Below are 57,671 nucleotides of genomic sequence, written 5' to 3'. Positions count from 1 at the left end.
GAATTAGAGGAAGAGGATTTTGATGTACCTCTAGGATTATCAACAGGTGCAGCTGCTGTGTTTGGAGCAACAGGTGGTGTTATGGAGGCTGCCCTACGAACAGTTTATGAGGTTGTTACAGGTGATGAGTTAGATAAAATAGACTTTAAGAATTTAAGGGGCATTGCGGGATTTAAAGAGGCAACTATTCCTGTAGGTGATTTAGATGTTAATGTTGCAGTTGCCAATGGTCTTAAAAATGCTAAAATACTATTGGACTTAATTAAAGAAGGTAAGGCAAATTATCATTTTATAGAGATAATGTGTTGTCCTGGTGGCTGTATAGGTGGGGGCGGTCAGCCTATACCAGCAACAAACAGTATTAAGGAAAAGAGAATTGAAGCAATTTATCAAGTGGATTTACAATCAGAGCTTAGAAAATCACATCAAAACCCTGCAATAAAAGAATTATATGAGGAGTTTTTAATAGAGCCATTAGGAGAGAAATCCCATAAACTTCTCCACACCCACTATATTGATAGAAGCAAAAATAATAAAGATAAAAGAGACTAGGTGAATTCCTAGTTTTTTTTTTATTATTTTACTTGACATAGAAGCCCCAGTAAATTAATATATAACTAATGATATATAACAATAGATACATATAATATTTGATATTACAGACTAAAACTAAAAAGCAATGATAGGGAGTGGAAAAATGAAGATGATTGTTATTATTGGTGGTGGAGTTGCTGGCTTAAGTGCTGGTATTTTTGCTCAAAAGAATGGATTTGAAAGTATTATTTTAGAAAAGCACCATACACCTGGTGGAGAATGTACAGGCTGGAACAGAGAAGGGTATCACATTGATGGGTGTATCCACTGGCTTGTTGGAACAAAAGAGGGAACCTCATTACATAAGCTTTGGACTACAGTTGGTGCTTTAGAGGATGTAGATATTTATCATCCAGATACCTTTATGTCTTGTGAACATGGGGATTTTACTGTTAACCTATACAGAGATATTGATAAATTGAGAAGTAGCTGGATTTCAATTTCACCGGAGGATAAAGCCGAAATAGAAATTTTGTGTGAAGATGTTTCAAGGCTTAATTCATTTGAGATACCTACAGATAAGCCTATGGATTTAATGAATGTATTTGAGAAAATCAAGCTGTTTGCATCTATGAAGGAGGCAGGTACTATAATTAAAAAATACAGTAAAATTGCCTTAAAGGAATATGCCAGTAGATTCAAACATCCAGCCATTAGAAATACTTTAGCTAACTTTCTACCAGAAGGCTATAGTGCTTCTACATTGTTTTTTGCATTGGCGTCCTTTGCCAATGGAAATGCATCTATACCATATGGTGGATCAAAAGAGATGGCAATGAGAATGGCTAAAAAATATACTGCTTTAGGGGGAAAAATTGTAGCTTCCTGTGAAGCCCTTAAACTCATAATAAATGAAAAAAAAGTTAGTAGGGTTATTTGTAAAGATGGTGAAACCTTTGAAGCAGATTATTTTATTGCCGCCTGTGATGCCCATGTGCTATATGAGGGACTATTAGAGGGAAAATATAATGATAAAGCCTTTCAAATGAGATATAATAACCCGAAGGATTATCCATTGGCATCAAATATATATGTTGCTTTAGGTTATGAGGGGCTAGTGGGGGATATACCCCGAACCTTGCGATTTCCAATTAATAGCTTTAAGATTAATGGGTCTAACATAGAACATTTAACCTTAGCACATTATAGCTATGAACCATCCTTTGCACCAGAGGGTCACACTGTACTTACCTGTGCAATTAACCAATTTCAGCAGGATTATGATGAATGGAGTAGGCTGACTAAAAACAAGGAGGCCTATAAACAGGAAAAGCTAAGAATAGGAAATGAAGTTGTAGAAGCAATTATAAAAAGATTTCCAGAAATGGAGGGTAAAATAAAAGTATTGGATGTAGTAACTCCTATTACCTATGAAAGATATTGTAACGCCTATAGGGGCTCCTTCATGGCATTTTTACCAACAATTGAGGGGAAAAGCCTTGACCATTCAGGTAAGATTAAAGGTATAAATAATATATTTTTAAGCGGACAATGGCTACAGCCTCCTGGGGGTCTACCAGTGGCAGTGGTTACAGGAAAAGACACAATAATGCGTATTTGCAAGAAAGAAAAACAAAGCTTTATTTCATAAAAAAATTGAGGGTTTGTCTATATTATAACAGGTAGTTAAAAACTATCTGTTTTTTTATTTAATATAACAAAACAAAAATTATTAATAATTGAGAATTAGGGTAAATAAAAAATAGAAATTATAGATGTATAAGAGGAGGAAGGAAGATGCTAATAGAAAAATATTCACCATTAGAGGGTAAGATGCTTTCTATTATGGATATTGAAGGAAACATAGTAAAAAAGGATTTGATGCCACAAATAAAGGATGAAAAAATACTAGAATTATATAAGATGATGTTGCTTACAAAAATAGCCGACACCAAAGCTTTACAATATCAAAGACAAGGGCGAATGCTAACCTATGCTCCAAATCGTGGTCAGGAGGCAGCCCAATTAGGGGCTATAGCTGCAACTGAAGAAAGAGATTGGCTGGTGCCAGCCTTTAGAGAGCTGGGGGCATGGTTCTATAAAGGAGTACCTTTAGAGCAAGTTTACCTTTACTGGTATGGTAGCGAAATGGGGAGTAAATTCCCGGAAAATGTTAAAATGCTACCTGTATCGGTGCCAATTTCTTCACAAATTAATCATGGGGCAGGACTTGCAATGGCAAGTAAATATAAGGGAGAGGATCATGTCACAATGGCATTTGTTGGAGATGGAGGCACATCCCATGGAGAGTTCCACGAAGGAATGAACTTTGCAGCGGTTTTCGATGCCCCCCTTATAGTAATTATACAAAACAACCAGTATGCTATATCTGTACCAAGACATGTACAAACCAAAACCAAAACACTGGCAGAAAAGGCTGTAGCATATGGAATACCAGGAATACAGGTTGATGGTAATGACATATTTGCAATGTATTTAGCTGCTAAAGATGCGGTAGAAAGAGCAAGAAAAGGAGAAGGACCAACCCTTATAGAAGCTGTCACCTATCGCTTAGGACCCCATACAACCTCTGATGATCCATCCATCTATAGGGAAGACAGTGAGGTGGAGGAATGGTCCAAGAAGGATCCTGTAGAACGCCTGAAAAAATACTTGATAAACAATGAACTGTGGAGTGAAGAAAGGGATCAAAAGCAAATTGAAGAGTATGAGGAGCTTGTTAATGCTACCTTTAAAAGGGTTGAAAATTCAGGAGAAACCCCTTTAGAGGATATATTTAAATATCACTATGAAACTATGACTCCGATTTTAGAGGAGCAGCTTAAAGAATATAAAAGCAACCTTGAAGGGAGTGAAAAATAATGGCATTAATGAATATATTAAATACAGTAAACCATACATTAGATCATGAAATGGAGAGAGATAATACCCTTGTTGTATATGGTGAGGATGTTGGTTATGAGGGGGGAGTATTTCGTGCAACAGTTGGACTACAGAAAAAATATGGTAAGGATAGATGCTTTGATTCACCCCTTGCTGAGGCAGGTATAGTGGGAAGTGCTATAGGAATGGCAATTAACGGACTAAAGCCTGTTGTAGAAATACAGTTTTCAGGATTTATTCTACCTGCAATGAATCAAATTATTGCCCATGCAGCAAGAATGAGGAATCGTTCGAGAGGTAGGTTTAGCTTACCTATGGTAATAAGAGCCCCATATGGAGGCGGAATTAGGGCTTTAGAGCATCACTCAGAAAGCCTAGAGGCAATATTTGCCCATATACCTGGGTTAAAGGTAGTTATTCCCTCAACCCCCTACGACACTAAGGGCTTACTTTTAGCTGCAATTAGAGACCCAGACCCAGTAATCTTCTTGGAGCCTAAGCGTATATATAGGGCATTTAAGCAGGAGGTACCAGAAGAGGATTATATTATTCCTATAGGCAAAGCCAAGGTAATAAAGGAGGGAAGGGATATAACAGTTGTTACTTATGGTGCTATGGTTCCACAGGTGCAGGAGGCAGTTAAACAGCTGGAGAAGGAAGGGATTTCAGTGGAGCTAATAGATTTAAGAACTATATCCCCACTTGACAAGGAGACGATAATAAAATCAGTTCAGAAAACAGGGAGATTTGCAGCTGTTCATGAGGCTGTAAAATCCTTTAGTGTTGCAGCAGAGCTTATATCAACAGTTAATGAAGGAGCCTTTTTATATTTAGAGGCACCTCCCACTAGAATAACAGGCTTTGATATAACTATACCACTACCTAGGGGAGAGCATCATTTTTTAATTAGTCCAGAGAAAATTATCAAGAAAATAAAAGAGGTAGTTGAATTTTAGAGGAGGTGAAGAGTTTGTTTGAGTTTAAATTCGCAGATATAGGTGAAGGAATACATGAGGGTAAAATCTTAAAATGGATGGTTAAAGTAGGAGACAAGGTAAAGGATGGAGATTCTTTATTTTTAGTAGAAACTGATAAGGTTAATGCAGAAATACCATCACCTACAAAGGGAGAAATAGTTGAGCTAATAGGTGAAGAGGGAGATACCATACATGTAGGTGATGTTGTTGTTAAAATAGATGATGGAAGTGAAGGTGCTAATACTGAAAAGGAAGCTGTTGGTGAAGGTGAAGAGAAAAGTGCAGGAGTTGTGGGAGAACTGTCGGTTTCTTCACAAATAATAGAAGCCAGCAACGAAAACCATACAGAAGAAGTTATGGAGCAAACCACTAAGGTATTGGCAACACCTGTTGCAAGAAAGCTGGCAAAGGATTTAAATATAGACATAAGCATTGTAAAGGGAACGGGTCCAGCTGGAAGAGTATTGAAGGAAGATATTTATCGAAGGAAGGAAGAATTAAATAAAAAAGGAAAAGGCTTTAAGGAAGCCCCAGCAAACCCTTCTATAGAGGAAAGAGTACCATTATCAATGCTGCGTAAGACCATTGCTAAGAATATGGTGCTTTCAAAGTCTGTAATACCCCATGCTGCCGCCATGGATGAAATAGATGTAACGGACTTAGTGGCCTTTAGGGAGGAGTCTAAAGAAACTGCATTAAATGAAGGCATTAAGCTAACCTATATGCCATTTATTATGAAGGCCTTAACCTTAACCCTTAAAGAGTACCCATTTTTCAATGGTAGCTATGATGATGAAAAGCAGGAGATGATATTAAAGAAATACTATAATATTGGAATTGCTACTGATACTTCTGATGGCTTGATTGTACCTATAGTTAAGGATGTAGATAAAAAGGGAATATTTCAAATTGCTAAGGAAGTAGTAAAGTTGTCTGATGCAGCTAGGAATAAAGCTTTAAATATAGAAGAACTTCAAAATGGAACTATTACCATTACTAATTATGGTGCTGTTGGGGCAGCCTCGGGAATTCCAGTAATAAAGCATCCTGAAGTAGCCATACTAGGTATTGGCAAAATCACAAAAAAACCAGTAGTATTAAATGGTGAAATCATAATAAGAGATATTATGGCAATAACCCTATGTATTGATCATCGTGTTATAGACGGCGGAGATGCAGGAAGATTCTTAAGTAAATTTAAAGAATATCTCAGTAATCCTATGCTGCTGATTTTAAGTTAGGAGGCTAACACTATGAAGGATTATGATATTGTAGTACTAGGAGGAGGCCCAGGGGGTTATGTGGCTGCCATAAAGGCTGCCCAAATGGGTGCAAAAACAGCCTTAGTTGAAAAGGGAGAGATTGGTGGAGTATGCCTTAATTGGGGCTGTATCCCCACCAAAACCCTTTTAAAAAGTGGGAAGATGTATGAGGATATATTGAATTCTAAGGAGTTTGGTATTGATATAGAGGATATAAGTAGGGTTACTATTAATTGGACTAAAATGCTTCAGCGTAAGGATAAAGTCGTTAAACAGCTCACAGGTGGAGTAAAGGCTCTTTTAAAGGGAAATGGTGTAGATGTGTACTCAGGTCTTGGTGAGGTGCTAGATAGCCACACCATAAAGGTAAAGGATACTACACTAAGGACAAAAAATTTAATAATTGCAACTGGAGCTTCCCCCTTTATACCAGATATTAAGGGTATAAAGGAGTCTATTGAGTCAGGTATTGTCATAACCAGCAAGGAGCTTTTGGAGCAAAAGGAGCTTCCCAAAAAGCTAGTCATACTAGGGGGTGGTGTAATTAGTACTGAATTTGCTATTTTGTTTAACACACTAGGGGTTGAAGTCAGTATTATTCAAAGATCCCATAGAATTTTAGGTAGCCTAGATAAGGATATAAGAGAAGGTATGGCAAAGCTAATGATGAAGAAGGGAATTAACATACTTTTTAATTCTAATGTACTGGCGGTAAATGGAAATACTGTAACTATTGAGAATAATGGTATAGAGAAGACTCTTGAGGGTGATAAAATACTAATTAGTGTAGGAAGCACTCCTAATGTTAATGGGCTTCAACATATTGGTCTTAAAATTGATAAAAATGGAATTGTCACCAATGAAAAGATGGAAACAAACATAAAGGGGATATATGCAATTGGAGATGTGAATGGAAAATACAACCTTGCCCACGTAGCATCAGCCGAAGGTATAGTAGCAGTAGAAAACATAATGGGTAAGGAATCCAGTATAAACTATAAAAAAGTACCCTCCTGTATATATGGATTCCCAGAGGTGGGAACTGCTGGACTAACAGAAGAGGAAGCAAGGGAGCAAGGATATGATGTTATTACCAGTAGCTTTCCAGTGGCGGCAAATGGAAAGGCATTAGCAGAAGGAGAAAGTGAGGGTTTTATAAAAATAGTAGCAGATAAGCAATATGGTGAGGTGCTGGGGGTACACATTTTGGCGGCCCATGCAACCGACATGATTGCAGAAGCTGTAACAACTATGGAGCTTGAGGGGACTGTCCACGAGCTTGCAAAGGCAATTCACCCTCACCCAACTCTATCAGAAATAGTAATGGAGGCTGCCCACGGGGCAATTGATAAGCCAATTCATATTTTTAAATAAATGATGGATGGTCAAATGACCATCCATCATTTATACTTTAAAAAGCCCTTTTCAGTCTAAAATTTTCAGAAAAAGTATTTAAAATCAACAATCAGTTGAATAAGCAGTCTAAAAATTCATCCCTATTAATATGAGTAAAATACTGAGAAAATTCAACCTTATCCAACAGTGTTGCTATAGCAGCCTCATTAAATTTAAGATTAAGCATTTGATTAGTTAAATCATTAGTATCTAGCTCACCAAAATAGTCACCAAAAATTTTACAATCCTTTATAATACCATCCTTTACGTTTAAACGTATATCTATACTACCACCTGAGAAACGACGCTTTTTTTGAATAGTAAAGGCGGGGGATTCTCCAAAGTTCCACTCCCACTTTTTGTATCTTTCATCCATTAAAGCTTGTATAGCTTCTATATCCTTATCAGTTAGAGTATACTCCTTAGGCTGTTGATTATAATGGGTAAACATATTGTTAGCTAATATTTCAACAAATTCCTTTAAAGCTAAGGGTTTATTTAAGTAGGGTAAAATGTTTATAACACGACTCTTTACAGACTTAATACCCTTAGACTCTATTTTATCAGCCTGTACATTCAAGGCCTCTTGAACAACTGTTAAATCAGAGTTAAATAAAATTGTTCCATGATGTAGTAGCTTATTTTTATAGGTATATTGGGCATTTCCTGAAAATTTCTTCCCATCAATGGTTATATCATTTCTACCAGAGAACTCAGCAGGAGCTCCTAATTGCTTTAGTGTTTCAATTACAGGTCGGGTAAAGCTTTCAAAGTTTTTTGTGCTTTCTCTGCCTCTATTAGTTATAAATGTAAAGTTTAAATTACCTAAATCGTGATAGACAGCACCACCACCAGATAAACGACGAACAACATTTATGTTATTATCCTTTATAAACCTGTTATTAATCTCTTCAATGGTATTTTGATTTCTACCAACAATTACAGAGGGTTCATTTTGCCATAAAATAATAATTGAATCATCTATATTCATGTTTTTTAGAGCATATTCCTCCAATGCAAGATTAAAATGTGGATCAGTTGATTTGTTTTGAATTCGTATCATAGCTTAACCTCCTAAAATTTTGTCTTATGATTTATACCCTACATACAATAGAATATATCAATTATTTAAAATATTCTATAATTATTTGTTAAAATCAATAGCTTATCTATAACAATCCATATTAATTAATAAATATGCAATTTATTGTTGACAACTGATTTTTAGTATTATATAATTTAGATTAATAAAATATCAAAGACGAAGAAGAGAAGAGTAGACTTAGGAGATAGTTTAAGCGAGCTGGTGATAGTGGAAGACCAGTACGAGGCCTATTTTGAAGAACATCTCGGAGTTGCTAACCGAAATCCATATTGGAAAGTAGGCTTAGTCGGAGCCTAACCGTTATAAACAGGTAAGTATCGAAGAAGCTCTTCTGTACTGATTAAGTGAGTATTGTACTAATTTGGGTGGTACCGCGGAAGTTAAACCTTTCGTCCCTTACTATAGGGATGAAGGGTTTTTTTATATTTAAAAACCTAAGATGAATAACCATGGCCATGGAAAAAGCTATTAGGTTTCCTAACAAAAAGAAGGAGGAATAATTATATGACAAAGCTAAATAATTCATTAAAAGTACCAAAGGGTTATAAATCACCTCTTGGAATAAAAGAAACAGAAATTGCAATAAAGCAAATAAAGGATTTTTTTGAATCAGCCTTAGCCTATGAGCTTAACTTAACAAGAGTATCTGCACCTTTGTTTGTAGAGCCAGAAACAGGTACAAATGACAATCTTAATGGAATTGAAAGGCCTGTATCCTTTGATGTGAAAGGAGTTGGCGGAAAGCAGGTTGAAATAGTACATTCCTTAGCTAAATGGAAACGTATGGCCCTCCATAGATATGGCTTTAACAGGGGAGAAGGTATTTATACCGATATGAATGCAATACGAAGAGATGAGGATCTTGATAACATACACTCTATTTATGTAGATCAGTGGGACTGGGAGCTAGTGATTTCAAAGGAAGAAAGAAAATCCAGTGCTTTAAAGGAAATTGTTGAAAAGATATATAGAGTATTCAAGAGAACAGAGGATGAGGTATGTAAATTGTATCCTAGCTTCAAAAAATCCTTACCAGATAATATTTTCTTTATAACAACTCAAGAGCTGGAGGATAGATTTCCATCCTTTTCACCAAAGGAGAGGGAGGATGCAATTGCAAAGGAAAAGGGAGCAGTATTTATAATGGAAATAGGAGATAAATTACTATCGGGTACTAAGCATGATGGTAGAGCACCGGATTACGACGATTGGATCTTAAATGGAGATATAATATTTTGGTATCCTGTTTTAGAAATGGCATTAGAATTATCATCAATGGGCATAAGGGTAGATGAAGCTGCCTTAGTAAAGCAATTGAAAATAGCAAAGGCAGAGGATAAAAAAGAGCTTACCTTCCATAGAATGCTACTAAATAAAGAGCTGCCCTATACCGTAGGTGGCGGAATAGGTCAGTCAAGAATCTGCATGTTTTTCCTTGAAAAAGCCCATATAGGAGAGGTTCAAGCATCTATATGGCCACAGGACATGATTAAAAAATGTGAAGAAGCAGATATATTACTTTTATAAAGAAAGGCCCCTATATTATCTAGTTATATAATAATATAGGGGCACCTTTACTTCAATACTCTCCCTAGTCCCTTACAAGAACCTTAGTTATTTCTCCTATGTATAGGGTATGATAATCCTTCTCTGGATAAGCCTTTGAAGCAACTGCATCATCAATAAAGCAATCCTCTTGAAAATCCTGTGCATAAAGCTTGTTGCATATAACCACAAGATTTGCATTGGTAAAATAGGGTGTTTTTTCAGAATATTCAACAGTCATATTTAGCTTTGAAATTTTATCCTCATCTCTACCGGATACTCTGCCTAAATAAGTTAGCTCATCTTCAAAGCCCTTATCAAAAAAGGTCAAAGAGAATGTATTAGAGGCATCTACAAACTCCTTTGTATAACGCTGTGGACGAATAACGATATATGCTACATTTTTATTCCACATAACCCCTAATCCACCCCATGCTGCCGTCATGGTGTTTACTTTCCCATCCTTTTCAGCAGTAATAAGCATCCAATCCTTTCCAATAGCATGAAATGGATTTTTTTCAATTTCCTCTGGTTTTATTTCTCTAAAGCTAGCCATTAATAATCCTCCTCAAAAGTTTAATTACTTAAATTATAATATAAACATAAAATATATCAAATATTTACAGAAATTAATTATTAAACATAATTACTTGTTTTTAATGTCCTAACGTAGTATTCAATTCTATTATCAATCCACTCATCTATATTATCTATATAGGCACCTATGTGTTGGGTATCTTGAGTATTTATAATATTAGCAATACGATTTTTCGCTTCTTCAAAAGCCTCCTCCTTTTCTTTTTGAAAAAATGCTTTTTCATTCTTCAGTCTGTTGACCATAGTATTACTAACTGTAATAACACTTACCAAAATAATACTATCTATACGATTAAATAACTCATCGGTGTATTCAATATTACCTATAAGCTTACTCTCCCTATTTAGACTTCTAATTAGTTTAAGACCAAAGGCTATTAATATTACCGTCGATACAATAATTATTAGATTTGAGATAATATATAGAAGGCTACTCATTCTTAGCTACCTCCCTTCTTAGACGATTAATCAAGCAAAATACAACTCCTTTACTGGCAGCTTCATCTAAGGAATCGGAATGATTATTATATAGTAAGCCTGCCTCCCTTAATTCATCGTGACATTTTTGAGCCCAATGGTCTTGTTGTTGAGGTGGTTGTGGCTTCTCTAATATTCTTTGCTGCAGGGCTACAATCCTTTCGCCATAATCCTTACCCGGCACTGCCCATTTTCCGTTAAGATCCTGCCAATTGGGGGCACTACCCCTTGTCACTAGATGAAACCTAGAGTCATAAAGCTTTCGATTACTTGGAAGAGGAAGCTTTGAAGCATAAGCAAATAAGTGCTGTAAATGTGCCTCAACCCCTATTTCCATTGTAGGAAAGGATAGACCAGGATTATCGGGACCAGTAGCTCCAAGACCACAAAAATTATTTTGACGGGGTTTCACTACACCAGTAAATCTAAGCCAGTTTGCTTCAAAAATAGATTGAATAAAGGCTAAATCTGCCTTAATACCATATATTTTAGATAGCTGGTAGTATATATCCACAATTTCTGTATCAACATTTTTATTAACAGCCCTTAAGGCCCTTTTTAACTGGAGGGCAGATAATATAGATTCACCTATAATACTTGTTTTACTGTTTAAAGCTATATACCTACTTATACCCTTTGCAACTCCGCTAGTGAGCATCCTTTGCCATTCAGGATTATTAAGGGCTTGAAAGTCTTCATAATTATCCATAAATCCGAACTCAACTATTATAGTTTCCACCATAGGATATGTTAGTCTAATTATATAATAGTAGTTTTCTCCAGCATTGGAAGGAACAGTACTTTTTCTACTAAATGCCCGTCTTACCTTAAAATTGGTTTTTTTAACCTCATCTAAAACAAGCTTTGCCAGCTGACCATTAGAATGAATACTATGGATTACCTCAAAGCCTCTAACACTACCATTAAATGCATTGTTATGACAGGAAACACATATTGAAGCACCAGAGCCATTTATATAATCAGCTAACTCATTGGGGGAATAATATTTATCATTAATCAAGGATCTATCGACAGAATGCTTTAGTCCCTCAAGCTCATCAGCCAATAGGCTAGCAAAAATAATATTCAAGTCCTTTTCCTTTGTATTAAATGCTATGGCACCAGATTCTTTTCCTCCGTGGCCAGAATCTATTATTATTTTCATGCAAATACCTCCCCATTACAGCCATCACTGGATTGCAAAGAAGATATTTCAATGGATAGGTAGTAATAGATTTTATTCTCCAGCCATTTATCAAGATTATTATATTTATCTGCCAGCTCTACTGCAGCTGCTTCACTTATGATTTTAATAGACTTTTCTTTAATCATATTGTAGGCTATTAATTCTTCTTCTTCGGTTATTTTACTATTTTGTCTATAAATATCATCTAAATAAGTTTGACAAACGGAATTAACAACAGTTTGAATAATCATTTCCAGCATTTTTTCCTGCTTTGTATAGCGATAATTCTCTATTTCTCTATTTATTTCTTTAACATATTTATTTAGTAGTGAAATAAAGTAGAGTAAAAAAATAGGTATTATAATTATTATAAGCATACGTATTATAGAAGAAATCAAGCTAGCCTCAGAGGTAAATACACCCATAAAATCACTCCATTCCTTTTATACTATATTTATCTATATGTATTAAAGGGAGTGGTTGTGTATCCTATTTCATTATTATATATAGTTTTTTAACTCCAGAAAAATATAACTATTCAATTAGATTTTCAAATAGCATTTCTCGAACAAAGTCTTGTCTTTCTGCAAAAGCAATAACACCAGCAGCTAACACGATGATAATATAAATATATTTTACTTCCTTCTTTTTATTTTCTATCCTATTGTAATCTATTAACAAAGCTACAACAGTAACTACAAAGATTACGGCATCCACTATGTTTTATATCCTCCCTCTGTTTTTATTAAGGGCTGTATGCTCTATTTTACTATTTATTTCTATATTGATTTTTGCATTTGAGAATACATTATTCCAATTATCCATCATATCCTTAAACTCCTTTGGATATTCTCTGTAGAAGTACTTATAAAAATTGAAATAATCAATTTTATAGTGCTGCTGTGCTATAAAAAAAGCCCTTTTAAGCTTATCCTTTAAAACTATATCAAACTGCTCCTGTATTTCATTAAAATCTATTTGATAGTATTTCAGATGTAAAGGCATACGTTCAGCAATACTACCTTCAACCTCTAGCTTAACATCAAAATGAACCTGATTATTAATGAACTTAGGGGTAATTTTAGCCTCTGAATTTAAAACCTCTATTACGATTTTATCGGAGCCATCTTTAGTCTCAAACACAATCAAACCAATTTGAAAGTTATTTGTTATTAAGTTATAGGCTTGTCCATCCTCATGGTCTAAATACCCTGCCAGTTTATCGTTTTTAAATACAGCTATTTTGCTTAAAATTAATTGAGGGAATTCATTTTTAGTTGGTGGTGATAGCTTTTCCACAAGGGCAGTAACATAATTCATAGATGGATTACTGGCTGCATCTACTGCCTTCAGCAAATCAGAAACATATATTTTTGAATTGGCTCCATAATTATCGGCTATTATTTCTAGGGCAACTGCAGGAGTTGCAGCGATTCTATTGGGTGTATCGAATATTTCCTCAGGGGGAACTCTGCTAATGAGAATATTTGATGCCAGCCTAAGCTCCATATCCTGTACAAATAGACTCATTATTTTACGAAGACCCTCCTTTGCAACATCCTCATGTATTACAATTGTTGAAAGATGGGCAATATATAATCTTCTCTTACCTATCTTTGATAAGTTTCTAAGGGCATCAAAAACAGTAAGGCCTTCAGCCTTCATAATAGTATATATAGAGGTTGGCTCTGGGCTTTCAGCTACTATATAGTTAGGATTTGCCAGCTGTGCCACAACTCTATAAAAGCCATCCTCGGTTTTTGATACTCCTAAGCCCATTACAAAGCCTAAATCCTCAATTTCTCTTCTGCTCCAGCATGAGGTGGTAAAGACAACGATAAATAGCATTGTTAATAGTATAAGCTTTTTTTTCATTTTTTCATCCCTTCGTCACTTGGTGTTGGCTTTAGGTTGTCTGCTTTTTTTTGAGGGTTTATAGAAAAATATGATGATCTCTTTGTAATTGCCCATTGAGGAAACCTTAATACCCAGTCCTTTAAATCCTGTAGGTTTAAGGGACTAAAGGGCAGCATAAAGGGGGTACCAAAGGCTCTTAAGGATAATAGAGTTAATAAAATAATGAGAGCACCTGTCATAATACCGTAAATACCAAGAATGGCTGCTAAGGTCATATTTAAAAACCTAGTTAATCTTAAAGCCATTGAAAAATTATTAAAGGGCATAGCAAGAGAAAAGATTGCAGTAAAGGCAACTACAATTATTACTGTTGGTGAAACTAGACCAGCTTCAACAGCAGATTGACCAATTATTAGGGCACCAACAATGCTAACTGCCTGTCCTGCGTGGATAGGTAACCGAGTTCCTGCTTCTCTAAGGGCTTCAAAGGATATCTCCATAAGTAGAGCCTCAAGAAAAGCAGGGTAAGGTACACCTAGTCTTGTACCTGAGATAGTAAGGGCTAAGCTGGTGGGAAGCAATTCTTGATGATAGGTGGTAAAGGCTATGTATATTGATGGGGCAAACATTACAAAAATTGCCCCTATATAACCTAGTAATCTGTTGAAGGAGGTAAAATAAAAATTTAAATAATAATCCTCTGGAGTAGAAAAAAAATCTCCTGCAACACAAGGCACCACTAAAGCTATAGGAGATCCATCACTTATTATAGCAACCCTACCCTCTAAAAGCATAGCTTGTATTCTATCGGGCCTTTCAGTACTAAAAATTGTTGGGAAAAGGCTTGCTGGTGAATCGGAAATATACTCTGATACAGAAGATGACCCCATAATTCCATCTACATCAATCTTTTCTAATCTGAAAAAAACCTCATCAACAATGGAGGATTTAACTAAATTATCTAAATAAGCTATTCTAACCTTTGTTTTAGAATGTCTTCCAATAATAATCTCCTTAACTATGAAATGGGGTGAATTTATTTTCTTTCTCAGCATAAATGTGTTTTCGTTTATATCCTCAACAAAGGCCTCTATATCCTCAACAAAGGCCTCCTGAGGCCCCATTATTACCCTCTCTGTTTTTGCATCAGCATATTTTTTTTCGCTTTCCTTAACTATGCCTATTTTAAATGCAATAGGATTATCATCTATAAACAAAATACCATTACCCTTCAAAAGGGCGTCAATAGAGGTATTAACATCAAATATGCCTTCAACTTCACTATTAGTAACTAAGTCCTTAACAGCATCGGCTGTTTTAGAATAGTCATCATAGCTGTCTTTTTTTAAGCTTTGAAGGATATTGTGGGCAAGAGGCTCTATTACTGTAGCTTCAAGCTTCTGGGTATCGGCAATACTCCTAATGAAAATTATAGCAGCCCTAGTTATTGGTATGGTGTTTATATCTATATATCTACATGCTAAGTCCACATTTTCTCCTAAGTACTCATTAATAATATTAATATTTGCCTGAAGCTGGTGGGTAAACTGAGTCATATTATCATCAAAAATTCTTACTTCTTCTTTTCTGTCCTCTATATTAGAAAGCTTCTGTGGCTTCTTTAGCTTATTACGATTTTTCTTAATAATAATCACTTCCTTCCTACTTAAGAATAATTTGCTCTAGCTTGGTAAAAATATTACATAATTTATATTTATGAAAGAAGTGAAATAATGTCTATTAGTGAAAATAGTTCAGTTAAAATATCTCTATATCAGTTTTTGCTGATAATCTTAGCACAATTAGGTGGTGCAATTATTATTTATTTACCTGGTGTAAACGAAGCAGGTCATGATGTGTGGATTTCTAATATATTTGCATCTATTGTTGCTTATATAGTAGTTTTAAGTCATTACCTGCCACAAAGCCAATACCAAGACCACTCAATGACTAAAATAATAAAAAACAACTGGGGAGTGTTTTTAGGAGCCATAGTAAATATCTATTATTTTTTATTTTTTTATTTCCTAGCCACCTTAATAATATCTGATGTTTATTACTTTGGAGAAATAACCATGCCAGAGACTCCTGGCTCCATTTTTATAATATTTTTTATTGTACCTGCAATTTATGCAGTAAAGCTAGGGCTAGAGACTATTGCAAGATTAATAGAGCTACTTATACCTGCAACCGTAATTGTGTTTTGTGGCTTATTTATATTGCTTATTCCTAAGCTGGATTTTTTAAATATTACGCCAATAATGGCTGAAGGATTTAGACCAGTATTTCTAGGAGCAATTCCTAATATGAATTTTCCATATGCTCAAATATTGCCTATAGTATTTTTATATAAAAATATTTCATTAAAAAATAGTAGTAAAAGTAAGCTACTTAAGTACATGTGTTTTTCGATTCTTACTGCCACCATTTTGCTTACCCTCAGATCTATTGCATCTATAGCTGCCTTCGATGAGGCTACTTTAATAACACGCACCTTTCCTCCTTTTTCGGCTATTCGATTGATTGAACTGGGAGATGTTATTGAAAGACTTGATGCCCTGTTTCTTGCTATATTCTATTGCGTGACCTTTATGAAATTTATATTAACCTATTATGCAATGTGCGAAATTACAAGTGAATTTTTTGACATAAAGGATGTTAAAACATTTGCCCTGCCAATTGGTTTGCTTTGTGGTGTTTCTATGCCATTATTTGTTCCTAGATTCGATTTCATACTTACATCCACTGTTCCTTATTTTTTACTATCAATACCCCTATTTGCACCAATACCCATATTGCTTTATCTGACTATTAGAGTAAGGTCACAAATATAGCCATAGATATTTATTGACATAAATATGAAAAAGCTATAAAATATATATGAACACATGAACAATAATTCATATAATAAAAAGAGGGTGATTAATATTAAGAAGAAGGAGCTAGATACCTGTAGCTGTAATATTATACATAAGGAAATAGTACACAAGGTAAGTGAGAATATGCCACAGGAGGAAAAATTGTATGACCTTGCAGAACTGTTTAAGGTTTTTGGTGATACAACAAGAATAAGAATTCTATACGCCCTTTTCGCATCTGAAATGTGTGTTTGTGATATTGCAGCCCTACTAAACATGACACAGTCGGCAATATCCCACCAGTTAAGGGTATTAAAGCAAGCAAGACTTGTTAAGTATAGAAAAGAAGGGAAGGTCGTATATTACTCATTAGACGATGATCATGTGAAAAACATATTTGATGAGGGCTTTGAGCATATACAACACACAAATCCAAAATAGCAATTTTGACAGAAGTAAGGGGGAACTACAATGGGCAAAGTCATCAAAAAAGAATTTGTTTTAGAGGGCCTTGATTGTGCTAATTGCGCCTCTAAAATAGAAGCTAGAGTTAAAGAATTAGACGGGGTAGCTAATGCAAATATGAACTTTATAACTAAAACCCTATCAATTGAAATTACTAATACAGATGAAATTAATAAAATATTACAGCAAACTCAAGAGGCTATTAATAATTTAGAGCCCCATGTGGTTATTAGTGAAAAGACAATATCTAAATTAAAAAAGAAAACTCTATTGTTAATGGGCTTAAGCTGTGGCAACTGTGCAGCTAAAATTGAAAGAGAATTAAGTAAACTATCTGGTGTAAAAAATGCTGCTGTAAACTTTACAGCTAAGAGGCTATTAATTGAAGCCTACAGTGAATCAGAATTAGAAGAAGCAGTTAGGGAGGCAGCAAAAATAATAAAGGCAATAGAACCTGAGGTTAATATTGTAGATGAGGGGAATGGCTCTAAGGATAAAAGCTTTTCACTTAAAGAAAAAACCAATATCAAAGAGGAATCAACCTTAATTATTGGAGCAGTAATATTTGCTATTACACTTATTTTTAAGCTACCTACATCTATAGAGATAGCACTTTACACCCTTTCCTACCTATTGGTAGGGGGAAGGGTACTATTAAAGGCTGGTAACAATATTCTAAGGGGACAAATATTTGATGAGAATTTTCTTATGGCTATAGCTACCTTTGGAGCCTTTGCAATAAAAGAATATCCTGAAGCAGTTGCAGTTATGCTGTTCTACCGAGTTGGTGAGTTTTTTCAAAGTATGGCTGTTAATAAATCACGAAGGTCTATTGAGTCACTGATGGATATTAGACCAGACTATGCCAATTTAAAGACCGAGGCTGGTACCAAAACCATTTCACCACAGGAGGTACAGGTTGGAGATATTATTATTGTTAAGCCAGGAGAAAAGCTTCCCCTAGATGGTGAAGTAGTCGAAGGTAATTCGATGCTGGATACATCGGCACTAACGGGAGAATCGGTACCAAGAGATGTAGGGGTAGGCAGTAGGGTGTTAAGCGGTTCAATTAATTTAAATGGATTACTGACTATTGAAGTAACAAAGAGCTTTAGGGAATCAACGGTTTCTAAAATTCTTGACTTAGTTGAAAATGCCACCACTAGAAAGGCACCGACGGAAAACTTTATAACAAAATTTGCGAGATATTATACACCTGTAGTTGTTGGAATAGCTGTTGTTATTTCAATTATACCACCCATATTAGTTAATGGTGCAACCTTTACTGAATGGATATATAGAGCATTGATTTTCTTGGTAATATCCTGCCCTTGTGCATTGGTGGTTTCAATTCCCCTTGGCTTTTTTGGAGGAATAGGGGGAGCCTCAAGAGCTGGCGTTTTAGTTAAGGGTGGTAATTATCTTGAAGCCCTTAATAACGTCGAAACTATAGTCTTTGATAAAACTGGAACCCTAACAAAGGGAGTCTTTGAGGTAACTGCAATAGAGACGGTTGCAGAAATAGATAAGGCCTCTTTACTTGAATATGCAGCCTATGCTGAAGGCTACTCAAATCATCCAATTGCATTGTCCATAAAAAGAGCCTATAAAAAAGAAATTGATAATAGCCTAATTGAAAACTATCGAGAGGTAGCTGGCTATGGGGTTAAAGCAACGGTTAAAGGGATGAGAGTTATTGCAGGTAACAGTAAATTAATGAAGCAGGCAAACATCATTCTTCCCTCTTCAAAGGCTACTGGAACGGTTGTTCACATAGCTATAAATGAAAAATATATGGGGTATTTATTAATTGCTGATGAAATAAAGGATGACTCAATAAAGGCAATTAAGGCTTTAAAGGATATGAAGATAAAAAGAATTGCTATGCTAACTGGTGATAGTAAAGCAGTTGCTGATAAAGTGGCTAATCAATTAGGGCTAGATGAGGTTTATGCTGAGCTTCTTCCCCACCAGAAGGTTGATAAATTAGAGCTTTTGGATAAAAGGAATACTGGCAAGGGTAAGCTGGTGTTTGTGGGTGATGGAATAAATGATGCCCCTGTGTTGGCAAGGGCAGATATAGGAATAGCAATGGGGGGAATTGGGTCGGATGCAGCAATAGAAGCAGCAGATGTAGTTATAATGACAGACGAACCCTCTAAGGTATCTACTGGAATAAAAATTGCAAGAAGAACAAGAAAAATTGTATGGCAAAACATTGTTTTTGCACTGGGTGTTAAGTTTATTTTTTTATTACTAGGGGCTACAGGAATAGCATCTATGTGGGAGGCTGTATTTGCTGATGTGGGTGTTACAATTATTGCAGTATTTAATGCAATGAGGGCAATGAATATTAAAGATGTATAAATAAATATAATATTTTTCTCCCATGCTTCGTTTAATATATACAATTTTTTAAAATTAATATCCAATAAAAAACCTCCAACGATGACCTGTAAATTAATTAATTACAGGGTCTACCTTGGAGGTTTTGCTTTACTGAGTTAAATTACCAGAGCTTACTCGTTTAATTGCTGCCTGTACCTGTGGTACAAGGCTTATAATAATACAAATTAGTGTATCGGAGCCTATTATTAAACCATTATAAATAAGAGAATACAATAGAACATTCATACCCTCTGGGGCATAGGAGCCAAAGAAAATCACACCGGATAAAAAGCTCATAAAAAAGCGACCGAAGCCACCAATGAAGCAGCTGATTGCAATATTTTTTTTATACAGACCTGCTAGACCTAAAGCACCAAAGGCCAGTGGATAATCAAGTAAAAACTGTGCCCAATGGATTATGAAGGGATCTTGTATAGTGTTTAATAACCCATAGGAAAAGCCAGCAATTATTCCAGGTAGTGGTCCAAACATTATGGCAAATATAAACATAGGCAGCATACTGGCAGGAGTAATGCTTCCCCCTTGTGGGAAACGATAAAGCCTAATGTAGGATAAAACAAAAGACAATGCAATACATAGGCTTCCATACACAATTATACGGGTATTAAACTTCATATTTTTTTTGTTTTTACCTAAAATGTAAAAAACTACAGCTATTATTAGCAAAGCAGCTAAAATAGCCAATGTAACAGGTTTTAATTCTAATAGCTTACTAAACATTTCAACACTCCTTTTAGTTTTTTTTATTTAGCGACAAACAAAAAAACATGAAAAGGAATTCTCTACATGTTTTAATAAGAATTCGCTTTCCTTCGCAGGTATTAACCTACAGGTTCAAAGGGTTGGATTCATTCCTCTCAGCTTAAAGCGCCCCTAGCGATTTTTTTAAGTTTTCTTATCTGTGCAATAATATTATATCACAACTATGATATAAACTATATAAAAATATTTGTTAAAGCTATACTTTTTCAAAATAAAGGTTTATTATATATTATAGGAGAATCACAGTTGAATGGAGATACAATAATGCTACAGCAAAAAACTAGGTATAAAGACTTTTACAAAGTAATGGCTTCTATTGCAATACCTATAGCCTTACAAAATCTAATTTCATCCTCTTTAAATGCAGTTGATACAGTAATGATTGGTAACCTAGGAGCAGCAGAAATAGCAGCTGTTGGTTTATCTAATCAAGTTTTCTTTATTTTTGTTTTAATACTTTTTGGAATTAACAGTGGTATGTCTATATTTACTGCACAATACTGGGGCAAACAAGACATAAATAGTATAAAAAAGGTATTGGGACTAGCCTTAGCTTTAGGGCTAAGCTTTAGCTTTGTGTTTTTTGTTGCTGCAGCTGTTTTTCCACAGTTTATATTAAAAATATTTACTGAGGATATAAAGGTAATAGAATTAGGCAGTGAATACCTAAGAATTGTATCCTTTAGCTATGTTTTCACTGGAATAAGCTTTGCATATTCCTTTATATTGAGAAGTACAGGTAACGCAAAGCTACCTATGATGGTAAGCGCCATCTCTTTACTGGGCAATACCTTATTAAACTTTGTTTTAATATTTGGAGTTGGAAGTATACCACCCTTAGGAATAAAAGGTGCAGCTATCGCTACACTATTATCACGAATTTTAGAAACCATATTAATACTTTCATATATATACCATAGCTATGAAGTACTTGCCGTGAAAAGTCTTAAAGTATTTAAAATATCTAAAGGGTTTTTGAAGCAGGTAATGGCCACAACTACACCAGTAATATTAAATGAAGCATTGTGGGCTCTTGGAATGAGCATGTATTCTGTTTCCTATGCTAGAATTAGTACAGAGGCAGTAGCATCTGTTCAAATAGCCCTTACAATACAGGGGATTTTTCAAGTTATAGGAATGGGCTTAGGGAATGCAAGTGCAGTTATGATTGGAAATGTTATTGGTGCAAATCAAGAAAAAAAGGCTGTAGATTATGCAAAAAAGTTTTCAGCTATGGGTATTATAACAGGTGGAATTATTGGTATAATAATGATTATACTGGCACCATATGTTATAAGGCTTTTTAATGTTTCTGAAATTGTAAGTCTAAACGCAGTAAGAATACTAAGGGTTTTTGCACTATTTATGGCATTTAAGTTCTACAACATTATACTTATAATTGGTATATTAAGAAGCGGTGGAGATACTAGGTTTTCATTGTTTTTAGAGCTGTCTAGTGTTTGGTTATTTGGAGTACCAATGGTGTTTATTGGTGCCCACATATGGAGGCTGCCAATACATTTTGTGGTTGTATTGGTTTCTTGTGAGGAAATAATTAAGATGGTTGTAGGCTTTGGTAGGGTAGCATCAAAAAAATGGGTTAAAAGGGTTATTGAATATAATTAAGTAATTTGTAAAAGCTATAATATGTCTTAATGGAGGGTTGTCCTTGACAGCCTATACCAAATATGATAGCATTTAATAGTTAAAAGGGAGTAGCTGCAGATTACTGCGTATAGAGTCAACATACTGATCTATAGATCTGGTTCTATACACTTTAGAATGAACTAAAGGAGCGAGACTTTTACGTTTAGTAGGCTAGGGTTTTTTAGTCTATTAAACTTAAAGGTCTGCTCTTATTTTATTTAAAGGAGTAGTTATATGATACAAGAATCTATTAAAGCCTTTTTACTTATTTTCTTAGCAGAAATGGGTGATAAAACCCAGATTTTTGCTATGGCTTTTGCATCAAAATATTCTTTCCATAAGGTCCTTATGGGTGTTTTTGTTGGCTCCTTACTAAATCATGGACTAGCAATTATTTTAGGTACCTATTTAACCCACATCGTTCCATTAGAAGCTATTAGATTTATTTCTGCATTAGCCTTTATTTTCTTCGGTATATGGTCTTTAAAGATAGATGAAGACAATGCTGAAGCAAATGATGGTAATAGAAGCTACGGGCCTATAATAACTGTTGCAGCAGCATTTTTTATTGGAGAGCTTGGAGACAAAACCCAACTAACAGCAATTACCTTAGCCACCACAGCATCCTATCCATTCTTTATATTATTGGGTACTGTAATGGGTATGCTTGCTACAAGTGGAATAGGAGTTTGGGTTGGAAGTAAGCTAGGAAAAAGAATACCAGAAACTACTATGAAGCTGATTTCATCAAGTATTTTTATTATTTTTGGTTTATTAGCACTAAAGGACTCTACTCCACAATATTTTCTAAAGCCCCAAATAATTGCTGGTTTCATATTAACCCTTGCAGTCACTTTACTTTATTTGATTACTAAGCTAATAAAAATTAAGAATAATGAAACTACACCATTTAAGCAAGTGGCAGATAGGCTATATATAAATACAAAAAGAATGCAAAACACTATTGAGGGAATTTGCAGCTGTAAAAATGATTATTGTTCAAAAAGTGAATGTACAGTTTATTGTCTAAGCCATTGTTTAAAAGCAGCTGAAAGAAATGAAAAGTATATTTCCGATTTAAAATGGAGAATACCATTATGTAATAAAAAACGTTTTGATTACAACAGTTTGAAGGAGAGCCTTATTGCTACTATAGACACATGTGTTGAATGTCAAAACCATCAAGATAACTGTGTAGGTAATCAGACCCGTAAAATTTTAGAAACTCTATACTTTGGTAAAACTATCGGATATAAAGGAAATAGAGAGCTTTATTACTCCGATATAAAAAAGCTAGATCCAAAATTTTTTAAGTGTAGGTAAACATATATTAAATAAATACAACAGATTATGGTAAAATAAAGATGTAGGGGGATAATTATGTTAAGGAAAGGAAAAACATCAGACATTAAGAGACTTTGTGAAATAGAAAAATTGGCAACAGATATCTATTATCAAGCAGGTTTTACAAAGGAGGAAGCGTCTCCAAGAACTGAAGAAAATCTTTTAGAACTAATAAAAGATGCTATAGTAATAGTTTATGAAGAAAATAATTCAATACTAGGATATGCTGCATGGCGAAAATATAGTGAATATAGTCATTTAGAAGAAATCTCTGTTGACCCTAGACATCACAAAAAAGGTATAGGATCATCTTTAGTAAAGCATAATCCTTTTTTATCTGAAAGTAAAATAGTATCATTAATTTGCTATAGTAATGCTCCTTGGGCGTATAACTTATACAAGAAGCTTGGCTTTGAAGAAACAACTAAATTACCAATGGAATTACAGGATATTTGGCAGGAAGAAGTTTATAGAGGCCTTAATATGTCAAACCGAATATGTATGATAAATTACATTATATAAAGGCTTTTTTTAAGGGAGAGATTCACAGATGAATAAAGGCAAAAAAAATACAAGAGTTGTAATTGGTATGTCCGGTGGAGTAGATTCTTCAGTTGCTGCTCTTTTATTAAAGGAAGAAGGCTACGAGGTTATTGGTGTTTTTATGAAGAATTGGGATGAAGCCGACGAGTTTGGTTATTGTACTGCCTCAGAGGATTATGAAGACGTAAGAAGAGTTTGTCAGCAAATTGGAATACCCTATTACTCAGTAAATTTTGAGAAGGAATACTGGGATAAAGTATTCACCTATTTCCTAGATGAATATAAAAAAGGAAGAACACCTAATCCAGATGTGATGTGTAATAAAGAAATAAAATTTAAAGCCTTTTTAGAGCATGCATTAAAGCTAGGAGCTGATTATTTAGCTACTGGGCATTATGCCAGAATAAAAGAGGTAAATGGTGAACATAAGCTACTTAGAGGATTAGACAATAATAAAGATCAAACTTATTTTTTAAATGCCTTGAATCAATATCAGCTATCTAAGGCAATGTTTCCAATAGGAGATATTCAAAAATCTAAGGTTAGGGAAATTGCACTACAAAACAATTTAGCAACAGCTAAGAAAAAAGACAGTACAGGGGTTTGCTTTATTGGAGAAAGAAACTTTAAGGAGTTTTTAAGTAATTATTTACCTGCCCAGCCTGGTGAAATGCGAACCTTAGATGGTGAAGTTAAAGGGAAGCATGATGGATTAATGTATTATACAATTGGACAAAGAAAGGGCTTAGGTATAGGTGGTGCATGCACAGGAGAGCCGTGGTTTGTAGCAGGTAAAAACTTAAAGGATAATATTTTATATGTGGTACAAGGGGAAGATCATCCTGCACTTTTTTCACAGGGATTATTGGCAACAGATGTAAGCTGGATTAGTGGTAAGCCACCTATTGGACCATTTTCCTGTACTGCAAAATTCAGATACCGTCAAAAGGATAAAGAGGTTACTATCTATATTACCTCTGAATCTACTGTTAAAGTGGTTTTTGATGAACCCCAAAGCTCAGTAACACCTGGACAGGCAGTTGTTTTCTATTCAGGTGAAGAATGTCTTGGCGGAGGAATTATAGATAATGTATTAAAAAAAATTTGAAAGGGTTGATATAATGAGTAAGCAAAATCCTATTGTAACAATAACAATGGAAAATGGTAAGCAAATGAGGGCAGAGCTATATCCAGAAGTGGCACCTAATACAGTAAACAATTTTCTTTCTTTAGTTAAAAAAGGCTTTTATGATGGCTTGATTTTTCATAGGGTAATTCCAGGCTTCATGATTCAAGGTGGAGACCCACAAGGAATGGGTGTTGGAGGCCCAGGCTATGGAATAAAGGGCGAATTCAATGGTAATGGCTTCGACAATAGCTTAAAGCACACAAAGGGTGTTTTATCAATGGCAAGAGCCCAAAACCCAAACTCAGCAGGATCACAGTTTTTTATTATGGTGGCTGATTCCCCCCACCTAGACGGTGATTATGCAGCCTTTGGAAAGGTAATTGAAGGAATAGAGTCAGCAGATGAAATAGTAGCTGTGGACAGGGATTTTAGAGACAAGCCAGTTGAAGACCAAAGAATTAAGGAAATGACAGTAGATACTTATGGTATAGAATATCCTGAACCTGAAGTAATTTAATTGATAAGAAAACAGTAAAACGCCAGAATATATTTCTGGTGTTTTTTTATACCATTTAATATTGCTCCTTCTTTTCAAGGTAACCAAATTCTAATAAAAGAATAAAATATTGTAACACATTTATTTAGAAAATTAAGGAGGAGTAAAAAAATGTATCATATGGATCCCTATAATCAACAGAGGATGATGGGAACACATAGGGGAATTTATCCAATACCCTTTATGCCTGTATGTGTTATGATGGCACATGCTTATGTACCCTACCAGCAATGTCCTATAACATTTCCTACGACAGCAGAAGCATTAAGAAAAGGTACATTGTTTCCTGAGCTGTATCAGCCATATATGCCAAAGGCCAATAGGATGGGGGGAGAAGAATAATGAATGAAAGGGCTGAACTATTACTACAAATACAAGAGGCAGAGTTTGCAGCTGTTGAGCTTCAACTATATTTAGATACCCATATGTATGATCAAAAAGCTTTAATGGAATTTAATCATTATTCAAATCTAATAGCAACCCTAAAGCATGAGTATGAAATGAAATATGGGCCTTTATTAAATTTTGGTTTTTCTCCAAGTCAATATCCATGGCGTTGGCTTGAAAGCCCATGGCCTTGGGAAGAACAATATTAGTTAAGGGGGGAAAAAAATGTGGATTTACGAAAAAAAACTACAATATCCAGTAAGAATAGGTAAATGTGATTTGAAGATGGCAAGATATTTACTTACCCAATACGGAGGACCTGATGGCGAGCTATCAGCAGCAATCAGATACTTAAATCAGCGTTATACAATTCCAACCAATGAAGCGAAGGCACTATTAACTGACATAGGTACAGAGGAGCTGGCCCACGTTGAAATAATAACAACAATGATTTATCAGTTAACAAAGGATGCTACAGTTGAACAGCTGGAGGCTGCAAATTTGGGTTCCTTTTACGCTATTAGAGATGGGGCCTTATTTCCATCCGATGCAAATGGAGTGCCATGGACAGCTGGCTATATTCAAGCCCATGCAGACCCAATAACAGATTTACATGAGGATATGGCAGCAGAGCAAAAAGCTAGGTCCACCTATGAAAATTTAATTAAATTAACAGATGACCCAGGCATAAAGGATGCTTTAAGCTTTTTGAGGGAAAGGGAGGTTGTACACTTCCAAAGATTTGGTGAGGCATTAAGAATTGTACAGGAATATCAGCAGGCTAAGAAGGTATATTAGCTTATGTTGATGTGATGGAGGCAAATCTATTAAGTGTAAGTAACGTCGCTGAGATAAATAAATATAGGATGAGATTGGCCTGTAGATTTTCTACGGGCTTTTTTGTTATTACATTTAATAGTAAGATATGCTCACAAAACAGTGTCGGAAAAAACCAAAATGGTTTATTGAGTAAATCTACTAATTACTATACATTATTGTTTGATAGTTTGAGAATAATAGAATCAAGTTTTACTGTGGAGTGGAGTGATGTGCTAATATGAGTAAGCTTTTTCGCAACAACAAAAAAAAGTTAAAGGAAATTGATGAATCAAAAAATACAAATATGTTTTCTAAGGATTTTGTTGAAAATATAGATTACATTAAAAATAAGCTATCTAAATGCTGTGATGTAGAGTATCGCCCTATAAAAATAATAAATGGATTGGGGATTAATGCCTATATTTTTTTAATCAACGGTATGGTGGATCCTACTTTTGTATCGGAAAACATTCTTAAGCCATTAATTAAATTCGAATTCGAAAAAGATGAAGTAGCATCAATACATGAAGGGGTATACAATCACCTTCTTACAGTTGGAAGTGTAGATATTGAAAAAGACCTAGATTCATTAGTAATGAAAATTATCTCTGGAGGTATAGGTATATTAATAGAAAATGAGAGTGTTGCTTTTTCTGTTGAGGCCATAGGTTGGAAGGAGAGGGCCGTTGAGGAGACTGCTTCAGAAACTGTTATTAAGGGAATGAAGGCTGGATTTGTTGAAAATATAAGGACAAACACTTCCTTAGTAAGAAGAATGATAAAAAATCCTAAGTTAAAGATAGAAAAGATTACTAAAGGTAGGATAACTAATACGGAAATTAATATTGCCTATATAGAAGGTGTAGTTTTGGAGGATTTGTTGGAGGAGGTTAGGCAAAGGATTGAAAGAGTTGACATTGATGGGATAATAAATTTAGGCATGCTTCAAGAGATGATAGACGATTCCACTTTTTCATTATTTAGTACAAGCTATACTACAGAAAGACCAGATAGAGCTTGCAGTTGTCTATTAGAAGGAAGGGTTGTAGTGCTTATGGATAATTCACCATTTGTCTTAATTGCTCCCTCGGTTATAACTCAGTTTATCCAGTCGGCTGAAGATTATAGTACTAAGTATCTTACAGCAAGCTTTGCAAGAATTTTAAGAGTTGTTGCTTTAAACATTAACCTTTTATTGCCTGGATTGTATGTAGCTATATTTTCATATCATCACGAAATGATTCCTAATAAGTTGTTAAAAGCAGTGGCTGATGCAAGGGAAAAGCTTCCTTTTCCAATATTTCTAGAAATGTTTATGTTAGTGTTTGCCTTTGAGATACTAAGAGAAGCAGGGGTACGTCTTCCCAGAGCTGTAGGGCAAGCGGTAAGTATAGTTGGGGCACTGGTAATTGGGCAGGCAGCAGTTAGTGCAAAATTGGTATCACCTCCTTCAATAATAGTTGTAGCTCTTACGGCCATATGCTCATTTACAATCCCTATTACTGAAGCAACCAATGCTTACAGATTATTAACCTTTATAGTTTTATTTGCAGGGGGTATTTTAGGAATACCTGGAATTATTGCAGTAAGCTTAATAATTCTAGTTAACATATCTCAATTAAGAAGCTTTGGAGTGCCCTACCTTTCTCCTATCAGCCCTTTATCTCTATCCGACTGGAAGGATTTTATTATTAGAGTTCCCATTCAGTTCATGAAAAAGAGGCCTACACAAACAGCTAAATCCAATAAAATACGTCAACGATGGTGGAAGGGTAGTGACAAAAAATAATGTTTAAAATACTTAAAACTTCATTGAGTATAGCTTTTATGTTAGTACTGCTGTGTAGCTGTTGGGACCGTAGGGAGACTGAAGAACTATTGCTGACGGATGCATTGGCTATAGATATACCCATAAATGATAGCGACAAATATGAGATATTTTTCATTGCTACAAAACAGTCTTCGGGAGGAGAACAAACTCAGGATGGGGAAGAAGGTGGATCACAGATGGAAGCACAGCCTTGGGTGGCAAGATCACAAGGAAAGAGCTTAGAAGAGGCTATCAATAAGTTTACAGTACGAGTTCCCAGATTCATATTTTTAGATGATAATAAAATTATCATCCTAGGAGAAAAATTGGCTCAAAGAGGGGTAGGGGAAACTCTAGATTATTTACTTAGAAAGAGAGACCTTAGGCTGAGAAACTATATTGTAATATCTAATGGACGTGTTTCTAATTCTTTAGCTGCATCTCCTGAATTTGAAGATGGTGTTGCTGACGAAATCGTTGCTATCCTTGAAAAAGGTTCTCAAGAAGGAGATCGTTTTCACCATAAAGATATAAAAAAATTTGCAGAAGATGTTGTTACAGAGGGGCAGGATGCATGGGCTCCAATCATAGAAATCATTACTCCTACAGAAGTAGTAAAATATAATGTCGATAAAGCAGTAATTATAAATAAGACAGCATTGTTCCACAAGGATAAAATGGTTGGAATACTAGATAGAGAAGACACAAAAGGATTTAAAATACTTAAGGGTTTAGCAAACAGAGATACGTTTGCTACTGAAATTAATAATGAAAATATTACTTATGCATATAATCAGGTTAAAGTGAATAGAAGCTTAACTACAAATTCAGATAGAGTAGGTATTAAATACGATGTGAAGCTTAAAGGGAATATTGCAGAAAGTCATTTATATACAGATTTCTGCGATAAGGCCTTAAAGGATTTGGAGGAGAAATTTTCTAAAGTTGCAGAAGAAGAAATCAAAAGTTCAGTTAGTTTGATGCAGAAACTTGGTTCAGATGCTTTAGGCATTGGCAGATTTATTCATGCAAAGGAACCTGATATCTGGAAAAATTATCGAGATAACTGGGATATGATATACCAGGATATTGATATAGTTGTAAAGGTAGATGCAAAAATAATAGGAACAGATTTTATAAGTAAGCCTATTATAAGAAAAAGTATTAAGTAGGTGAATAGCTTGAGGAAAGAAGTAATAGATGGAGGACAACTTATTAGCATTATGTTTTGGACAATTATGGGTACTGCTGTACTAACCCTTCCTGTTTTAATAGGTAGACATGCACCTAGGGATGCGTGGATTGCAGCAGTTATATTTATAATTGGTGGCCTCGGACTGAGCTTAGTAATAGGAGCATTGGCTAAAAAATTTCCTGAAAAAGACTTTGTTAGCTGTGTAGAAAATGTGTTTGGTATATGGATAGGGAAAATATTAATAGCTATTTTTTTTATTTGGTTATTACATACAACAAGCTTTGTTATATGGCAAATTTCAACTTTTACGAAAATATCATTACTTCCCAGAACGCCTCTGTTAATAGTAGTACTAATAATAATTATTCCTTCGGTATATGCTGTACATAATGGAATTGAAAGTGTTGCACGTTCAGGGCAGTTTATTTTTTTAATAACCTTTGGAACACTTTTTGTACTGTTCCTTATGAATATGCCTGAAGTTAATATTGAGAACCTACAACCTGTTTTTGATGACGGGTTTAATAACATAATACGGTCTAGCTTAGCACCACTTGCATGGGCGGGTGAAATAATGTTTATACTGTTTTTGGTTCCAAATGTCAAACAGCAAAAAAAAATAACTCAATACTCTATGATAACTATAATTTTGATCGGAATAGGTGGGATTATTAATGAATTTTTCTACACAGCAGTATTTGGTCCCCTTCGCCAGCATTTAATAAGCCCATTTTATACCCTTGTTAGATATATAAGCCCAAGTGATTTCATAGGAAGGTATGATGTATTGTTTGTTTCAGTTAATTTAGCAGGCAACTTCGTTAAATTATCCGTCTTTATGTATATTTTAATTTTTTCATTTTCTAAGCTTTTTAAAAAGCAAAATCACCGACCTTTCGTACTACCTGTTACAATAGCATTGATAATTCTGACACTGATATCAGTAGAAGGAAGCCCCCAGCTTACTAATTTTTTAGACAATGTATTTCCATTCTACACATTACCAATTTTATACGGATTACCTTCTGTAACTTTATTAGTAGCTAAGCTAAGAAAACTTAAATAGCTCAAAACATCACCTAAGAACTAAGTTTTCTTTATGAATTTTTACTGGCTCAACACCCTGCAATATGATATATTTTAATATATATAAAAGTATAATTATACACAGAGGAGGCCGTCATATGATAGAGATAAACTTAAAGGAAGGTATGACCCATTCAATACAAAAGAAGGTTGATTATTATGATAGTAGTGTTAGCTTTGGTAGAGAGGGGATGGAAACCTTATTTACAACACCATCTCTGGTTACAATGATGATAGAGGCAGCAGTTCAGCTTGTTGGTAAAAATATTCCAGAGGGCTTTGTTTCAGTAGTTAAAAAAATAGAATTATCCCATGAAAAACCTACTCTACAAGGGGTTACTGTTACAATTGAAGCTAGAGTTAAAGAGATTAAAGGAAACACAGTTTTCATATCCGCCACTTGCTTTGATGAATTAGGTGAAATAGCCCGTGGTATACAAGAAAGACATATCGTTAATAAAAAAGCCTTAATTAATAGGGCACATGAGAGGGCAGCAATTTTAGAGGGTAAGAACCGTTAATATAAATATATAATATATTGTATCTTAATTGCCTCTGTCAATATTAGGAATAGTTTATGGTGGATAGAAGTCAATTATTTTTTTATACTATATATTATGAAGCATTCCTTAAGAAAGGAGCTAACCATGATTACTAGACTATTCTTAATTGCTATAACTCCAAGCATAGCCCTTGGACTAGCCATATATTTGGCAGATCGTTACGATAGAGAGCCTACATCCCTTTTAATTAAAATGTTTGTTTATGGTGCTTTAACGGTTATACCAGTTTTTTTCGTTGAAAAGCTATTATTGATGTTAAATGTTTTTCCTGGAATATTAGGTATAGGCTATACAGCATTTGTTGTAGCAGGCTTTACTGAGGAGTATTTTAAGAGATTAGTTGTAATAAAGGGTGCCTATAACAGCAAGTACTTTAACGAAAAATTAGACGGTATAGTTTATTGTGTTTTTTCATCATTGGGGTTTGCAACTATAGAAAACATTATGTATGTAGCTTTTAGGTTTTCAGGAAACTATTATGTAGGAATAATGAGGGGAATACTATCTGTACCAGCCCATACCCTTTTTGCAGTTACAATGGGCTATTATCTTTCACTGGCAAAGTACACCGAAGAACCTAAGCTTAAGAGGGTCTATTATTCAAGATCCTTGATTATACCAATACTTTTACATGGACTATTTAATTTCATACTAATGGCAAATGTACCATTTCTTATGCTATTATTTATACCCTATGTAATTTACCTATGGAGAATGAACTTAATTAAGCTGAATAAATATACAAAAGAAAGCAGAGATAAGTTTAATAGAATTAATGATGACGAAATATAACTGTTTTTATTTTGTTTAAATTAGTATGTTAACTTGCGAAAAGTTTTTGTATTAAATAAGGGGGGAATTTATTAATGCTTAATAATATTGAAGCAGCTATCTTTGACTTAGATGGCACTTTAATTGATTCTATGTATGTATGGGAAATAATTGATATAGATTATTTACATAAAAGGGGCTTGGATGTTCCAATGGACATTGGGAAGCAAACAGAGGGAAAAAGCTTTACAGAAACAGCAAAGTATTTTAAGGCAACCTTTAAGCTAAATGAGTCTATAGAGGAAATTAAAGCAGAATGGATAAATATGGCCCATCATTATTATAGGAATAGTGTCGCTCTGAAATCAGGGGCCAAAGAATTGTTAGAGGTGTTAAAATATAAGGGAGTAAAAATGGGCATAGCCACTAGCTGTAGTAGAGTGCTTTTAGAGGCGGTATTACAGCAGCATGATCTACATAAATATTTTATCTCTATAGTTACCTCCTGTGAGGTTAGTAGAGGTAAGCCATACCCAGACGTATTTTTAAAGGCCTCTGAAAAATTGCAAGTTAATCCAGTAAAAACATTGGCCTTCGAAGATACTGTAGCAGGTGCTTTAGCTGCAAAAACAGCTGGCATGAAGGTAGTAGCTGTCCATGATAAATATTCCGAAAAGCATATTGAAGAGCTTAAGGATATAGCAGATTACTATATTGAGTCTATGGAGGAGCTTTTATTAGAGGAAAGCAAAGTAGGCTAAAGCAAAGGGAAGGTTTTTAAAAACCCTCCCTTTTATAACTTACAGCTTAGTTTACTTTAGCTATTGTTTTAACCATATCTTCAATTGAAGCACTGGTTGGAATAAAAAAGGTGCCTGATTTTAGCTTAATATCAAGCTGTAGCTCTTCAGCAGCTTTAATAAAGTCGCTTGTGTTCTCAATTAACCCGTTTTCCTGTAGTATTTTAGCAACTCCTACACCAGGGGTACCGTTGGGAATGACTATTTCCTTAACCTCAACAACTGTTATAGGGGATGAAGCCTCATCTTCAACTATTTCTTCTTCAGTATTTTCTTCATCAACTACTTCATCTGTGTTTTCTTCCATGTCTTCTTCATGGTTTTCCTGTGAAGCTTCCTCACTGTCATCTGCTATTACAACAGGATTATTAGGGGTATCGGCTTCAATAGCATCTGGTATTTGGGCGGCGTTTACATCCTTATCAAACTCAAACCAATCACCTAAATTATATGTAACTACAGCAATCATAACAGCTACAATAACAAGAGCCAGTAAAATATCAGTAAAATCATGTATTAAGTCCTTTAATTTTTCCATAAAGCTCAATCCTTTCTGCTAAAACCATATATTAAAAGAATACCATTAGATTGTAATTAGTTCAACTGGAGACCAATGTAAATTTTAATATATGTAAAGCAAATTACATAATATTTATTCAAACAGTTATAATATCCAATAAAGGATAATATACAATTATTAATAATAAGTTATTGGAGGGATTACTATGGCTAAAAAATTAAAGAAGCTAACATCTATAACTGAACTAGAAAAGCTAATAAAAAGATCAAATAAAAAGCCAGTATTTATATTTAAGCATGATGATAAGCTACAGGAAAGTGAAGATGCTTACCAAGAATATGTTAATTTTATTGAAGATACAGAGGATGACATTGTGTTTACAGTAGTTTTTGTCAGGGAAGATATTGAGTTATCTGAAGCAGTTGAAGAGCTGTTAGAGGTGACACATGATGTTCCACAGCTTATTCTTGTTATGGATGAAGAAGTAGTGTGGGACGATATAAAGGACAATATTAATTCTGATAACCTAATTGAAGTTATTGATGAGTTTTTGATAGTTTAAATAATTTACTCCCCCTTTATCTTCCGTTGTTCTCCAATAGTTGCTTTCAAGTTATTCCAGTGATAAAATATATAAAGGATCAAAAATGAAAGGCGTCAGGGGGATTATAGTGAAAAATGAAATAATTGAATGGATTAAAACTATCGTATTATCAGTAGCAATTGCATTATTAATAACAACCTTTGTAAAACCTACAATTGTAAGGCAACACTCAATGAGTCCGACATTACAGGAATATGATTTTTTAATAATTAATAGACTTCTTTATAAAAGATCTGGGCCTGAAAATGGAGACATTGTAGTATTTCAATCGGATTTAAAAACCTCTATGGGTAGAGATAAGCTTTTAATAAAAAGGATAATAGCAATACCTGGCGATACTGTTTTAGTTGAAGATGGTATTGTTTATTTAAATGGAAGGGCTTTAGATGAGCCCTACTTAGAAAATGTATATACAGAAGGAAAAGCCGTTGAGGGCAAGGAAATAGAAGTGCCTGAGGGAAAGGTGTTTACTATGGGAGACAATAGGGGCAATAGTAGAGATAGTCGAGATGAATCTATTGGTTTAGTTGATATTGATGAAATTGTGGGTAAGGCTTTTCTAAGGCTTTATCCCTTCAATAAACTAGGTTTCATAAACTAATGACGGGGGGGGATACCCCCCGTCACTTATTCCTTAAGGATTAGTATTATTTTTTAATTATTGGAATCCAAACCTCACATTTGTAGTCTTCTGCTTCTGGATTACCTGGTAAATACACCTCTAGCTCAGGAGCATCGGCATGCTCATAACCAGTTGCAGGGAACCATTCTGAATAGATTCTTTTAAATACCTCTTGTATAGCGGTGGGCATAGGACCAACAGACTGGAAAATTGCCCAGGTGGCTGCTGGAATTTCCCTCTCTTCAAAGCCCTCTGGCACATTTGCAATTGTTTTTTCAGAGGCTATCATATAGGTAAACTCCTCTGCTTCATGGTTAAAATCTGCACAAATGCCTAGCATTCCTAAATCCCCATTATAGCTCACTAAAGCCTTACAAGTACCATTTTCATTTACCTCTTCCCAAAACTTAGGAATCACTTTGAAGTTTTCTCCATCCACCGTGGTTACTCTTTTGGAAACCCCAAAAACCTTAAAGCTTTATTTTTCAACGATTCGATAATTCATTGCTTTCTCTCCTTTTATTTGTAATTGAAAGGATAGTCGTGGATATGCCTTTAAAACAATACCCTTATCCCTAACCTCAGAAGGATTAATACCATGAATCCTGTAGAAGGCCTTAGTAAATGCTTCTGGAGATTGGTAGCCATATTTTAATGCTACATCTATGACTTTTGCATTTGAGGTGGCAAGCATCTGGGCGGCAAGGGTTAGTCTTCTTTTTCTTACATACTCTGCTACTGTAATACCAGTAATCATATGGAATAATCTTTGATAATGAAACTTTGAGGTTAATGAAATTTTTGCCACTTGGTCAATATCAAGCTTATCCTCCAAATGCTCCTCTAAATAGTCTATGCTGTCCCTTAATCTGTTAAGCAAATCCACAATAACTCCTCCCTTCTAACTACAATACTATCACGTCCATAATTAACCTTCCTGTTTATCCGTGCTTTGTTATATCAGATGATTTATCTCAATAATTACATTATAGCATTTTCAAAGCTTGAATTTTTTGTATACTGTCGAACATAATAATGTGTTTCGCTTACTAAGCTGAGAGTGTTAACAACCCCGTCCCCCCATAAAAAATAATGATAAAAAATTGTTAAAAATGAAGGATATAGATAAAAAAAGTCGAAAACCCAATAAAGTATAAATATCGTAGGTGGTAAAATGAAAAGAAAAGTACTTATTGTAAATGATTCTAAGTTTGAAGCAATTGTTTTATTTGACTTATTAAGTAAGCTTGGGTATGATGTAAAAATTGCTGATGAGTACAATGCCTTAGATATTGTTGAAGCCTATCAACCCAACTATATATTTGTAAACTATATTATGGTTGATACAACTGGTGATAGACTTATAAATAAGATAAAGGAAAAATTTCCAAATGCAAACTGTTATTTGTCCTCTTCTAATGAAATAAACTACCAAAAATTTAATAAAGTAGATGGAATTATCCACACTCCAGTAACAATTAAAAACCTTGTAGGCATGATTGAAAGCCATATGAAGGAGCCATTATGTAAAAACTGTAATAACCAAATTGAAGAAACCTTTCTGCATTGCCCATACTGTGGTGAAAAAATTCAATAAACAACTTTTTTGTTTGCTAACCTACTCATAAAAAACAGTAAAAAAACAAATGCTAATTATGAAAAAAAATGAGGAGGTTGAAACATGAAGGTAAGAGATGTTATGACTAGTAATATTATTGCTGCCAACTCAAATACATCAATTGCAGAGGTGGCAAAAAAAATGAGGGATTTAAATATTGGAGCTGTTCCCATATGTGATGAAAATAATTATCCAATAGGTATAGTAACTGATAGAGATATAGTAATAAGAGGTGTAGTAGATGGATTAACCAGTAGTGACGATATTGGTGAAATTATGTCTAAGCAGGTAATTTATGTTTCTCCCGACATGCATGTCCATGAAGCAGCAAGATTAATGGGAGAAAAGCAGATTAGAAGACTGCCGGTTATAGAAAATGGCAGGATTATAGGAATGGTTTCGATAGGAGACTTAGCAGTACAAAACATTTACGAAAATGATGCTGGACACGCCTTAAGCGAAATATCAACACCTAGTAGACCAATGATGTAAATAGACTAAAAAGTTCCTGTTGCTAGCAGGAACTTTTTACTTATACATAGAAAGAGATATGAATATATAACTATTAATAAACAGAAAAACATAGAAAACATAGGGGGATATTTATGACAAAGAAAAATTCGTTAGTCAATAAAAAGCAATGTATAAAAGCAACCATTAATAACGAAGCATTTGAATATCCAAAGGGTAGTAAGCTTGAAGAAATAGCCAACAGCTTAAAGAATAAAAGTGAGATACAACTGGTGGCAGCATTAGTAGACAATGAATTAAAGGAGTTAAACTATGCTGTAGACGAAGATTGCGAAATAAAGTTTTTATCAATTACAACCACTATTGGCTCTCGTATTTATCAACGGAGTATAGTTTTTGTGTTTATTAGGGCATGCATGGAGCTGTTTTCAGGGTGTAAGGTATCCGTAGAACACTCTATTAGTGAAGGCTTATATTGTGAGGTTCATTATAAAAGAGCAATAGATGAGAATGACGTAGAAAGAATTAAAGCTAGAATGGAAGAAATCATAAAGGAAGATGTACCTTTTACAAAAAGTAGAATACCAGTTGATGAAGCAAAGGATATTTTTAGAGATTATGGACAAATGGGTAAGGTTAGATTACTAAAGTATAGGGAGAAGCCCTACATAAACATATACCAATGTGGGTGGTTAAAAAATTATTTTTATGGTTATATGGTGCCATCAACAGGCTATCTTAAGGATTTTAATCTAAAGTATTATAAACCTGGGATAGTAGTTCAATTCCCACAGAAAAAACTACAGGGTAAAATTGGAGAGTTTAAGGAGCATCCAAAGCTGTTTAAAGTATTCCGTGAATCTGAGGATTGGGGCCAAATATTAGAAATTGATTATGTTGCCTCTTTAAATGATTTAATTGTTTCAAAGCAGGAGGGTGATTTTATTAGGATTTCTGAAGCATTACATGAAAAGAAAATTGCAGAGATAGCAGATATGATTACAGATGATCCTAATAATAAGAGAGTGATTTTGATTGCTGGGCCCACGTCATCTGGAAAGACAACCTTTGCACAAAGGCTAATGATACAATTAAAGGTAAATGGTGTAAAGCCAGTGTCTATATCATTAGATGATTACTTTGTGGATAGAGAAAAGACACCCTTAGATGAATTTGGTGAATATGATTTTGAGTCATTATATGCCATAGACCTTGATCAATTCAATAAAGATCTTACCGCCCTATTAAATGGGGAGGAGGTTATCCTTCCGAGGTTCAATTTTCATACTGGAAAACGAGAATACATGGTAGAAGCATTAAAAATCTCGAAAAATCAGCCGATAATACTTGAAGGAATTCATGCTCTTAATGATGAGTTAACAAAATCTATTGACAAAAGCAATAAGTTTAAAATATATATTAGTGCTTTAACTCAATTAAATATTGATGAACATAATAGAATTCCAACAACTGATACACGTTTAGTTAGAAGGATAGTTAGAGACTATAAATATAGATCAAATGATGCTGTTAGAACACTTTCCCTTTGGGAGTCTGTAAGAAGAGGAGAAGAAAAAAACATATTTCCCTTCCAAGAGGATGCCGACATAATGTTTAATTCAGCCCTTTTTTACGAGTTAAGCCTTTTAAAGAAAAGTGCAGAGCCATTGCTTAGACAGGTTGATTCCAGTAGCCCCTATTATTCTGAGGCTAAAAGACTTTTGAAGTTTTTAAGCTATTTTGTAGCTTTGGAAAATGAAGTGGATATTCCAAGAACTTCAATATTAAGAGAGTTTATAGGAGGAAGTGCCTTTAACTAATAATTCTTAAGAATTGGAAGGTGAGCTAATTGGAAGTTAAGCTAAAGAGGATATTAGAAAATAATAGAAAATATATTGAGGAGGGGAATTTGCCCAGTTACATACCTGAGCTAAGTAATGCAAATAAAAATGCTCTAGGCATTTATGTTTCCACTGTTGAAGGTGAAGAATGGGGAGCCGGTGATTATATGTATCCCTTCACCATCCAAAGTATATCTAAGGTAATAACGCTCCTAATCGCTTTAGAGGACAATGGCATGGAGATTTTTCAAAAGGTAGGAATGGAGCCAACAGGTGATGCATTTAACTCCATGATGAAGCTTGAGCTTGTTCAGCCATCTAAGCCCTTTAATCCCATGATAAATGCGGGGGCAATAGCTGTAACTTCAATGATACATGGCAGTTATAAAGAAAAATTTGATAGAATTATTAGCTTTTTTAGAGCTATAACCAATAACCCAAAGCTAGGGATTAATGATAGGGTATATCTATCGGAGAAAAGCACTGGAGATAAGAATAGGGCAATGGCTTATTATATGAGGGATGTAGGGATACTACAGGGAGATGTTGAAGAGGATTTGGACTTATATTTTAAACAGTGCTCTATTGAAGTTACATGCAAGGATATAGCTAGAATCGCTGCATTTATTGGAAATAAAGGGGTTTTAAAGGAAACAAATGAGAGGCTAATATCTGAGGAATATATTAAAATTGCTAAGACATTTATGTTTACCTGTGGAATGTATAATGCTTCTGGTGAGTTTGCAATCAATGTTGGCATACCTTCAAAAAGTGGGGTTGGTGGCGGTATTATGTCAGTGGTACCAAGTAAAATGGGCATTGGAGTTATAGGACCTTCACTGGATAGTAAGGGTAATAGTATTGCAGGAGTTAAAGTATTAGAAGAGCTATCTAAAGAATTTAATCTGTCAATTTTCTAATTGTTACATATTTTTAATCAATTCTTTGACAAGAAAAATAAAAAACAATATAATTATAAATAGGTGTATAAAAATTGTATTAAAAGGGGAAAAAAACATGAAGGATATACTTGTTTTAAGAGAGCTAGAGCAAATTAAAGCAATATCTCATCCATATAGGGTAGATGTTTTTGAATGCTTCGAAGGGGATCAACCACAATCAGCTAAACAGATTGCTGATAAATTGGGAGAGCCCCATGCAAAGGTTAATTATCACATCAAGAGTCTGGTAAAGGTTGGAATTTTAGAGCTTGTAGATGAAAGAGTAAAATCGGGAATAATTGAGAAATATTATTTACCAGCAGCTAAAATGTTGGTTATTGATAAGAACTTTATGCAGAATTTGGATGATGATGTAATGCAATCATTAAATCAAGCAATATTGTCGATTTTTGAAAAAATTAGTGAAGATTTTTACAGAGCAGCAGAAAATCCAAAAGAATATAAAAAATTTATTCTTCACCATAACGAAATCTATATGACACCAGAAGAAATGAAGGAACTAATTGAAAAGGTTGACAATTACATTGCAGAGCTCATAAGGGACAAAAAGGGTGATAAAGGGGACAAGAGTTTGCACCCATATAATTTAGCTCTTATTGGAACTCCAAAAGTAACACCCAAAAAGCGTGGATAAACCACGCTTTATTAATTAAACTAATGCAATAATAAAAAATCATACTCTAGGGTGATAGTATGCAGGGTTTTTACGTATTATTAAGTATTATTTTAATACTATTTGGAACTATTGGTATATTTACAGCTATGCTACCTGGAACAATATTAGTTTTAATAGGTGTTTTTGTATATAGCTGGTCTACAGGCTTTGCTATTGTTTCAATTAAGGCAATAGTTATATTTAGCCTGTTAACCCTTATTGGTATTTTAGCTGATTACTTTACATCCTTTTTAACGGCAAAGAAATTTGGTATTAGTCGTTTGGGCTTCATTGGAATGTTGGTTGGGGGAGTAGTAGGTCTTATAATGTTTAATATACTGGGACTACTTATGGGTCAGTTTTTAGGGGCTTTATTAGGTGAACTAATGTCGGGTAAATATATTTCCACAGCAGTAAAAAGTGGTAGTGCCGCAATATTAGGCTATGTAATAAGTGTTTTTATAAATGTTATTATTGTAGGAATTATACTTAGCTCCTTTATATATCTATTATTTAAAGGGGGTGCCATATAAGACCTTTACTAAGGATGCATAAGCTTAATGGTAATTAAAAAAACTACTGCAGGAAGACTAAAAATAAAATAGCTAAAAAACAACGATATAATCTAATCGTTGTTTTTTATTGCCTAATTTATGGTTAAAAGCCATAAAAGTTAATCATACTATAGCAAAAGGGACAGTATTATTTAATAAGTACAGTGCTATAGGAGTTGTGATATAATGAAGAGGATTAGAGCTATAATAATAGAGTGGTTTAAAATAATTGTAGTGGCATTTATAATTGCCTTACTTATAGAGACCTTCTTTTTCAGTTTTGCAGTAGTACAAGGTCAATCGATGGAACCAACAATAAATAATAAAGATAGATTGCTAATAATAAAATATCCTTTCTTTAGAAGCACCATAAAGGAAGGAGATATAATTGTTTTTAATCCTCCTAGCAGTAAAGATGAAATATTTATTAAAAGGGTAGTTGCTAAGGGGACAGACTCTTTTTCGATTGAATATGGCTCTTTAATAATTAATAACCAAGAGGTTATGGAGAGCTATATATCTCAGGATGATTATCAACAAAGACCATATAAATATATAAATGGTGTAATACCTAAGGACGCTGTTTATGTACTAGGTGATAATAGAAATGACAGTAATGACAGTAGAAGCTTTGGATATATACATAAAGACCAAATAATTGGAAAGGCCCTTATGAAGGTATGGCCCATCAAAGAAATAAAGGTATTGCTATATAAGTAACTTATATTAATAATGGAGAGCAAGGTAATGGATTTAAAACAAAGGATTATTAAGTATAGTCATAAAATTGGAATAGATTTAATTGGATTCACCTCTGCTGAACCCTTTGAGGAGCTTAGAGAAGTATTGGAGCATAGAAAAAACTTAGGATTATTATCCAGCTTTGAGGAGGAGGAAATTAAGAAAAGAATAGACCCAGCCTTAACTATGAAAAAGGCAAAATCAATCATAGCTGTAGGACAATCATATTATTATACTGAAGAAGATAATAAACATAAATACTATGGAGAATTGGCAAGAACAGCCTGGGGAAAAGACTACCATATTGTACTACATGAAAAATTAGAAGCTTTAGCAGGTTATATAAAAACAATAGATAAGACCTTTCAATACATGAGCTTTGTAGACACAGGCCCTTTGGTAGATAGACAGGTGGCATATAGGGCAGGATTAGGCTGGTATGGATTTAATACAACCCTCATTAACGAAACCTATGGTTCATGGTTTTTTATAGGATATATGCTAACCAATTTACAAATAGAACCAGATAAACCTGTTGATTCAAAATGTAAGGGATGTAATTTATGTATAGAAAACTGTCCTGGTGGTGCAATACTTAAGCCCTATACAATAAATCCCCATAGATGTATTTCAAATATTCTTCAAGGTAAGGAAGATATACCTCCTGATAAAAGAAGTATTTTAGAAAAGCGTATTTATGGCTGCGATGAGTGTCAGTTAATATGCCCCCACAATAAAACAGCAAAACCAATGACAGGTAAAGACTTTATACCCAATGAGTTAGACAGCAAGCTGGACTTAATAAAGCTATTATTTATATCTAATAAAGAGTTTAAGGAAAAATTTAAAGCAAATGCCTCTGGATGGCGAGGCAAAAGAGTTCTTCAAAGAAACGCTATTATTGCCTTAGTAAACCATGGTGATAGTGATGTGGTACACTATTTAGAAAAACTACTAAAGGATTCAAGACCAGAAATAAAAAGATACGCTCTATGGGGTATTACTAAGCTCAACAGAATTAGAGGCTTGGAATTAGCAGAAAAAATATATAAGACTGAAACCGACAGCAAAACAAAAAAATATATTGAACAAGAACTTTTATAGTGTATCAAACCCTCCCTTTTGAATAGGATGATAGTAGCCTTACTTATCACTTTATGTCAGGAGGGATTTGCTTTTGAAAAAGTATCCTGAGTTATCTTATGAACAGTTAAAGAGGGAATGTAATTTAGAGGCATTAGACTTTAAAACAACCGATGAGCTTCAGGAGCTACAAGGAATTATAGGTCAGAGCCGTGGAGAGAAGGCAATGGTTTTTGTTCTTTCTATTAATGCAGACAATTATCATATTTATATGGGTGGACCTAGAGGAACAGGTAAAACCACATATGCAAAATCAATAATTGAAAAGGTATCAAAGGAAAAGCCAGTACCAGATGATTGGTGCTATGTTTATAATTTTAGTCAAACCGATAAGGCCATAGCACTAAATATGCCGGCTGGTATGGGGAGGCTTTTTCAAAAAGACATGGAGGAGATGCTAGAAGAATTAGTTATACAGGTTTCCCAAGCCTTTAACAGTGATGATTATGATAGACAAAGAAATGAAATAGTAAAGATGTTTCAGGATGAAAAAAACATGTACCTATCCTATTTAACAAATTATGCAAAGGAGAAAAGCTATATAATTAAGTGGAGTAGTACAGGATTTTTGTTTAAACCTCAGCTACAGGATAAGGAACTGACGGATGACGATTTAGAAGAATTAGATGAGGCTGCAATAAAGGAATTAGAACAAAACAAAGGAGATTTAGAAGAGGTAGCCCTAGAGGTTCTGCTGAAAATAAAAAACATAGAGAGGGCAACTAAAAAAAAGCTATTACAGCTAGAAACCAGTGTGGCTTTATTTGTTGTTAAGCCAATTATTAATATCCTCAAAGAAAAATACAGGGAATGTAAAAGGGTGGTTGAGCATTTTGAAAGGGTGGAAGCTGATATAGTTGAAAATATATTTAACTTTGTTTTAGATGAAAATGAGGCCTTAACCTACGATTCCGTAAAAATAAAAAATGATAGCTTCTTCAAAAGATACAGGGTTAATCTTTTTATTGATAACAGTGGGCTAGAAGGAGCACCAATGATAGTTGAATTTAATCCAACCCTTAGTCGTTTAACTGGGAATATAGAATATAGTAATGAAAATGGTATTATGAAAACAAATTTTCTACAGATTAGGCCAGGTGCAATACAGCTTGCAAACGGAGGATATTTAATATTAGAGGCAAATAAGCTATTGTCAAATCCATATACATATGAGACCTTAAAAAGAATTATTTTAACTAAGGAGATAGTGGTTGAAAATCCAGGTAGTCAGTTGGGAATTATGGATGTAGCTTCAATAAAGCTAGAACCTATACCTGTTGACTTTAAAGTAATACTTACTGGCAGTGAGTACTTATATTATTTACTAACTGAATATGATGAAGATTTCAAAAAGCATTTTAAAATATTCGTGGACTTTAATGATGCCATGGAACGTAATGAAGAAAATGAATTGAAGCTGGCACAATATATAAATAGCTACACCAAAGCTAAGGACTTAAGACCCTTTAACAAGGAAAGTGTAGGCAAGGTAATAGAGTATAGCTCAAGATTGGTAAGTGACCAAAGAAAAATGTCTGCCAAGTTTAGCAAAATAATAGAGATAATAGCTGAAGCAAACGCTTATGCAGCTAATAGCAAAAGTAGTATTGTTAGAAAAATTGATGTTGAGGAAGCAATAAAAAACAGACATTATAGGCAAAATAAGCATAGGGATAGAGTAGAAGAAGCCTTTGAAAGAAGGCAAATTCTTATAGATGTTAAGGGTGAAAAGGTAGGAGTTATTAATGGACTTTCAATAATTACTGTAGGGGACTATAGCTTTGGAAGGCCCAATGTAATAACCGTTACAAGTAATGCAGGTCGGGAGGGAATAACAAACATTGAAAGGGAAGTAAATCTGAGTGGAGATATTTATGATAAAGGAGTTTTAATTTTACTGGGTTATCTCTCAGAAAAATTTGCTCAGGATTATCCCTTAACATTATCTGCCAGCATATGCTTTGAACAGTCCTACGGAGGTATAGATGGTGACAGTGCTTCCAGTGCAGAGCTTTATGGCTTATTATCAAGCATTGGAGGAATACCAATTAAGCAATATATAGCGGTAACTGGTTCAGTTAATCAAAAGGGCTATATTCAGCCTGTAGGTGGTGTAACAGAAAAAATAGAAGGCTTTTTTAATCTTTGCCAAAAGAGGGGGTTAACAGGAAAGCAAGGAGTAATAATACCCTATCAGAATATTGAAAACCTAATGCTGGCAGATGATGTGATAGAAGCAGTTAAAAATAACAGCTTCCATATATATGGAATTAAGCATGTGAATGAGGGTATGGAGCTAATAATGGGAGAAAAGTACGATGATATAATGACAAAAATTCAGAACAAGCTAGCCTACTATAGAAAAAAAGCAGAAGAAAAGCAAAAGACATAATATATTGATAAAAAAATAACAATAAAGTCCTCCAGCGGAGGTCTTTATTTTTGTTGATTTAAAAGGATTTATTTTTAGCAGCAACCTTTACAACTATTGAAATAAATTTAATTTTACAACTTTTTAACATAAGAAGGATTTTCATTTTTTATGTAGTATAATAATAGTATGTGCATCACTGGAATACATATTACAGTTAATCCAATGGGGAATAATACTATAGGAGGTTTTAAAAATGGAAGGCAAAATGAAGGTTATCATTAAAGGACAAGCAGGTGAAGGAGCCCAACTGTCAGAAATGGAAATACCCAAAGTAGGGCCAAAGGATGTATTAGTAAAGGTACTGGCAACATCTATATGTGGTACAGACTATCACATTTATAGCTGGGATGAATGGTCTCAAAAAAGGATTAAGCCTCCTTATGTTATGGGACATGAGTTTGCAGGTGAGGTTGTAGAGGTAGGTAAAGATGTTTCTTCCATAAAGGTTGGAGATATTATATCTGCTGAAACCCATATTGTATGTGGAGTGTGCGACCTATGCACCACTGGTAACGCCCATATATGTAAGGATACTGCTATATTAGGAGTAGATACTAATGGTACATATGCTGAGTATGTATCTATACCAGAGAGCAATGCATGGAAAAACCCAAAGGGCATTGACCCTGCATATCTTGCAGTTCAAGAGCCATTAGGTAATGCAGCCCATACAGTAATGGCTGGTGAAATAATAGGTAAAACCATAGCGGTTGTTGGATGTGGTCCTATTGGAATTATGACTGTTGCTGTAGCTAAGGCAGTAAGTGCAGCAAAGGTAATTGCTATAGAGGTAAATGAGTACAGACTTAATTTAGCAAAGGAACTTGGTGCAGATATAGTAATTAATCCTTTAAAGGAGGACCCTGTTAAAAGGGTACTAGAGGAAACAAATGGATTAGGTGTTGATGTAGTTGCAGAGATGTCAGGTAATGCAATAGCTATTCAACAGGCATTAAAGTATATTAAGCTGGGAGGCAGAATGTCTCTACTGGGTATTCCAACTAAGGAAGTAGCAATAGATATTGCCAATGATGTTGTGTTTAAAGGAATAACAATGCAAGGTATTGTTGGTAGAAAGATGTACGACACATGGTTCCAGGTAAAGGGATTAATTGAGTCAGGCAACCTAAACCTAGAGCCTATAATTACCCACAGACTTCCTATGGAGGATTTTGAAGAGGGCTTTGAGCTTATGAAGAATGGTAACTGTGGAAAGGTTGTTCTGTACCCAACAAAAAAAATATTAGATAATTATACTAAATAAAATTGGGTAGATTATATTATGACTCACTTGTGAATAATGTTAATATGTTGATTTATAAAAGAAGGAGGAGTTAAAAAATGTCAAGCATACATGAATTAAGCTTTCTTAAGGAAAAAATTCAAGAATTAAAGAATGATGGTGTTTATCGAAAGCTGCCAGTTTTAGAGGGTGCCAATGAGTCGGAGGTAACTTTAAATGGAAAAAGGGTTATAAACCTATCCTCCAATAACTACTTAGGGTTCGCAAGTCATCCAAGGCTAAAAAAAGCAGCAATAGAAGCTGTTGAAAAGTATGGAGTAGGTGCTGGTGCTGTTCGTACCATAATAGGAAATATGGATATTCACGAAGACATGGAAAAGCTTTTAGCTGAATTTAAACGTGAAGAAGCAGTTATGGTTTTCCAATCGGGATTCAATTGTAATGCCGGTACCATTCAAGCAGTAACAGAAAAGGGCGACCTTATAATTTCTGATGAATTAAATCATGCAAGTATTATAGATGGAGCTCGCTTAAGTAGAGCAGATAAAACAGTATTTAAACATGCAGACATGAATCACCTAGAAGAGGTTTTAAAGGAAAAGCGTGACAACTATAGAAATGTACTTATTATAACAGATGGAGTTTTTAGTATGGATGGTGACATTGCACCTCTTCCTGATATAGTTAAGCTAGCAGAAAAGTATGGGGCAATGACATATGTTGATGATGCCCACGGATCTGGAGTGTTGGGAGAAAGTGGACGTGGTACAGTTGATCATTTTGGTCTTCATGGAAGAGTAGACTTTACTATTGGAACACTTTCAAAGGCAATAGGAGTTATAGGAGGATATGTTGCAGGAAGCGAAACAATGAGGGACTGGTTAAGTCATAGAGGTAGACCTTTATTATTCAGCACCTCATTACCACCAGCTGCAGTAGGCTCAATAATGGAGGCCGTTAGAATATTAATGAGCACCACAGAATATACAGATAAGCTATGGGATAATGCTAAATACTTTAAAGAAAAAATCAGCAAGCTAGGCTTTGATATAGGTAAGAGCGAAACTCCAATTACTCCAGTTATTATTGGAGAAGAAGCGAAAACTATGGAGTTCAGCAAAAAGCTATTCGATAAGGGAGTGTTTGTTTCTGGAATAGTATTCCCTACAGTACCTAAAGGTACAGGACGTGTAAGATGTATGGTTACAGCAGGACATACAAAGGAACAGCTAGATAGAGCAGTAGAAGTATTTAAGAAGGTTGGAGAAGACATGAGAATATTATAAATAAATAGCTGTTTTACAAAACCATCTCAATTAACTGAGGTGGTTTTCTTTTGCTTTTTTTAGTTTAAATAAGTAGTAAATTGGGGATATTTTTAGATAAAGCAAAACACATGGAGGGGTTTTATGGAGACTAAAAAAAGAACATTATTCATACTTGTAATATTTTTTATAGCTGCTACTTCATTAAATACTGGATGCTCTCATCAGGAAAAGATGCCAAAGGAAGCAGATATTACTGTAGAAGTTACAGAGGCTAAGGTAGGAGAAATAAAAAATAAGGTTACATTATCTACCCAATTAACACCCTATGAAACCTCAATGATAATTCCTAAAACTCCAGGACTTAAGGTAACAAAGCTAGAGGCTAAAGTAGGAGAAGAAGTAAATGAAGGTAGTTTTTTATTTGAGCTAGATAAGTCATATGCTAGAAAGGAAGTGGAGCTAACGAAAATGAACTATGACTATACTAGAAAAGCATATCTACTTCAAAAAGGTACTTTAGATAATCAAAGCAAATTAAAGGAGGAGCAGCTTCAGGTTTTTTTAGACTATAGCAAAAAAGCAAACCCAATTAATGCTATTGACAGCCAACTATCTAAACCAGCCTATGGAGAAAACAATAACTCACTACAAGGCTTAGAAATACAGCTACAGCAGGCAAAGCAGCAATATTCTTATGCTCTTCAGCAGTTGAAGGAATTTGAGTACTACTCCCCAATAGACGGAACTATTTCACAAGTTAATATAACTGAAAATCAAATACCCTTCAATACTCAACCGGCAATACTTATCTCCAATACCAATTCATTGAAGGCGGTGCTACAGGTAAATAATAAGCTATTAAAGAATATTAGACTTGGGGAAAAAGTAAAAATCATATCAGATAAAATTGAATCTATAGGAACTATTTCACTGATTAATTCAATAGCAGACCCAAGACATGGACTTTATCAGGTTGAAATAGTAATAAAGAATTCCGACAAGAAGTATAGCTCTGGCTCCTTTGCATATGTGGAAATCCTATTGGCACAAAAGCAAGAGGCCATAATAATTCCCAAAAAAGCCCTACTATATGATGAGGAGCTAGTATATGTTTTTATAAATAAAAATGGCAGAGCTGAAAAAAAATACTTAACACTAGGGATAGATGGAGGAGAAATGATTGAGGTGGTTAAAGGGCTAACCACAGGAGACCAGGTAATTGTAAAGGGACAGCATTACGTTGATGAAAACACACCAATAATAGTTAGAGGTGATGGGGCTTGAAGATAATAAACTGGGCAGTAGAGAGACATATTTCAGTAATTATGCTAATGGCATTGATTATTCTTATTGGAGCAGTTTCTCTATTTAGGCTATCTATTGATTTATTACCTAAAATGAATGTTCCAGTGGCAGTAGTTAGTGTTCAATACCCAGGAGCTGGACCTCTCGAAATCGAAAATATGGTTACTAAACCATTAGAGGAAGCAGTTGCTATGGTATACAATGTAAAGAGGATTAGCTCAACTACTATTGAGGGAAGTGCAAGTATTATTGTAGAATTCAATCAAGATACAAACATGGAATTTGCAGCATTAGAAATGAGGGAGAAGATCGACCTAGTGAAAAATTATTTCCCAGAAAATGTTTCAGATCCCATGGTTTTAAAAATAGACCCTAATGGGATGCCAATAATGATAATTGCAGTTACCGGTAATAATGACTTGAATCAATTACAGCAAATGGTGGAGCAAAGCATAAAGCCTAAATTAGAAAGATTAAAGGGAGTTGCCGCTGTTTCAATATCAGGAGGAACAGAAAATATACTATTAATTAGGGTTAATACATTGGCAATGACTAATCTAGGATTAAACATAAATCAGCTGATAAATTTATTAAAGCTGGAAAACATAAATTTACCAATTGGTGAGTTAAAGGATGGCAATAATACAAGGCTTATAAGATATATTGGTGAGTTTCAAAGTATAGAAGAGATCGAAAATTTAGCTATACCCACACCAACTGGAACAGTAGTATTACTAAAGGAAGTAGCATCAATTGAACTAATAAGCAATAGCACCTCTGAAATAGCAAGAATGAACGGTGAGGTAAGTATTAGAGTTACATTGCAAAAACAGCCTACTGCAAATACTGTTAAGGTTGCAAATGAGGTTAATGAAGAGATTTCTAGGTTAACCGACATAACTAATTTGAAAATAGAGCCTATAATTGATCAGTCCCTATACATAAAAAACGCAATTGGTAATGTGGGCAAAACTGCAATTTATGGTGGTATATTAGCTGTTTTAGTATTATATTTATTTTTACGCTGTGGTAGAAGCACGACGGTTATTGCATTGGCTATACCCATATCTGTTTTAGCCACCTTCACCCTAATGTATTTTTTCGATTTAACCCTAAATTTACTTTCTTTAGGTGGCTTTGCTTTAGGTGTAGGTATGCTGGTTGATAACGGAATAGTTGTAACAGAAAACATCCATAGATTTAGGGAAGAGGGAAGTAGTACTAAATTAGCAGCAATTAATGGTACTAAGGAGGTAACCATGGCGGTTACAGCATCTACATTTACTACACTGGCTGTATTTTTGCCAATTGTATTTGTAGAAGGTATGACTGCTGAAATTTTTAGAGAATTAGCCTTAACCGTCACCTTTGCACTATTAGCTTCCCTGCTAACCTCAATAACTCTGGTACCAATGCTTTCTTCACGATTATTAAGCCGTAATGATAGCAATAGTAATATAGAACAGAGTAGAAGCCATAATAGGTTTAATGAACTACTAAAGCTATCAAGTAAAATTTATTCTAAAATACTTGAATTCAGCCTAGCAAATAGAATAACTGCTTTATTGCTAGCACTTGCATTTTTTATAATCTCTTTAACCTCACTTTTTTTTGTGGGGGCAGAATATTTTCCGGAATTTGATGAAGGAACCTTTAATATAGATATAAAACTACCACAACAATCATCATTAATTGATACGGAAGAAATTGTAAATCAGGTGGAGTCAATATTAAAAAACCATGAAGAGGTAGAAACAATTTTTACAAATATTGGTGGTGGAGATATATACTATTCCAGCAGTATTAAACACAAAAATCGTGCTTCTATTGACGGAAGGCTTGTAGATGGAAGGCTTCGTAGTGATTCGACAAATGAAATTGTTGACAGGATACGAAGGGATTTAAATACTATAGCTGGAGCAGATATTAAGGTGACTACCTCCTCTTCAATTATGTCCTTTGGCTTTGGGGGATCTCCTATAGAGCTTGAAATTAGAGGGGATGAAATTGATGAGCTACAAAGAATATCAAAGGAGGTAATTGGTTTAATAGAAGGGGTAAAGGGAACAAGAGAGGTAGTATCCAACCTTCAAGAGAGTAGTCCACAGCTTGCCATAGGAGTAAATCGAGAGGTAGCTGCAAAATATGGGCTACAGGGAATGCAGGTGGCAGGCTACATAAAAAGTCTATTGGAGGGTACTGTTACAACCTCATTATATGAGGATGGTAAAGAAACTAAAGTGATAGTCACAGGAGAAGAAATTTTTAGTAATAGCATTGAAAGCTTTATTAATACCCCTATACCTACACCATTAGGCATTAGTGTTCCTCTTCAACAGGTGGCAGAAATTGAAACTGTTAGGGGACCAAATACAATAAGAAGGCGAGAACAGGTAAGGGCAGTAACAGTAAGTGCTTCTATACTTAACAGGGATCTTAATAGTATAATAAAGGATATAGAAAATAAGCTAAATAAATATACGTTTCCACCAGGCTATACCTATCACTTTAGGGGTCAGAAGGAACAGCTGGAAGAAGCATTTTCTAGTTTGATTTTAGTTGTTATTTTAGCTATATTATTGGTATATATGATATTAGCATCACAATTTCAATCTTTAATTCATCCTTTTACGATTATGATGTCAGTTCCACTTGCCTTTTCAGGTGGTGCTCTAGGACTGTTTATAAGCCAAAAAGCCATGAGTGTTCCTGCTTTAATAGGAGCCATAGTTTTAGCAGGAATAGTTGTAAATAATGGAATTGTATTGATAGACTATATTAATGTGCTACGTAAAAAGGGGGTAGAAAAGGAAGCGGCAATAGTAACAGCTGGTAAAACACGATTTAGACCAATATTAATGACAACCTGTACAACTATTTTAGGAGTTTTACCCTTAGCCCTAGGTATTGGTGAAGGAGCAGAAATTCAAGCACCTATGGCTATAGTGGTAATTGGAGGACTATTGGTGTCAACAATACTGACTTTAGTGGTTATACCTGTAATTTATTCAGTATTTGATGATATTAAGTTAAAGCTTAAATAATATTACAGACATTAAGGATGTGGGGGAAATGCTGGTAGGCATATGTAGTTTAAGATTAATGCTATTTGAGGTAAATTCATTAAAGGAGAAGAGACATATAATTAAGAGTGTAATTGAAAGGGTTAAAGGACGATTTAATGTTTCTATTGCAGAGGTAGGAGAATTGGATAAGTGGCAGGTATCTGAAATTGGCTTTTCCTGTGTAAGCAATAGTAGAAAGCATGCAGATGAAATAATCAATAGTGTAATAAAGTTTATTGAAAGGGATGGAAGATTTGATATTACCGACTATGATGTTGAAGTCCTTTAGCTAAAAGGTAAGGAGCTGCTTAAAATGCTATCAAAGAAAAAAACTAAGGAAGTACTAGAGGTTTTAGAAAAGCTTTACTCAGGTGCTGAAAGTGAGCTTGAATATGAAAGTCCATTTCAACTACTTATAGCAACAATATTGGCTGCTCAATGTACCGATAAAAGAGTCAATCAGGTTACTGCTAAACTATTTAAGAAATACAATAGCCCTGAGGAGTTTTTAATGCTAACAGAGGAAGAGCTGGGTAAGTGGATTCACAGCTGCGGCTTCTACAGAAGTAAAAGTAAAAACATACTAGCCACCTGTAGAATACTTCTTGAGAAATATAACGGAGAAGTACCTAATGATAGGGAAAAATTGATTCTATTGCCTGGGGTAGGCAGAAAGACTGCGAATGTTGTTATCAGCAATGTTTTTGGGCAGGATGCTATAGCTGTTGATACCCATGTATTTAGAGTTTCAAACAGACTAGGTCTTGCCAAATCTAAGGATGTACTTAAAACAGAAGAGCAGCTGATGAAAAACATACCAAAGAGCCTTTGGTCTGAAGCCCATCACTGGTTAATTTATCACGGTAGAAGGGTATGTAAAGCTAGAAATCCACTTTGTGGAGGCTGTCAATTAAATAATAACTGCTTATATTATAAGAAGATTAGTAGCAATACAAATTAGGTTTCGCTGGGATAATTCCTTCAAATACTTTACATATGTTTTTCATTTAATAAAAAGGAAAAAGCAAGTTTATGCAGAAATATGTCATATGAAAGGTGTATTTGGAAAGGATGTCGTAGATGAAAACCAATGAATTAGATAAAAATCCAGTAATTTTTGCCCTAGACATTGGAACACGTAGTGTTGTTGGACTGCTAGGGAGCCATGAAAATGGAAAAATAAAAGTTAAACATAGTGCCATAGAATTTCATCAGACTAGAGCAATGTATGATGGACAAATACATGATATTGAAGGCGTTGTACAGGTGGCAAGGAAGGTAAAGGAAAAGCTTGAAGAGAAGGCCGGCTGCCAACTGAAGGAGGTAGCAATTGCTGCTGCTGGTAGAGCTCTAAAAACCTGTCGAGTTCAAGTGGAAAAAACCATAGATGAAGCAAAGCCTATAGATAAGCATTTAGTTAATACTTTGGAAATAGAAGCTTTACAGAGGGCACAGATGCAGCTTGAAGAAGAGGCAAGTGAGTTAACAGATTATTTTTGTATAGGACATACAATTGTCAATAGCTACTTAAATGATGGACTTATAACTAATTTACTAGGACATCGTGGCAATAAAGTTAAAATTGATGTTTTAGCCACCTTTTTACCCCATCTAGTAGTAGATAGTCTCCATACTGTTATGTCTAAAATAGGGCTAGAGGTAAGCTATATGACATTAGAGCCAATTGCTGCAATTGAAGTTGCTGTACCACAAAACCTACGACTACTAAATATTGCTTTAGTTGATATTGGAGCCGGCACATCTGATATTGCAATTACAAAGGATGGAACAATTGTAGCCTATGGAATGACATCAACTGCTGGAGATGAAATAACAGAGGCAATTGCAAAGTCATACTTGCTTGACTTTGATAAAGCTGAAGGGCTAAAGTGTAATCTTTGTAAGGAGGATATGCAAAAATTTACTGATATCATTGGATTAACCCATGAAGTAAAGACTGATGATATACTTAAAGAAATAAGAGGTCCTGTTGAAGCCATAGCAAAGGATATATGTGACAATATAATAAGTCAAAATGGAAAAGCCCCCAGTGTTGTGTTTTTAATTGGTGGAGGAAGCCAATTACCTAGCTTACCAGAGATTATTGCAGAAATGCTAGATATGCCCTCAGAAAGGGTTAATGTTAGAGGGGTTAAAATGATTCAAAACCTTGAATCCAATGATTTTACAATAGAAGGGCCAGATGGAATAACTCCTATAGGTATTTTAGCAAAGGCAATAGAAAGCAGGCTAAATGATTTTTTAGAAATAACAGTAAATAATCAAAAGCTAAAGCTGTTTCAATCGAAGCAGTTAAAGGTAAGTGATGGACTAGCCTTAACAGGCTTTAATCCTAGAGACCTAATACCTAAAAGGGGAAAATCTATTACTGTATATGTGAATGGTAAAGAGAAGATGGTATCTGGAGAGTATGGGGAAGTTGCAGAGATATTTGTAAACAATAAAAAAGCTAACCTAGATGAAGTAATAAGGAATGAAGATGACATAACAATTATAGCAGCAAAGGCAGGTAAAGACGCTGCCCCTAAAATATCAGACATTATAAATATGGAAAAAGAAATAAAGGTAAACGGAAATAATATAAGGCAAGTACAAGAGGTAAAGCTTAATGGTGTGGTGGTGGATGGAAATAAATCACTTAAAAATGGCGATAAAATTGAGACATTAGAAATAAATTCCGTTACAGCTTTATGTGATTTTTACAAACTTGATATTACGAGGAAGAAAATATCTATAAATGGAATAGCCGCAACAGGAGATGAAAAGATAAACTCTAGGGATGCAATCATGATTGAGGATGAAAAAGAGGTAAAGGACAGTTTTAACAAGGATAATACTATGGAAATAATTTTTAATGGAAGCCCCCTTAAAATCAATAGAAATAAAAGTCCTATGATTTTTGTAGATATTTTCAACTATATTGACTTCGACCGTAATAAAGTAAATGGTAAGCTTATCCTTAAGCATAATGGAGAACCAGCCAATTATACAGCTCCCATAAAAAGTGGAGATGAAATAATTGTGAAATGGGAGTAATCAATTAACCTATAATAAATATAATTTTTTAGCATAGCTTAAATGTTAGATAATAGTCTAATAGTTTAAGGTGTGCTTTTTTGATTCCACAAATAATAAATAATGGTGAATAATTCATTAAGTTTGAAATAAACTGTAATAAGCAGTCATGATTATGACATGCTATATGCAGCGAGGGGTGATGTGTTTTGGAAGTTTTGTTTTTAAAAAGCAAAAAAAAGCTTTCAGTTATTGGATTTATTATATTCTTTATAATACTAATGCTAATATGGATGATTACATTACTACTAGAAAGCCCAACTATTTATAGTAATGTGTATATTGAATCTGTTGATGTTGGACAGCTAACTAAGGAAGAGGCATTAATAAAAGTTAAAGAAGTTTTCCAAGAGGAGTTAAAAAATAAGGAATTAACATTAAAGACCCATAATGATGAATGGAAATATAATTATTCCTATGTAGATTTCAATTATAAGTACGAGGAAGCTATAAAGCTGGCATATGACATAGGGAGAGAAGGTGGCTGGTGGAAGAACCTAAGAAAAATATATGGACTTAAGAAAAATCCAGAAATTATTAAGCTAGAGGCTTCATACAATGAAGAAGCAATAGAGAGAATAGCTTTAGCTATTGAAAATAAAGTAAATATAGAGGCAACAAACGCCTCTATTATAAGAAAAAATGGTAGCTTTATAATTACAGATGATGTGCCAGGTTATAGGCTTAATAGTCTTGCTTTAGAAAAAGAAATAAAAGCAAGATTAAATAGCTTCTCCAGCCAGCCTATAGAGATACCAGTAAATGAGATTAAGGCCAACATAGCCTCTAATCACCTTAAAGCTGTACAAGACCTTTTAGGTCAATTTAAAACTGGTTTTAATGGGGCTGATAAGGGTAGAAACATCAATATAGCATTAGCAACAAATGAAATAGATGGTATATTGCTAATGCCCAATGATGTCTTTTCATTTAATGATACAACTGGACCAAGAGGAGTCGAAGAGGGCTATCAATATGCACCAGTAATAATTAATGGACAGTTGGTGCCAGGGCTTGGTGGAGGTATTTGTCAAGTTTCAACAACCCTATATAATGCCGTAATTAGTTCAAACCTAGAGATAATTACTAGAAAAAACCACTCATTACCTGTGGCATATGTACCACTAGGACATGATGCTACAGTGGTGTTTGAGTATATTGATCTTCAGTTTATGAATAATACAGGCTATCCAGTATATATTGAAGGCTATATTAAAAATAATGAAATCATTATAAACATATATGGAAAAAAGACCAATGATTTTACTGTAAAGCTTTATTCAGAGGTTATAGAAACAATACAGCCTACAATAAAAAGAATAAAGGATGAAAATCTATATAGTGGAGAAGAAAAAATTGAAAAGGAACCTAAGCCTGGCTATAGAGTAAATACCTATAAGCTGTACTTAAAGGAGGGAAAAGAGTTTAAAAGAGAGTTAATATCAAATGATTACTATGCACCAGTTAATGGAGTAATCATTGAAGGTGTAAAGGCCAAAGCACCTGAAACAGAAAGCTTTCAAGAAGTTGAAAACAATTCAACAGAAGCCTCAGAAAATGCCGACGAAGAAGATTCACAAAACGACTTAAATTAAGTTGCATTTATGCAATGGTTTCTTGCTACTTTAAAGCATTGATTAATAAGTATTTTACATACTTTTTAATGGATATTTACGGCAAGCTTTGATATAATTACTTCATCTAGTTGATTTTTATGGAGGCGAAAAAATGGATACGTTACTTTATGATAAGACTGTTTGTTGCGTTTCGTGTAAACACATATTTACCACAAAAATGGTAAAGAGCAGAAGGTTGAAAATATTAGAAAAGCAAGATGATTATAATATAATTTATAAGGATATTAACCCAAGCTACTATCTGGTTTGGGTTTGCCCAGAGTGCGGATATAGTGGAACTGAAAGTGAATACATAGAGCTCAGCAAGCCTCAAAAAGATATAGTTTTTAAACATGTGAGAACCAGATGGTTAAAGAGAGACTTTGGGAAAGTAAGAAGTGCTTCAGAGGCAATTGAAGCTTTCAAATTGGCTTTAGTTCTTGCCCAGCTATTAAAAAAATCTAAGGCATACGCCGGCAGCCTTTGCCTGCGGCTTGCATGGATTTATAGGGAGCAGAATAATCCAACCGAGACAGAGTATCTAAAATATGCCCTGAAGTTTTTTCTCGAGTCCTATAGTCAAGAAAAATTGCCAGCTGGTGGATTAGATGAGGTTACTATGGCATATCTAATAGGCGAGCTAAGTCGACGCTTTGGAGGATATAAAGAAGCCATACATTGGTATAATAAAGCCTTAGACAATCCAGAAATAAAGAAAAAAAGACAGCTTCAACTGAAAATTAGGGAGCAGTGGAGAAGGGCAAAGGAAGAATACGACACAACTAAAAAACATATTCAATCTCAACCGATTTGATTGCTAAATCGGTTTTTATTATTTCATTATCAATCAGCTGAGATGAAATAAGACTAACATAGATAATATGATATAATATATTAAAACTATAACAAAAGCAATCTGGTAATATGTCA

The 57,671-nt window shown here is 34.5% G+C and carries 55 protein-coding genes, 1 pseudogene, 1 riboswitch and 1 other annotated feature (1 of these 58 running past the window's edge); of the genes and pseudogenes, 44 read left to right on the top strand and 12 right to left on the bottom strand.

Annotated features, from left to right (window positions below; genetic code table 11):
* From F8154_RS07775 to lpdA, 6 genes are all read left to right on the top strand, one after another.
* Nucleotides 1–552: the 3' end of an NADH-dependent [FeFe] hydrogenase, group A6 gene (locus tag F8154_RS07775; protein WP_151861051.1), read on the top strand. The gene continues 1,191 nt to the left of window position 1, outside the view; 552 of the gene's 1,743 nt are visible here — the last part of the coding sequence; the start codon falls outside the window, past its left edge; it ends in the stop codon at nt 550–552.
* Between the two features lie 145 nt (nt 553–697).
* Nucleotides 698–2,185, top strand: coding sequence for a phytoene desaturase family protein (locus F8154_RS07770; RefSeq protein ID WP_151861050.1), 1,488 nt, complete (start codon nt 698–700; stop codon nt 2,183–2,185).
* Nucleotides 2,186–2,331: 146 nt separating this feature from the next.
* A complete protein-coding gene (gene pdhA / locus F8154_RS07765; protein WP_151861049.1) occupies nt 2,332–3,417 on the top strand; it encodes a pyruvate dehydrogenase (acetyl-transferring) E1 component subunit alpha in 1,086 nt (361 codons plus the stop codon).
* Nucleotides 3,417–4,394 carry an alpha-ketoacid dehydrogenase subunit beta gene (locus F8154_RS07760; protein WP_151861048.1) on the top strand — a complete coding sequence of 326 codons (978 nt, stop codon included), beginning with the start codon at nt 3,417–3,419 and terminating at the stop codon, nt 4,392–4,394. The genes pdhA and F8154_RS07760 overlap by 1 nt, the downstream gene beginning before the upstream one ends.
* 14 nt (nt 4,395–4,408) lie before the next feature.
* The gene (locus tag F8154_RS07755; RefSeq protein ID WP_151861047.1) at nt 4,409–5,656 is read left to right on the top strand and encodes a dihydrolipoamide acetyltransferase family protein; all 1,248 of its coding nucleotides are present in this window, start codon (nt 4,409–4,411) and stop codon (nt 5,654–5,656) included.
* 12 nt (nt 5,657–5,668) lie between these two features.
* Nucleotides 5,669–7,051 (top strand): dihydrolipoyl dehydrogenase, encoded by a 1,383-nt coding sequence (gene lpdA / locus F8154_RS07750; protein WP_151861046.1) that lies wholly within the window; start codon nt 5,669–5,671, stop codon nt 7,049–7,051.
* Between the two features lie 91 nt (nt 7,052–7,142).
* Here the strand turns inward: lpdA and F8154_RS07745 are convergent, their stop codons facing one another.
* Nucleotides 7,143–8,135, bottom strand: a complete 993-nt coding sequence (locus F8154_RS07745) for a lipoate--protein ligase (RefSeq protein ID WP_151861045.1) — start codon at nt 8,133–8,135, stop codon at nt 7,143–7,145.
* A gap of 192 nt (nt 8,136–8,327) precedes the next feature.
* Nucleotides 8,328–8,577, top strand: a binding site (T-box leader).
* Between the two features lie 104 nt (nt 8,578–8,681).
* Here F8154_RS07745 and asnA point away from each other — a divergent pair.
* Nucleotides 8,682–9,704 carry an aspartate--ammonia ligase gene (gene asnA / locus F8154_RS07740; RefSeq protein WP_151861044.1) on the top strand — a complete coding sequence of 341 codons (1,023 nt, stop codon included), beginning with the start codon at nt 8,682–8,684 and terminating at the stop codon, nt 9,702–9,704.
* A 64-nt stretch (nt 9,705–9,768) separates the two neighbouring features.
* Here the strand turns inward: asnA and F8154_RS07735 are convergent, their stop codons facing one another.
* The 7 genes from F8154_RS07735 to F8154_RS07705 form a co-directional block, all read right to left on the bottom strand.
* On the bottom strand, nt 9,769–10,278 hold the full coding sequence (locus F8154_RS07735; RefSeq protein WP_151861043.1) for a flavin reductase: 510 nt from the start codon (nt 10,276–10,278) through the stop codon (nt 9,769–9,771).
* Nucleotides 10,279–10,358: 80 nt separating this feature from the next.
* Entirely contained in the window at nt 10,359–10,757 is a 399-nt protein-coding gene (locus F8154_RS07730) for a hypothetical protein (RefSeq protein ID WP_151861042.1), read from the bottom strand.
* Nucleotides 10,750–11,961, bottom strand: coding sequence for an N-acetylmuramoyl-L-alanine amidase (locus tag F8154_RS07725; protein WP_151861041.1), 1,212 nt, complete (start codon nt 11,959–11,961; stop codon nt 10,750–10,752). Before F8154_RS07725 ends, F8154_RS07730 begins: the two co-directional genes overlap by 8 nt.
* Nucleotides 11,958–12,407 (bottom strand): hypothetical protein, encoded by a 450-nt coding sequence (locus F8154_RS07720; protein ID WP_151861040.1) that lies wholly within the window; start codon nt 12,405–12,407, stop codon nt 11,958–11,960. Before F8154_RS07720 ends, F8154_RS07725 begins: the two co-directional genes overlap by 4 nt.
* Nucleotides 12,408–12,516: 109 nt before the next feature.
* On the bottom strand, nt 12,517–12,699 hold the full coding sequence (locus F8154_RS07715; protein ID WP_151861039.1) for a hypothetical protein: 183 nt from the start codon (nt 12,697–12,699) through the stop codon (nt 12,517–12,519).
* A gap of 6 nt (nt 12,700–12,705) precedes the next feature.
* Nucleotides 12,706–13,857, bottom strand: coding sequence for a Ger(x)C family spore germination protein (locus F8154_RS07710; RefSeq protein WP_151861038.1), 1,152 nt, complete (start codon nt 13,855–13,857; stop codon nt 12,706–12,708).
* The gene (locus F8154_RS07705) at nt 13,854–15,494 is read right to left on the bottom strand and encodes a spore germination protein (protein ID WP_151861037.1); all 1,641 of its coding nucleotides are present in this window, start codon (nt 15,492–15,494) and stop codon (nt 13,854–13,856) included. Before F8154_RS07705 ends, F8154_RS07710 begins: the two co-directional genes overlap by 4 nt.
* 78 nt (nt 15,495–15,572) lie before the next feature.
* Between F8154_RS07705 and F8154_RS07700 the strand changes: the two genes are divergently transcribed.
* The 3 genes from F8154_RS07700 to F8154_RS07690 are packed head-to-tail and all read left to right on the top strand — an operon-like array spanning nt 15,573 to nt 19,529.
* Nucleotides 15,573–16,673, top strand: a complete 1,101-nt coding sequence (locus F8154_RS07700) for a GerAB/ArcD/ProY family transporter (protein ID WP_151861036.1) — start codon at nt 15,573–15,575, stop codon at nt 16,671–16,673.
* A 54-nt stretch (nt 16,674–16,727) separates the two neighbouring features.
* Nucleotides 16,728–17,138, top strand: a complete 411-nt coding sequence (locus F8154_RS07695; protein WP_151861035.1) for an ArsR/SmtB family transcription factor — start codon at nt 16,728–16,730, stop codon at nt 17,136–17,138.
* A gap of 30 nt (nt 17,139–17,168) precedes the next feature.
* On the top strand, nt 17,169–19,529 hold the full coding sequence (locus F8154_RS07690) for a heavy metal translocating P-type ATPase (RefSeq protein WP_151861034.1): 2,361 nt from the start codon (nt 17,169–17,171) through the stop codon (nt 19,527–19,529).
* Between the two features lie 129 nt (nt 19,530–19,658).
* Here the strand turns inward: F8154_RS07690 and thiT are convergent, their stop codons facing one another.
* Nucleotides 19,659–20,291, bottom strand: a complete 633-nt coding sequence (gene thiT / locus F8154_RS07685) for an energy-coupled thiamine transporter ThiT (RefSeq protein ID WP_151861033.1) — start codon at nt 20,289–20,291, stop codon at nt 19,659–19,661.
* A 70-nt stretch (nt 20,292–20,361) separates the two neighbouring features.
* Nucleotides 20,362–20,456: riboswitch (TPP riboswitch) on the bottom strand.
* Between the two features lie 123 nt (nt 20,457–20,579).
* Here thiT and F8154_RS07680 point away from each other — a divergent pair.
* The 14 genes from F8154_RS07680 to F8154_RS07615 all read left to right on the top strand — a co-directional run bounded on the left by F8154_RS07680 (nt 20,580) and on the right by F8154_RS07615 (nt 32,944).
* Nucleotides 20,580–21,959 (top strand): MATE family efflux transporter, encoded by a 1,380-nt coding sequence (locus F8154_RS07680; RefSeq protein ID WP_243141204.1) that lies wholly within the window; start codon nt 20,580–20,582, stop codon nt 21,957–21,959.
* A 255-nt stretch (nt 21,960–22,214) separates the two neighbouring features.
* On the top strand, nt 22,215–23,303 hold the full coding sequence (locus tag F8154_RS07675; protein WP_151861032.1) for a TMEM165/GDT1 family protein: 1,089 nt from the start codon (nt 22,215–22,217) through the stop codon (nt 23,301–23,303).
* Nucleotides 23,304–23,360: 57 nt separating this feature from the next.
* The gene (locus F8154_RS07670) at nt 23,361–23,846 is read left to right on the top strand and encodes a GNAT family N-acetyltransferase (protein ID WP_151861031.1); all 486 of its coding nucleotides are present in this window, start codon (nt 23,361–23,363) and stop codon (nt 23,844–23,846) included.
* Between the two features lie 28 nt (nt 23,847–23,874).
* Nucleotides 23,875–24,975, top strand: coding sequence for a tRNA 2-thiouridine(34) synthase MnmA (gene mnmA, locus F8154_RS07665; protein ID WP_151861030.1), 1,101 nt, complete (start codon nt 23,875–23,877; stop codon nt 24,973–24,975).
* A 13-nt stretch (nt 24,976–24,988) separates the two neighbouring features.
* Nucleotides 24,989–25,513 carry a peptidylprolyl isomerase gene (locus tag F8154_RS07660; RefSeq protein WP_151861029.1) on the top strand — a complete coding sequence of 175 codons (525 nt, stop codon included), beginning with the start codon at nt 24,989–24,991 and terminating at the stop codon, nt 25,511–25,513.
* 150 nt (nt 25,514–25,663) lie between these two features.
* Nucleotides 25,664–25,894 (top strand): spore coat associated protein CotJA, encoded by a 231-nt coding sequence (locus F8154_RS07655; RefSeq protein ID WP_151861028.1) that lies wholly within the window; start codon nt 25,664–25,666, stop codon nt 25,892–25,894.
* The gene (locus tag F8154_RS07650) at nt 25,894–26,148 is read left to right on the top strand and encodes a spore coat protein CotJB (protein WP_151861027.1); all 255 of its coding nucleotides are present in this window, start codon (nt 25,894–25,896) and stop codon (nt 26,146–26,148) included. Before F8154_RS07655 ends, F8154_RS07650 begins: the two co-directional genes overlap by 1 nt.
* A gap of 16 nt (nt 26,149–26,164) precedes the next feature.
* Nucleotides 26,165–26,737, top strand: coding sequence for a manganese catalase family protein (locus F8154_RS07645; protein WP_151861026.1), 573 nt, complete (start codon nt 26,165–26,167; stop codon nt 26,735–26,737).
* Between the two features lie 259 nt (nt 26,738–26,996).
* Nucleotides 26,997–28,547 carry a spore germination protein gene (locus F8154_RS07640; protein WP_151861025.1) on the top strand — a complete coding sequence of 517 codons (1,551 nt, stop codon included), beginning with the start codon at nt 26,997–26,999 and terminating at the stop codon, nt 28,545–28,547.
* Nucleotides 28,547–29,740: a Ger(x)C family spore germination protein gene (locus F8154_RS07635; protein ID WP_151861024.1), complete on the top strand. Its 1,194-nt coding sequence runs from the start codon at nt 28,547–28,549 to the stop codon at nt 29,738–29,740. Before F8154_RS07640 ends, F8154_RS07635 begins: the two co-directional genes overlap by 1 nt.
* A gap of 9 nt (nt 29,741–29,749) precedes the next feature.
* The gene (locus F8154_RS07630) at nt 29,750–30,829 is read left to right on the top strand and encodes a GerAB/ArcD/ProY family transporter (RefSeq protein ID WP_151861023.1); all 1,080 of its coding nucleotides are present in this window, start codon (nt 29,750–29,752) and stop codon (nt 30,827–30,829) included.
* 118 nt (nt 30,830–30,947) lie between these two features.
* On the top strand, nt 30,948–31,370 hold the full coding sequence (locus F8154_RS07625) for a thioesterase family protein (protein WP_192930199.1): 423 nt from the start codon (nt 30,948–30,950) through the stop codon (nt 31,368–31,370).
* A gap of 96 nt (nt 31,371–31,466) precedes the next feature.
* Nucleotides 31,467–32,204: a PrsW family intramembrane metalloprotease gene (locus F8154_RS07620; protein ID WP_330577851.1), complete on the top strand. Its 738-nt coding sequence runs from the start codon at nt 31,467–31,469 to the stop codon at nt 32,202–32,204.
* Nucleotides 32,205–32,278: 74 nt separating this feature from the next.
* A complete protein-coding gene (locus F8154_RS07615; protein WP_151861020.1) occupies nt 32,279–32,944 on the top strand; it encodes an HAD family hydrolase in 666 nt (221 codons plus the stop codon).
* Between the two features lie 46 nt (nt 32,945–32,990).
* Here F8154_RS07615 and F8154_RS07610 read toward each other — a convergent pair whose 3' ends face one another.
* On the bottom strand, nt 32,991–33,521 hold the full coding sequence (locus F8154_RS07610) for an MltG/YceG/YrrL family protein (RefSeq protein ID WP_151861019.1): 531 nt from the start codon (nt 33,519–33,521) through the stop codon (nt 32,991–32,993).
* A 187-nt stretch (nt 33,522–33,708) separates the two neighbouring features.
* Here F8154_RS07610 and F8154_RS07605 point away from each other — a divergent pair, with 187 nt between their 5' ends.
* Together F8154_RS07605 and lepB (F8154_RS07600) are read left to right on the top strand one after the other, a co-directional pair.
* Nucleotides 33,709–34,065: a monothiol bacilliredoxin BrxC family protein gene (locus F8154_RS07605; protein WP_151861018.1), complete on the top strand. Its 357-nt coding sequence runs from the start codon at nt 33,709–33,711 to the stop codon at nt 34,063–34,065.
* Nucleotides 34,066–34,174: 109 nt separating this feature from the next.
* Nucleotides 34,175–34,708 (top strand): signal peptidase I, encoded by a 534-nt coding sequence (gene lepB, locus F8154_RS07600; protein ID WP_243141203.1) that lies wholly within the window; start codon nt 34,175–34,177, stop codon nt 34,706–34,708.
* Between the two features lie 46 nt (nt 34,709–34,754).
* Here lepB (F8154_RS07600) and F8154_RS15600 read toward each other — a convergent pair.
* Together F8154_RS15600 and F8154_RS15595 are read right to left on the bottom strand one after the other, a co-directional pair.
* Nucleotides 34,755–35,195 (bottom strand): annotated as a pseudogene (locus F8154_RS15600) (GyrI-like domain-containing protein); the annotation flags it as partial.
* Nucleotides 35,196–35,207: 12 nt separating this feature from the next.
* Nucleotides 35,208–35,615 (bottom strand): helix-turn-helix transcriptional regulator, encoded by a 408-nt coding sequence (locus F8154_RS15595; protein WP_330577850.1) that lies wholly within the window; start codon nt 35,613–35,615, stop codon nt 35,208–35,210.
* Nucleotides 35,616–35,903: 288 nt separating this feature from the next.
* On the opposite strand from F8154_RS15595, the gene F8154_RS07590 reads away from it, so the two are divergent.
* The 18 genes from F8154_RS07590 to F8154_RS07505 all read left to right on the top strand — a co-directional run bounded on the left by F8154_RS07590 (nt 35,904) and on the right by F8154_RS07505 (nt 57,555).
* Nucleotides 35,904–36,326: a response regulator gene (locus tag F8154_RS07590; protein WP_151861016.1), complete on the top strand. Its 423-nt coding sequence runs from the start codon at nt 35,904–35,906 to the stop codon at nt 36,324–36,326.
* Between the two features lie 84 nt (nt 36,327–36,410).
* Nucleotides 36,411–36,839 carry a CBS domain-containing protein gene (locus F8154_RS07585; protein ID WP_151861015.1) on the top strand — a complete coding sequence of 143 codons (429 nt, stop codon included), beginning with the start codon at nt 36,411–36,413 and terminating at the stop codon, nt 36,837–36,839.
* 113 nt (nt 36,840–36,952) lie between these two features.
* Nucleotides 36,953–38,638 carry a nucleoside kinase gene (locus F8154_RS07580; protein ID WP_151861014.1) on the top strand — a complete coding sequence of 562 codons (1,686 nt, stop codon included), beginning with the start codon at nt 36,953–36,955 and terminating at the stop codon, nt 38,636–38,638.
* 29 nt (nt 38,639–38,667) lie between these two features.
* Nucleotides 38,668–39,579: a glutaminase A gene (gene glsA / locus F8154_RS07575; RefSeq protein ID WP_151861013.1), complete on the top strand. Its 912-nt coding sequence runs from the start codon at nt 38,668–38,670 to the stop codon at nt 39,577–39,579.
* A 97-nt stretch (nt 39,580–39,676) separates the two neighbouring features.
* Entirely contained in the window at nt 39,677–40,255 is a 579-nt protein-coding gene (locus F8154_RS07570) for an ArsR/SmtB family transcription factor (RefSeq protein WP_151861012.1), read from the top strand.
* 59 nt (nt 40,256–40,314) lie between these two features.
* Nucleotides 40,315–40,809, top strand: a complete 495-nt coding sequence (locus F8154_RS07565) for a DUF456 domain-containing protein (protein ID WP_151861011.1) — start codon at nt 40,315–40,317, stop codon at nt 40,807–40,809.
* Between the two features lie 207 nt (nt 40,810–41,016).
* On the top strand, nt 41,017–41,550 hold the full coding sequence (gene lepB / locus F8154_RS07560; protein WP_151861010.1) for a signal peptidase I: 534 nt from the start codon (nt 41,017–41,019) through the stop codon (nt 41,548–41,550).
* Between the two features lie 12 nt (nt 41,551–41,562).
* Nucleotides 41,563–42,675, top strand: a complete 1,113-nt coding sequence (gene queG / locus F8154_RS07555; protein WP_151861009.1) for a tRNA epoxyqueuosine(34) reductase QueG — start codon at nt 41,563–41,565, stop codon at nt 42,673–42,675.
* A gap of 73 nt (nt 42,676–42,748) precedes the next feature.
* Entirely contained in the window at nt 42,749–45,106 is a 2,358-nt protein-coding gene (locus F8154_RS07550) for a Lon protease family protein (RefSeq protein ID WP_151861008.1), read from the top strand.
* A gap of 235 nt (nt 45,107–45,341) precedes the next feature.
* Complete coding sequence (gene tdh, locus F8154_RS07545; RefSeq protein WP_151861007.1) at nt 45,342–46,412, top strand: L-threonine 3-dehydrogenase; 1,071 nt, start codon at nt 45,342–45,344, stop codon at nt 46,410–46,412.
* A gap of 77 nt (nt 46,413–46,489) precedes the next feature.
* Nucleotides 46,490–47,677 carry a glycine C-acetyltransferase gene (locus F8154_RS07540; protein WP_151861006.1) on the top strand — a complete coding sequence of 396 codons (1,188 nt, stop codon included), beginning with the start codon at nt 46,490–46,492 and terminating at the stop codon, nt 47,675–47,677.
* Between the two features lie 123 nt (nt 47,678–47,800).
* The gene (locus F8154_RS07535) at nt 47,801–48,943 is read left to right on the top strand and encodes an efflux RND transporter periplasmic adaptor subunit (protein ID WP_151861005.1); all 1,143 of its coding nucleotides are present in this window, start codon (nt 47,801–47,803) and stop codon (nt 48,941–48,943) included.
* Complete coding sequence (locus tag F8154_RS07530) at nt 48,940–52,008, top strand: efflux RND transporter permease subunit (protein WP_151861004.1); 3,069 nt, start codon at nt 48,940–48,942, stop codon at nt 52,006–52,008. Before F8154_RS07535 ends, F8154_RS07530 begins: the two co-directional genes overlap by 4 nt.
* Before the next feature lie 28 nt (nt 52,009–52,036).
* Nucleotides 52,037–52,318 (top strand): DUF503 domain-containing protein, encoded by a 282-nt coding sequence (locus F8154_RS07525; RefSeq protein ID WP_151861003.1) that lies wholly within the window; start codon nt 52,037–52,039, stop codon nt 52,316–52,318.
* A 24-nt stretch (nt 52,319–52,342) separates the two neighbouring features.
* The gene (gene nth / locus F8154_RS07520) at nt 52,343–52,990 is read left to right on the top strand and encodes an endonuclease III (protein ID WP_151861002.1); all 648 of its coding nucleotides are present in this window, start codon (nt 52,343–52,345) and stop codon (nt 52,988–52,990) included.
* A gap of 119 nt (nt 52,991–53,109) precedes the next feature.
* Nucleotides 53,110–55,086, top strand: coding sequence for a cell division protein FtsA (locus tag F8154_RS07515; protein ID WP_151861001.1), 1,977 nt, complete (start codon nt 53,110–53,112; stop codon nt 55,084–55,086).
* A 188-nt stretch (nt 55,087–55,274) separates the two neighbouring features.
* Nucleotides 55,275–56,720 (top strand): VanW family protein, encoded by a 1,446-nt coding sequence (locus F8154_RS07510; RefSeq protein WP_151861000.1) that lies wholly within the window; start codon nt 55,275–55,277, stop codon nt 56,718–56,720.
* A 133-nt stretch (nt 56,721–56,853) separates the two neighbouring features.
* Entirely contained in the window at nt 56,854–57,555 is a 702-nt protein-coding gene (locus F8154_RS07505) for a DUF2225 domain-containing protein (RefSeq protein ID WP_151860999.1), read from the top strand.
* Nucleotides 57,556–57,671: the final 116 nt, after the last annotated feature.

It is taken from the genome of Alkaliphilus pronyensis (genome assembly GCF_009017275.1).
Classification (GTDB): domain Bacteria; phylum Bacillota; class Clostridia; order Peptostreptococcales; family Natronincolaceae; genus Alkaliphilus_C; species Alkaliphilus_C pronyensis.
This window is presented reverse-complemented; position numbering and strand designations above follow the sequence as displayed.

What these genes read in the sequence shown, in the direction of transcription:
- F8154_RS07725 (WP_151861041.1), bottom strand. Translation starts at nt 11,961, where the DNA reads ATGAAAATAATAATAGATTCTGGCCACGGAGGAAAAGAATCTGGTGCC.
- F8154_RS07605 (WP_151861018.1), top strand. Translation starts at nt 33,709, where the DNA reads ATGGCTAAAAAATTAAAGAAGCTAACATCTATAACTGAACTAGAAAAG.
- F8154_RS07570 (WP_151861012.1), top strand. Translation starts at nt 39,677, where the DNA reads ATGAAGGATATACTTGTTTTAAGAGAGCTAGAGCAAATTAAAGCAATA.
- lepB (WP_151861010.1), top strand. Translation starts at nt 41,017, where the DNA reads ATGAAGAGGATTAGAGCTATAATAATAGAGTGGTTTAAAATAATTGTA.
- F8154_RS07710 (WP_151861038.1), bottom strand. Translation starts at nt 13,857, where the DNA reads ATGAAAAAAAAGCTTATACTATTAACAATGCTATTTATCGTTGTCTTT.
- F8154_RS07525 (WP_151861003.1), top strand. Translation starts at nt 52,037, where the DNA reads ATGCTGGTAGGCATATGTAGTTTAAGATTAATGCTATTTGAGGTAAAT.
- F8154_RS07645 (WP_151861026.1), top strand. Translation starts at nt 26,165, where the DNA reads ATGTGGATTTACGAAAAAAAACTACAATATCCAGTAAGAATAGGTAAA.
- F8154_RS07700 (WP_151861036.1), top strand. Translation starts at nt 15,573, where the DNA reads ATGTCTATTAGTGAAAATAGTTCAGTTAAAATATCTCTATATCAGTTT.
- F8154_RS07730 (WP_151861042.1), bottom strand. Translation starts at nt 10,757, where the DNA reads ATGAGTAGCCTTCTATATATTATCTCAAATCTAATAATTATTGTATCG.
- F8154_RS07745 (WP_151861045.1), bottom strand. Translation starts at nt 8,135, where the DNA reads ATGATACGAATTCAAAACAAATCAACTGATCCACATTTTAATCTTGCA.
- F8154_RS07690 (WP_151861034.1), top strand. Translation starts at nt 17,169, where the DNA reads ATGGGCAAAGTCATCAAAAAAGAATTTGTTTTAGAGGGCCTTGATTGT.
- F8154_RS07735 (WP_151861043.1), bottom strand. Translation starts at nt 10,278, where the DNA reads ATGGCTAGCTTTAGAGAAATAAAACCAGAGGAAATTGAAAAAAATCCA.
- F8154_RS07655 (WP_151861028.1), top strand. Translation starts at nt 25,664, where the DNA reads ATGTATCATATGGATCCCTATAATCAACAGAGGATGATGGGAACACAT.
- F8154_RS07625 (WP_192930199.1), top strand. Translation starts at nt 30,948, where the DNA reads ATGATAGAGATAAACTTAAAGGAAGGTATGACCCATTCAATACAAAAG.
- tdh (WP_151861007.1), top strand. Translation starts at nt 45,342, where the DNA reads ATGGAAGGCAAAATGAAGGTTATCATTAAAGGACAAGCAGGTGAAGGA.
- pdhA (WP_151861049.1), top strand. Translation starts at nt 2,332, where the DNA reads ATGCTAATAGAAAAATATTCACCATTAGAGGGTAAGATGCTTTCTATT.
- F8154_RS07585 (WP_151861015.1), top strand. Translation starts at nt 36,411, where the DNA reads ATGAAGGTAAGAGATGTTATGACTAGTAATATTATTGCTGCCAACTCA.
- mnmA (WP_151861030.1), top strand. Translation starts at nt 23,875, where the DNA reads ATGAATAAAGGCAAAAAAAATACAAGAGTTGTAATTGGTATGTCCGGT.
- F8154_RS07580 (WP_151861014.1), top strand. Translation starts at nt 36,953, where the DNA reads ATGACAAAGAAAAATTCGTTAGTCAATAAAAAGCAATGTATAAAAGCA.
- F8154_RS07660 (WP_151861029.1), top strand. Translation starts at nt 24,989, where the DNA reads ATGAGTAAGCAAAATCCTATTGTAACAATAACAATGGAAAATGGTAAG.
- F8154_RS07540 (WP_151861006.1), top strand. Translation starts at nt 46,490, where the DNA reads ATGTCAAGCATACATGAATTAAGCTTTCTTAAGGAAAAAATTCAAGAA.
- F8154_RS07535 (WP_151861005.1), top strand. Translation starts at nt 47,801, where the DNA reads ATGGAGACTAAAAAAAGAACATTATTCATACTTGTAATATTTTTTATA.
- F8154_RS07675 (WP_151861032.1), top strand. Translation starts at nt 22,215, where the DNA reads ATGATACAAGAATCTATTAAAGCCTTTTTACTTATTTTCTTAGCAGAA.
- F8154_RS07590 (WP_151861016.1), top strand. Translation starts at nt 35,904, where the DNA reads ATGAAAAGAAAAGTACTTATTGTAAATGATTCTAAGTTTGAAGCAATT.
- F8154_RS07720 (WP_151861040.1), bottom strand. Translation starts at nt 12,407, where the DNA reads ATGGGTGTATTTACCTCTGAGGCTAGCTTGATTTCTTCTATAATACGT.
- F8154_RS07565 (WP_151861011.1), top strand. Translation starts at nt 40,315, where the DNA reads ATGCAGGGTTTTTACGTATTATTAAGTATTATTTTAATACTATTTGGA.
- F8154_RS07610 (WP_151861019.1), bottom strand. Translation starts at nt 33,521, where the DNA reads ATGGAAAAATTAAAGGACTTAATACATGATTTTACTGATATTTTACTG.
- F8154_RS07695 (WP_151861035.1), top strand. Translation starts at nt 16,728, where the DNA reads ATGAACAATAATTCATATAATAAAAAGAGGGTGATTAATATTAAGAAG.
- F8154_RS07640 (WP_151861025.1), top strand. Translation starts at nt 26,997, where the DNA reads ATGAGTAAGCTTTTTCGCAACAACAAAAAAAAGTTAAAGGAAATTGAT.
- lpdA (WP_151861046.1), top strand. Translation starts at nt 5,669, where the DNA reads ATGAAGGATTATGATATTGTAGTACTAGGAGGAGGCCCAGGGGGTTAT.
- F8154_RS07505 (WP_151860999.1), top strand. Translation starts at nt 56,854, where the DNA reads ATGGATACGTTACTTTATGATAAGACTGTTTGTTGCGTTTCGTGTAAA.
- thiT (WP_151861033.1), bottom strand. Translation starts at nt 20,291, where the DNA reads ATGTTTAGTAAGCTATTAGAATTAAAACCTGTTACATTGGCTATTTTA.
- queG (WP_151861009.1), top strand. Translation starts at nt 41,563, where the DNA reads ATGGAGAGCAAGGTAATGGATTTAAAACAAAGGATTATTAAGTATAGT.
- F8154_RS07760 (WP_151861048.1), top strand. Translation starts at nt 3,417, where the DNA reads ATGGCATTAATGAATATATTAAATACAGTAAACCATACATTAGATCAT.
- F8154_RS07515 (WP_151861001.1), top strand. Translation starts at nt 53,110, where the DNA reads ATGAAAACCAATGAATTAGATAAAAATCCAGTAATTTTTGCCCTAGAC.
- F8154_RS07770 (WP_151861050.1), top strand. Translation starts at nt 698, where the DNA reads ATGAAGATGATTGTTATTATTGGTGGTGGAGTTGCTGGCTTAAGTGCT.
- F8154_RS07670 (WP_151861031.1), top strand. Translation starts at nt 23,361, where the DNA reads ATGTTAAGGAAAGGAAAAACATCAGACATTAAGAGACTTTGTGAAATA.
- nth (WP_151861002.1), top strand. Translation starts at nt 52,343, where the DNA reads ATGCTATCAAAGAAAAAAACTAAGGAAGTACTAGAGGTTTTAGAAAAG.
- asnA (WP_151861044.1), top strand. Translation starts at nt 8,682, where the DNA reads ATGACAAAGCTAAATAATTCATTAAAAGTACCAAAGGGTTATAAATCA.
- F8154_RS07635 (WP_151861024.1), top strand. Translation starts at nt 28,547, where the DNA reads ATGTTTAAAATACTTAAAACTTCATTGAGTATAGCTTTTATGTTAGTA.
- F8154_RS07650 (WP_151861027.1), top strand. Translation starts at nt 25,894, where the DNA reads ATGAATGAAAGGGCTGAACTATTACTACAAATACAAGAGGCAGAGTTT.
- F8154_RS07620 (WP_330577851.1), top strand. Translation starts at nt 31,467, where the DNA reads ATGAAGCATTCCTTAAGAAAGGAGCTAACCATGATTACTAGACTATTC.
- F8154_RS07615 (WP_151861020.1), top strand. Translation starts at nt 32,279, where the DNA reads ATGCTTAATAATATTGAAGCAGCTATCTTTGACTTAGATGGCACTTTA.